The organism is Trichococcus sp. TS_SC_9 (assembly GCF_056156325.1).
On record NZ_CM149591.1, the window covers coordinates 57,672 to 115,342 of the forward strand.

The following is a 57,671-nucleotide window of genomic DNA, read 5'->3' on the forward strand; positions in this document are numbered from 1 at the left end:
AATTTTTCCATTGCTGCAATCAGCAAATCTTGATGTTTTCTATCGCTCAGTTCGGCTGCGTATACTAGGATGAACATTTCTGGATCGAATCCATATTGCCGGCGCACCCTGTTTTTTTCTATTTCTGTCTGAACGGTAAATTTATTCAGATTAACCCCTACCCCGTTCACTAACCATATCTTTCTGGACTTGAATTTTTTTTGAGCGCGTTCATAATCTTCCTCATTCATGGTGATCAACACATCCGTATACCCAGCTAACCATTTTTCTACCGGGTAGTAAGTCAGCCAATTTTTTAATGGTGCCCCCTCAAAAAAATGGAATCCATGGGCTGTATAAATTACCTTGACACCCTTGCTCCCCCTATTGCAGGCAAGTCTTGCTAATGTGGATGCGATTGGCGTGTGCGTATGCACCCAGTCATATCCCCCGTCCTCAATTAGTTTTTTTAGATTTCGATATGCCAAGAAATTACTTTTCTTTAGAGGCGAACGTCTAAAGTCCATGGGGAATACCCTGCACCCGCGTTCCAATAAAGTCGGATTGATCGGCTTACTTATATTACAAGCCATGTCTACTTGATGTCCCGAATCCAACAGCATTTCTATGTGCGGCACTAAAAATGAATTGATTGTTGCTGATGTAGTTGAAACATACAGAATTTTCATTTATTTGTCCTCCTTGTGTCACGTTTTTTGGAAATAATCCGTCGGACTGATTGCCGTATTCGTCAACTCCTCACTCGATAATGCTTCATTATCAGCCATTTTTTTATTAGCGAGAATATTCAGAATGACAAATATCATCCAAAAAAGCGGTTGCCTTTGGTTCAACAAGGTAAGACTTTCGATGAATAGCGCCAGTATCACCGCGACATTGCTTGCTGATAAGATGCGGATATTTTTGTAACACCATATCAAAAACAACATTGTCGGCACAATACCGTAATAAAAGAAAATACTTAATGCCGTCGAATGTACTTCGAGATCCGTATATGCTTTATCAAATCTGGCATAATACCCTTCCCCAGCTCCAAAAATGGTTTTCTCTGGATAAAGTATCAGCTTGTCTATTCCCCTTTCCTGGATATTAGTTGAACCCCCATTGTTATCGCTTGATTTATCAAGCTTTTGTTCCACTCGTGCGATGATAGATGATTGCGAAAAGGTTGTGATGTAATCATCTATCTTTGCGCTGAGTAGCAAGCCCATGATCAATGAAGCAATGATAAACAAAAGAACTTTGACGTTGTATGCATGATTAATGACTTTTACGACCTTCGTTAAGGCCTGAACGGTATAGAACACCGCAATACCCAAAAACATCCCAGTGGAAGAGGTTAAGAAAATCAAAACGATCGCCATGATATGATAAGATATATGGAGTCGGGCATTTCTTATTTCGCTAATTGTAACAGCGGTGATCAAAGACATGAATATGAAGAATGCCATCTGGTTCGGATCATTGAAAGTCCCCATGTATCGGTTTTCTGAATAAAATCTGCCAAATCCCGATACATATATGAGCACTTGGATCATAATGTTAATTTTGCAGACCCTTTCTAAAATCATTAAAAATCCTTCATCGTCTGCATAGATTCTAAAAAACACTACAATCAGAAAATTGTACATATAGTAAATGGATGAAATCATAAATCCAAACTTTCCATACATCAGAAAATAAATCAGATTTATTCCGAAAATCAAAGTGACAAAATACAGCAACCATTTATCCGCCTTGTCGATCGTTATTTTATCCCCTTTCTTCGCGAGAAGCAGGTACAGGAGGAAGGAAGCAATAAAAAATAGATCCGATATTTGAATTCCTCCTGAAGGGAAAAAATAAAATGGTTTCAACAACAGAAATGCAAGAAAGAAATAATGATGTATATACAAAAGAAACACCTCACTTAACTGAGCGTTATAATCCGCTAGTTTTTCCCTTTGATTCCCCGATATACCTGTCTGACTGCGCTGTACAGCCCCAATTGCTTCAATGCCTTGAACGCAGCTACCCTTATGCGATAATTTATAAGCCTGTACTCCCGGTTGAGTGCCACCCGGGATTTTGACCATCCCGTATAACTGTTCGTCTCCTCGTTGTTGGTCAGGCCAGCGATCAATTTTAGGTCAATAAGGTCCTTGCCACGGTTTCTCACCGCCTTGTATTTTTGCAGAACATCCAGCGTAATGAATTTGATATCGTTATAGACCAAATAATTGTCAGGGTTGTAGATCAGATCATCCAGCTGTTTATCGTAGTACCCAGCATAAGCTTGGTTGTTTTCGCAGCCGTCATTTTCCAGAACTTCGTAATCAGGTTTTAGTGTGAAAAAATCGATGTCGCCGATATCCCGTAATCCATAGACACCCAATACGCCGCTGGAGGCAACAATAAAGTCATCCGGTTCATAATGATGTTCGATCAAGGCTGCCTTGAATTCGGACACTTTCTTGTTGAAATCCGTATAAATCAACGGTTTCCCGCGGAACAGATAATCCAATGAATTCCGATTCAAAGTCAGATTGGCCAATCTGATCGTTTCGGATTGATTGTCCGTGATATGGATTGAGTGAGTACCGATTTTGAAGATTTCCCTTATATTCTGCTTCATATTGAAGATAGCCTCAAAAGTAGCCGATTCGAGAATATAGATGGTCGTTTCATTTCCCCACAAGAAACAATTTTTGGTCTTGCCTTTTGATCCTTCATATTGGCTTTCCGAGGTTCCGGTCCAATCCTCCTTCATGTAGACTTGTGCTATGAAATTATTCAAGGACTCAAAGTCCATATTTATTTTCTTTGAATAAATGATTTTGCAGCTGCTCTCCATCAAAGCCAGCATCTGATCTATTTGCTGTTTTTTGTCGCCGGCAGCAGGCCAGACGCTTGCGAAATAGGTGTTTGGGTTCATTTTGCAGTATTCCAAGACAAGATAATCGATGTATTTTTGTTCCATGAGACGATTACGGAAATATTCGGCATCGAACCGGAGATACAGTTCGGGAAAACGAATGATCGGGAGCTTCAATCCAAAGTAGATAGCAATTGCTGTCCTATGGGCGCCATCCATGATGACGTTGTCCATTCCTACTGGAACAACCGATTTCGCTGCATCAAATCCGTTATGTTTGATCGTGTCGATCAAATGATCGAAGGTTTCAAAGTACTTATCAATCGAATTTTTTGCCTGATTGCCGCTTTCAGCATTGATTCCGAATGTGAATGCTTCGATGTGGTTTCTGTAGAGTGCCTTTATAAAATCAGTGTTTTGGCCCTTTTCTCTGCACTCGATGTATTTGATTTTGGCAACTAAATCCAACCGTTCGCCAGTAAGGAGCGTCTTGGCATCGACCTCTTCGACGGTGTAATCCTGCGTCATATCTATTTTGTACGTATCACAAAAATACTCCGTTAATTCATTTTGAATTTTCATAAAAGTCCACCTCCTGAAATACTTTTTCTCAGTGCCAATTCATTTTAAAATTGCTTCCTATCTGCTTTTTCGGTCCCCTCAAATGCTTCCATCGTTACGGAGTTTTCAGAACTGATGCCTTCCTTCGCTACAACCTTCTTTATGGTCCTCAGAATGATTTCCATATCCCCCATCAAACTGAGGCTCTCAATATAAGCTACATCCAGATTAAACTTGTCTTCCCAGCTGATTGCGTTCCTGCCGCTGACTTGTGCCAACCCTGTCAACCCTGGTCTTACTTCGTGGCGTCTTCTCTGCTGGCTGTTATAGAGTGGCAGGTATTTGACCAACAAAGGTCTTGGACCTACGATCGCCATGTCCCCTTTCAGAATATTGAACAATTCCGGCAACTCGTCCAGACTTGTCGCTCTCAGAAGCCTGCCGAACATTGTCAGCCTCTCCCGATCCGGCAATAATTTTCCGTTTTCGTCTTTTTCATCTGTCATCGTTTTGAACTTATATAATGTAAAGATTCTCTCATTCAACCCGGGGCGTTGTTGCCGATAAATGATTGGACTTCCGAGCTCCGCTCTCACCAGCACAGCCAAGGTAAGTAAAATTGGACTTAAGAGAACAAGTGCATTAAGTGTCACTGCAAAATCCAACAGTCGCTTCCCATAATGCCGATAGAAATTCATCATCCACACCCCTTTTTCAATCTGCTTCATTTCAAACGTAGTATTCCATTTTGACGGACACACAATCAGCATATATACAGTTATATGCAATGGTCTATCAGGCAAAACGGATGCGGATCTGCGTTGGACAATAAACAAAGACTCATCTGACACGGAAAAAGACAAGTATGACCTTGACTTTCTCCGCAATCATTTTCCCTTGCACACCATTAAATGTTGGATCCGGCCACGCCATATTTACCAAATCCTGGTTCCAGATTGAGCCTTTGCCGCAGTTCCTTTGATGTCATAACTTCTTTTTCATTTGCAGAAATGATTTTGTGGATTCTCTCCAGAAGTTCCATGTTCGTCGCTAATTTCGTCCGATTTTCATCATACCAGAAGTTGTCCTCCAGGCCGACGCGTACGCCCCAACCCATGGTGATACCCAGAGAATTCATTTTCAACTGGTCGGTGCCTACTGCACCTAACGAAAAAATGCTGTCTTCGGGAATATCTTTCAGCATGCACCCGATATGGAGCAAGTCCCCTTGAGCACAAGCGATGTTGCCCAAAATCAGGTTGACGTAATAAGGCGCAACCACTGCCCCTTTTTTGATCAAATAGTTGCAATAATTGACCATTCCCAAGTCGAAGGCCTCCAACTCGGGCCGAATGCCGTTTTCTTTCATCACTTCAGCCAAGGAAACGATCATGGAAGGCTCATTTACGCTGGTGGTCCTGTTGAAGTTCAGCGAGCTAAGTGTCAGGCTTCCCATATCGGGCTTCAAACCCCCTTGAAGCGACAAAACGTCTGATCTGGCTTCCAAAGTATTGAAGTTCCTTCCGGATGTCGAAGCACAGATGACTAGTTCCGGAGCGAATTGCCGTATGCCCGCAATGATTTCCGCATAGACTTCCTTTCGATAAGTCGGTTTTTCATCATCGCTGTTTCTGGCATGCACATGCACCATGGAAATCCCCAATTCCCAAGCTTGCCTGACCTCACGGATGATTTCTTCAGGTGAAACGGGTACAAAAGGGGTATCTTTTTTGGTTGGAATCATGCCAGTCGGGGTGAAATTCACAATTATTTTGTCCATGTTATAGGTTCACCTTTAGCCCTTCCTTGTGGTAACTCAAAACTCTGCTTGGATTTCCCACATTCCTTGAAAAGGGTTCCGTATTTCTTATCACAACACTTCCCGCGCCGACGAGACTCTCTTCCGAAATAGTGATTTTGTTCAGGATTGTGGCATTCAGACCGATATAGCAATTGTTCTCGATGCGGCACTCTCCGCCGATCGTGCAACCTGACGTGATAACATTGTTGTTTCCAACCTTAAATTCATGGCCTACGTACACTTGTTGCCGAATGATATTGCAAGATCCCATCCGACCTCTATGACCCAGGAATGCTTGTTCAAAAATGATATTGTTATCCCCCATTTCTACACCTGGCGAAACGATGCTGGAGGGACTGATATAATTCCGCAGCGTATACCCTAAGTCTTTAACTTTTGTGTACATGCCTTCCCGATTGCGCATATCATGAAAAGATGTCGTAAGCACAATCATATCGTATGCAGAAGGCGGATACCGTTCTGTTAAAGTATCCATCACAACCATCGGCAAGCCCAAGTAATATCCTGTCTTATCCACATACGCTTCATCGGCAGCAAAAGCCACAATGTTAAAATCTGGGTGTTTCAAGGAATCATAATACAGCATTTCTGCTAAAAATTTGCTTCCATAGGCGATTACCGGATTACTCATTCTTTGATTCGCCTCCTCTTGTCACGAATTTACTTTTGACGATTTGGTTAATTTTGCCCTACCTTTTAGCTCCAATCGAGCAGGCATTCAACAGTCGATACATCAAATGTCGGCATTTCCAACTGTTCTTTCACACTTTTCCGTTCTGCCTGGTCATGGTCAATAAAAATACTCGGCTTGCTGTTATCCATGTATACATATTTTTCGGAAGTTTCGGGTACTTGAATGATGCCAGCAAACAAATCCTCGTTCAGGTGATGTTTCTTCATGGTCTCCCGTATATCGGAAACATGCTTCGTAATCAGAACGATTTCTTTGTCCTCGTTCAGGCATTGATACAAAAACTGCATCATTTGCGTGTTGTATTTTTCCTGGTTAAAAACAATGGTATCATCAAAACCTACATAAACACGCTCATACTGAAGATTCAGTTTGTAGCGATCGATATAATTTTTATCCGCTGTGATTTCATATTTGTTGGGCATTATGTCCACATCTATGCCCTCAAAGTCACATAATGCCAGCAATGGCAAATTGACATCCAAGTTTTTGCTGACCCCATATGTACCTGCAAAACGTGTTGAAATTTCCAATAATTTGTACTGGCCGTCTTTATCCTTTTTACATTGGAAAAACCAATAACCCCTAAACTCAATTTCGGATGAAAGGCCCTCGGCTATCCGTTTTATTTCTTCCGTCATCGTGATTGTTGTCGATCGTGCGCTAATTCCGTTAAAAATGCGGCTTCTCGTACGCGGTTGCGCGAACAATAATTCCCGCTTGCTGTTGGTAAAACAATCCACCGTGATTTCCTCGCCCGGTAAGTATTCGCACAAAACATAGCTTATTTTGGGATCCAATAACTTCTCCAGTTGCTCGGCCGAAGAAATCACAAAAGCGTCTCTCGATCCTGATCCGACATCATTCTTGGCGAACAAAGGGAATTCCGCATCCCCCCTCGCTATATCATAGGTTTTGGGAACAAAGGGGAAGCTTTTTAATTGCTCGTAAGTCTTGCTTTTGTAGCGGCACAGTTCGGCTGTTTTGAAAGGGGAGCACACAACGGTCGCCATAATTTCATCTTGTTTTTCCATCAAGCTGAACGCAGCGGTATCATGGGCAGGTATGATGAAATCAATGCTTTCCCTTTGAATTACCCGGTTCAATACTTCAATAAAATGTCCCTCGTATATGAACGGCAAATCAGTGATGGCATCTTTGCTGATGAATTCGCTGTGATCGCTTCTGCTCGACCCCAAAATGGGCCGATATTGCAAGCTGTTATGCAGTGAAAAATATATCTGCGAAGCAGAATATTCTCCTCCAGGAAAGATTAAAACATTTTTTCTCATCATTCTTTTCACTTCCCTATTCTCATTCGCTGACTCCATCCCCTTTCAGGGAGCGGAAATTATTTTCGCCGGATTGCCGAAAACCGTTGTATTCGCTTTTACATTTTTGAGGACGATGCTTCCCGCGCCGACTTTGGCGTTCGCAGCTACCCGCACACTCGGCAGCAGTCGAGCCCCGCTCCCCAAAAATACGCCCTCTTCCAAAGCAGAAAATCCCATCAGATCGCTGAAACCGCTGATGACGCAGCCCTTCCCCACGGAAACATCGTGGCCGACGCTGACGTAGGAATTCACAACCGAAAAATCCGAAATTTTTGCATCCGTTGAAATGATCGCATACGGCCCTACGATGACGCCCTTGCCAATTTCGCAAGTGTCCGCCAACAAGGCAGTCGGATGGATGACCGTCGCAAATACCGCCCCCTTATCCACAAGGACAGGGCAGATATCAGCGATAACCTCCGCATCGCCGATGGCACAGATGACTTCTTCACCAGCTCTGGGTTCATAAGCTTTTACGGTTCCGACGATTTTAGCGGAAAGTCTGTAGTTATCCAACGCATGAGGGTTATCATCCAAAAAGCCGATGTCATACCATCGCTTATCTGCCTTCTGCTGATCCAAAACCCACTGGTACGTTTCGCGGCCAAGACCGCCTGCTCCGACTATCAACAATGTTTTCAATTGGTCGTCCTCCCTTATTCGGCTTTTCTTCTTGATTGGATCAAATCTGCGATATCCCCGACAGTCGTCAGGCCTTTCAGGTCATCGTTACCGATCTTCACGCCGTAGCTTTCCTCTGCCATGATTTGGGTGGACAACAGCCCGAGGGAATCCCAGCCTTCGTAATCATCCAACGGATCTTCCCGGTTCACTTCAGCCACTTCCAAAATTTCCGCAAACTCCTCATAGAAATTTTCCATGATGCCTCTCCTCCTAGTCCCTAATATTCGATCATCCGGCAAAAATCCAAATTCCCGATTTCCATCAACATTGAACTACAGGAAAGGCCGACCCCGAAACCGGACAGGCATACTTTATAGGAATCGGTCAGAAGGTTTTCCCCAAGATTGAAGGTCATATTTATAGGAATGGTCACACTGCTGGAGTTTCCGAAGTTTTCGACCACATTATTCGGAAGCTTTTCGCGTGCCACGCCCATCTTATCGGCTAATTTTTCAAGCATAAATCGGTTCGGTTGGTGGAACATGAAATAGTCAACGTCCTCTTTCGACGTTTCTGCGACCGCAAGCAAGTCCTCAACCAATGGCGGGATTTCTGTCTGCACGAAGTTGAATACCGCTTCGCCGTTCATTTTGAGATGATCAAGGCTTCGGAAATTTCCGGCCTCATCCACTTCCATCACACCGGTGTCGGCTGTTGCAGGCAGGCGCATGCCGCCTGCAGGGATAATCAGTTCCTTGTAGCCGGATCCGTCCATCTTAAGGTTCGCATGGATCCGGCTATTGTCGTTGCTTCTCTCCACGATCGTCACGGAGGCTGCATCACCGATCAGCGGATAGCTGCCCCGGTCACGCTTGGATGTCCTGCGGCTGAGTACATCCGCATTCAAAAGGGCCACTTTTTTTATCGAGTCCTGTTCCAGCAGGTTGAAAGCCTGGATCAGCCCCACCAAATAACCGGCGCAGCCTTGGTTAATGTCCAAGCAGAGCATATCCTGTTTCAGTCCCAATTCCCCTTGGATGACATTGCTCGTCGGAGGCATATAATAATCCGGCGTCTGGGTGACAAGTATGAGAGCATCGATGTCATCGCCGCTTATCAAGCCTTCTTCCAGCAGCTGCCTCATCCCGAAAATGCAGAGGTCCGACACGCTCGTATCTCCTTCGACAATCCGGTGTTTGTCATAGCCCATTATTTTTTTCAGTCTCATGGACTGTTTGACGGAGAAATTATAATTTTCCGCTTCATCCTCGAATGCCACTTCGTTTTGCGGCAATACAGTCAGAATGCCGCTGATTCGTTTGTTCTGATAGTTGAAGTTCATACAATCCCACCACTCTTTCTTACCAGATCAGCAATCGATTCCAGACTGCTGAAGTTCTCCGCCAGGATATCGCTGCCATCCACAGAAACCGGGTAGGCGCTCTCAAGCTCCGACACCAACACGATGATGTCGAAGGAATCGAGCATCCCGTTCGCAATGAAATTAGCTGCATGTTCCCAATCGAATTCCGGCCGTATATCCTTCAGTATCTCCACAATTGTTTCCATGTGACATTCCTCCTTCCTGTGCCGTTGACTGTCACTAACTGTGCAACCACTCCGCAGCCAATATCTTTCTGTCGATTTTCCCGTTCTTGTTCAAAGGCAACTGCTCCAGCATGATGATTTTGGTTGGAATCATGTATTTCGGCAGTAGCGGGGTCAGTTCTTTTCTGATCGTGGCTTTGCTTAGATCGTTCGGCCCTTCATAAAACATTGTGATTTCCTTTCGGTCCGAGTTGTAAATGACACAGGAATTATGGATGCCGCTCAAACTCAGCAAAGCCGTTTCGATCTCACCCAGTTCAATCCGGTACCCCATATACTTGATCTGGGTGTCCTTCCTGCCGACATAGATGATTTCGTTGTACTCGTTGCTGTAGACAAGATCGCCGGTGTGATAGATGCGGTCAAAATAATGGTTGTTGAGCGGGTTTTGGGTAAAGACCTGATCGCTCTTGGCCGCGTCATTCCAATAGCCCAAAGCGATGGAGCTGCCCCGCACACACAGTTCGCCCATTTCGCTTCCGGTCACCGCTTGGTTCTCTTCATTCAGGATGATGACATCTGCATTCCGGCACGGAAAACCGATCGGCAACCGTTCACTGTCCTCGAAAGCCCGCTCAACCTTGTAATAGGTACAGTCTACGGTGATTTCGGTAGGCCCGTATAGGTTGGCGAACAGGGACTCCGGAAGCTTGCTGCGCCAATAGTTGAGGTGTTTGTTCGGCATCGCTTCTCCGGCGAACAGAACCTTTTCCAGGCCGCTGCTTTCGGTATGATCCAATGCCTTAGTATTGGCCACGTTGATCAGCACCGACGGCACCCAGAAGACAAAGTTGATGTTCTTTGAGGCGACATATTCCATCAGCTTGACCGGGAAGGCGAAGTCGTGTTCCGGAATGATGACAAGTGTTGCTGCGGTGGCTAAACAGAGATAGATGTCCAGGGTTGAATTATCGAAGTAAAAGGGGGATTGGCTGCCGATGATTTCCTTCGAGCTGATGTCGAAGCATGCCACGGCCCAATCGATGTAGTTGATGACGCCTTTGTGGGAGATGACGACGCCCTTTGGGGTGCCTGTCGAGCCCGAGGTATGGATGATGTAGATGGGATCAGTATCAATGAGTTCGTCGATTCGCCCGAGCACTTCCTCATTGTCAAAGAATACGGATGCGTCATACGCTTTCTCTATGCTGATCAAGTTTTCGGCGGCTACGCCCATCGCAAGCAGGGATTCCGTATACGCTTGCGAAGTTACAACCAGCGGATCTTCCAAGTGGTCCAGGATATTGGTGATCCTTGCAGCAGGCGAATGGACATCAAGTGGCGCGTAGATGTTGCCGCTATAGAGGATACCCATAAAAGCGACGAGACTGTCGGCGCTTTTCGGCAAAAATACAGCGATAGGCTTTTTCATGTCCTCCGATCTGCGGCGGATGGAAAGGCTCAGCCTTTTGGCGCATTGCTCCCAGTCTCCGAAAGTCAGTTCTCGGTCCTCATCCCGGATGGCCGTTTTGTACCTGTACTGCAAAAGTGTGTGTTCAAAGTACTCCAATACATTTTTTTTCATTCAAATCAGCCTCCATTTTGAAGTGTGGCGATAGACTCAAACAAACGAAACGCACTATCAAATAATTTTCTATTATGACTGCCTCAATATTTCCGGAAACGCTCTTGCCTTTGCGCAACAATTTCGGCGGGACTCAATCGTCTCCATTTCCTCAACGAGCGAATCAGCTCCGTTTTCAGATCAGGCAACAACTCTTCCGGCCTTCTTTCCGGTATGATTCTGTCGATTATCTCCAATTTAAGCAAATCACTCGGAGTCAGCTTCATGACGAGGGCGGCTTCCTCCGAACGGGAGCTTTCCTTCCATAGGATCGAAGCGAAACCTTCCGGTGAAAGGACCGAGTACATGCTGTTCTCCAGCATCCACACCTCATTGCCCATCGCCAAAGCCAAGGCGCCGCCGCTTCCACCTTCACCGAGGAAGATGGCGATCAAGGGCACTTTCACTCGGCTCATGACCAGCAACGATTCGGAGATGGCATCACCGATTCCCCGTTCTTCCGACTCCACATCGCAGAAGGCGCCTGCCGTGTTGATGAAAGTGACAATCGGGCGGTTAAACTTATCTGCTTGCCGCATCAACCGGATCGCTTTGCGATACCCTTCCGGATGCGGCGAGCCGAAGTTCCGATAGACATTCTCCTGCACATCATGCCCCTTCTGCGTCCCGATTACAGTCACCGGCATGCCCTCCAGGCTGGCGATGCCGCCCACAATCGCAGGATCATCCCCATAACGTCGGTCCCCATGGAATTCGATGAAACCGTCAAAAATGCCGTCAATCACCTCCATTGCCGTCACACGTGAAATGCTCCTTGCCGCCTGAATGATTTTCTGCACATCATTCATCTTCATCACCCACTTCTTCCGGATCATGTAACGCCAAAATATGCTGCAATGTCTTTCTTAGGTCTTTTCTCATGATAATTTTATCAATGAAGCCATTCCCCAGTGCTTTTTCTGCTGTTTGAAAACCTTCGGGTAAATTTGCTCTGATGGTCTGTTCGATGACCCTTTTGCCGGCAAAGCCCACTGTCGATCTTGCTTCAGCCAAAATGATATCCCCTTGCGTAGCAAAGCTCGCAGTCACCCCGCCCGTCGTCGGGTCAGTAAGTACGGCGATATAGAGGAGCCCCGCATCGCTATGGTTGGATACCGCTATGCTCACTTTAGCCATCTGCATCAGCGACATAATGCCTTCCTGCATTCTGGCTCCACCGGAAGCTGTGAAGACGATGATCGGCAATCGTTCTTCAGTCGCGCGTTCGAATACCTGTGTAATCTTCTCGCCGACGACTTTTCCAACGCTCGCCATAATGAAATTGGAATCCATCACGCACAAAGCGACCCTCTTCTTATCGATGGCAGCCGTTCCGGTAACGACAGCCTCATCCAATCCTGTTCGCCATTTGGCATCCTGCAATTTCTTATCATAATCTGGGAAATCTAACGGATTTTGAACAGGCATAACCGTATTCCATTCATAAAAGGTACCTTCATCAATGACCAGGCTCAGACGCTCGCCCGCCGTAATCCGGTAATGATAGTTGCAGTGCGGACAGACTTTTGCTGCACCCAAGGACTTGCTGTAAATGATCGTTTGGCACTGGGGACATTTTTCCCATAAGCCGACTGGAACGATAGGATTCCGCGCATCATTTTCATCGAAAGTGCGCTTTATGGGAAAGAGATGGCGGTTACGAAATGATTCCATGTTATCACCTCTTTTTTGACAAGCTGAATTACCTGATGTAACAGTGAGGATATTGGCACTGAAGTGCGTGAAAGGAAACAAATAAGAGTTGAAGTTGGAGGATGCTGCTTTTATGGAGCTTTTGATGGATTTTTGCTGGAGTCGTTGCGCAGTGTACCGCGACGTTTAAAGTGGTGTATTCTGACGTAAATTTGAAGACAAGTTGTTGGTGACTGTTTCGAGGTAAGGATCAGGTGAGGATTCCACTTTCTGAGTTCGTTGCGGTTGCAAACAATCTATTAAGTGGAAATGATGAAGATGGTTAGGATACTGAATCTATTATTGGAGCGGCTGGAAAAGAGGGGATTTATACCGCTATATGTCTACTTGAATTCTACCATATTTCCCTTCATTCTTAAACTCCTATTGCCTCACAACATCAAAAAGATTTATTCTGTGCGAATGCCTCTGATCCAATTCAACACAAAAAAACATGCCACCGCATTCTAGTGACTTGATCCTGAATGCAGTGGCACTCCCTCTAGAACCTTAATAAAGGTCCCTTTGCTCCCAAGTGATATTATTCTGACTATCAATGGTAATCTTGGTATAGCTTCCAACTGTGTAGACATTCGGCTTCAGGATCAACCCCGGGAATTCAGTCCCGAAAAACAAATCCATGTAAGTATTTGATGGATGCTCATGTCCAAAAATACCCTGTACTTTCTCAAGGTTGGGGTTTGATCCCAACGCATTTAGCACGATTTGGCTGAACGCGTATGCGGTAGGCCCATCGTAATTATTTCTGAGATAGTTGTGGGGAGCCGTGTGCGCCACAACGAGTGCCAATGGGCTGGTGGTGCTGTTCAGTTGCCCCGCAGCCCAATCCAATTTCGTCTGGAAGCCGACGACGTTATCTACACGGTTCGTATCCACATCCAGGAGCAGGAAGCTGATGTCCCCAAGTGAAATCTCCTGGGCATAACTGAATTTGTTGTTGCCGATAGTTGTCCTCGTGTTATACCCGAACATGGTAGCCACTGATGCGTATGTCGTATTGTCAAAATCATGGTTTCCCGGCACAAATAGCTTCGGCAGGGAGATGTTATTCCACGCGGCCAAAAACGAATTCCAATCTGAAGGCCCGGCAGTCCCATCGCCCAAATGCAAAACAAAATCTGGCTGATCCGCATTTGCAATTGCCGCAAAAGATTGCATTCTTTGCGTGCGTTCCGAGACCGTCGCCGCCGTCACAAAGGTGCCTTCCGCTGTCATCCATACACCTTGTTCCTCCGCAGCGACGATGCTGCTTCTGGCGAGGGTAGCTTCTTCGAGGGAAGCTATGCCTGTATCCAAAGAAAGATGCGTATCGGCGATGGCATAAATCACGTAGGTATCGTCTGAATAAGTCCCCACCAGAACGATTTCTTCAATCGGTGCCGTGGTTACCCGTGCTACTTCCACTCTGCCCGTTTCCTCGCCGTTCGTGTAGGTCACGTCGTATGTCACCGTGTCGTAGCCATCCACGCCGTACTGCTGGATCACCCTTTCGCCCATCGGCAAGGTGGTGTCTTCCTGCTCCGCCGTTTGGTAGGCCAATAGGTTCTCCACTACGGTTGTCTGTTCTGTCACGACCACATCAGGACCTACCCGGACGATTTCTTCGACTGGTGAGGTGGTTACCCGTGACACCTCTACCCTGCCCGTTTCCTCGCCGTTCGTGTAGGTCACGTCATACTTCACCGTATCGTAGCCATCAATTCCTGCCTGTTGGATCACCCTTTCCCCCGCTAGCAAGCTGGCATCTTCCTGCTCCACCGTTTGGTAGGCCACCGTATTCTCTGTAAGGGTTATCCGCTCCGTCACGATTTGTTGGGTCCCCACCCGCACGATTTCATCGATCGGCGCCGTCGTCACCCGCGACACCTCCACTCGGCCCATCTCTACGCCGTCCGTATAGGTCACCTCGTACGTCACCGTATCATAACCGCCAACGCCAGCTTGGATTATTTGTGTTTCCCCAGCCGGGAATGTATTGTCCAACTGCTCGACTCGTGTGTAACTCACTTTGTTTGTGGTCAAAGTTTCTGTTCTGACTTCCGTTACCGATAGCTCATGGCCATATATCTCGATTTCGACATAATGGTTCCACCCAGTCACACTGCTGCCATTAGAGTAAAACCTTGCATAACGGGCGTTCACGGCATTGAAGGAAATCATTTTTCCAGAGCTCGATTCTTTGTATTCACTGTCCGTCCCAACACCCAAGCCTGCGCTGCCGTCCTTGTCGTTATTAAAGACGGTCACCACACCGGTGGAAAATGTCGGATCATTTGAAAGCCCTACGATCACATCCCTGTAGATTCTGCCATCACTAAAATAATGCCATAATTTGATGGCGTAGAGATCATGGGCTTCACCCAGATCCAGCTGTACCCAATGCAGGCCTGGCCCAGCCTTCGCAGCTTTGCTGGAATTAGTCGTCAGACTGTCGGTTATGTACGGGATGCCCGAAAAGGTGGTAGAGCTGCTGATTGTACTTCCCGGCGCCAGATTTACCGTTGGCACCACCTGAATTCCAACACCGTATACTTCGATTTCGACATAGTGATTCCACCCGGTCACATTGCTCCCGTTGGTGTAAAATCTTGCATAACGGGCGTTCACGGGATTAAATGAGAGCACCTTCCCGAAGCTCGATTCTTTATATTCACTGTTCGTGCCCACACCCAAGCCTGCGCTGCCATCCGTGTCGTTATTAAAAACGGTCACCACACCGCTGGAAAATGTTGGATCATTTGAGAGCTGTACGACCACATCCCGGTAGCTTCTGCCATCACCAAAATAATGCCATAATTTGATGGAGCTGATCTCATGGACTGCGCCCAGATCCATCTGTACCCAATGCAGGCCCGGACCCGCTTTCGCAGCTCTGGCCGTACTGCTCGTCTGACCATCATTTATGTACGAGATGCCCGAAAAGGTGACAGAGCTGCTGATTACGCTTGTCGGTGCCAGGTTTACCGTTGGCGCCGCCAGCAAAGAGACTTCGCCGATTCCATCGAGCGGATTCGTTATAGCGGAATTGTTTGCACGACCAGACGTAGCCGCATGCACTTGAACTGTTCCTAAACCAATTGCAAATACTGAAAATAATAGAAATAATATTAGCCAGTTTATCCTCTTGAGAGCATTCATTTTTAAACATCCCCTTCAAGTGTCCAGTGCAAAAGAAATCGCTTTCTAGATTTAAAGTTCGTTGCCAATTGAATAGAGTGATACTTGCAGGAAAACAGTCCATCCAAATCAGGTTGCGTGCAGCATTGATTCTGCAAAGTTATGGATATTTTGGCTCTTATACTAACTTGTCGAGATGATGTCAGGACGAAACTAGGTGGGCTCTAACGCAATTTGGTGGGTGGCTTATTCTGCTTGGATATGCCAGCGAAAGTATGATGTGGTGGGTTTGTATTTCTTTTTTCGGATGAGGGATGAAAGATGACGGATGTTAAGGTGTCGTGGATGATGGAGCGAACTTTATTCTTGCTGATTTTGCACCATTTTGACAGTTTGACGAAAAAGCAGCATGGCATGGAGTAGGCCCTTATATTTGCATTGTACTACAGACATTCTCTGCAATCCAATTCTATGCCGCGGCCGGGTACAAAATTATTGCCTCCGGCCAGTTCACTCTTCAGAGGAAATCACTCTCTCCTCCGGTGAACGGTTCTTTCGCCGGAGGAGGACAAACCACAAACCGTTTACCTCCGGTCAGCTATGCTCCGCCGAACTTGCGCTACCCGAAAATTAGTCAGCTTCGGCTAAGCATTTCCTCATCGGAGTTCCCAAAATGTAAAAATAGCGTGGAAATACTGATTTTATAGTATTTCCACGCTATTTGTTTTTCCAGCGCGTCCATGCTTCTCTGGCACCAACGTAAAGCATGATACCGAGGGCTGCGCCCGAACCGTCGATGAGGACATCCTTCAGTAGCGGGCCGCGGCCCGGCACAAATATTTGATGGAACTCATCACTGATGGCGTACGCCACACAAAGTAGCAAACTGATGCCTCTCCGTTTCCAGGCGGTGGCGGCGGATGCTTCGTTCTTCATCGCATGCGAAATCAGAAAACCGAGAATCAGATACGCGATGAAGTGGGCTGATTTCCGCATCAATCTGCCCGCATAGGCAAAACTGGTATCCTGAACGAAATCGACGAAGAGGAACAAACCGATCGCCAGCATCAAAAAAATGGCGGTACCGCCGATAATCCAGCTTTTTTTTATTCCAAAAAGTCTTGGCTCATCCGCTTGCGTTTCCAACAGATGGATCAGCAATAGGATGCCTCCCATAAACACGATCGTCCCCTGCGCACGTGTAAAATACTCGATGAACGCAGAAAGCTTATTGAGCGCGTCCGCGAAAAAACGCGTCACGCTTCCGCTTAGGACGATGGACTGGTCCCCCGGTTGGGCCGACAGGATGAAGATTACGATCATCCAGGCAATTATCGGCAGCCAATCGTAATAGCGTCGCTTCCTTTTCACCGGTAGCTCCTCCTTTCATTTCCTACTAAATGTTCCTTCCAGTATATCAGAAAGCTGGCTGGCGGTGTAGTGCGTCTGCCAAACATTTTACGCTCACTCCTCCAGGGACGCACGGCTTCGCCGGAGGGCGGCTGCATGATATCTCACACAAAAACAATCTGCACCATCACAAGCCTAAGTGATGGTACAGATTGTTTGTTATTACTGCGACTCTTCGGATGCAGCCACATAATAAAATAATTCAAAAGTGAAGGTACCGCTGAAAGACTCCTCGCCAAGCTTTTCGAACCCAAAAGAATGAATATTCCAGATGCGTTCCAATCCTTCGAGTCTCTCGACCAGCCTCTGCATGTTACCCGCATTATTACTTGTCATTTCAACTTCGTAAGTGCTCTTGCGGTAACTTTCATCAAGCCCTTCGATCGGTTGCGGTTCATCTACACGTGCTATCTGTTGCACAATGACATTCTCTTCAGTAGCGAGCCTATCCAGAACGACCAGCTCTTGATTGACCTTTTCGTCTTCAGGTAAAAATCTCCAGGTTTCTTCATACTTTTGTCTATAGTCAACCAGTAACGTTTCCTCTGGTGGATATTCGGCCTTCAAACTCGTTTGTTCCTTCACCTGTTTCGCTACTAGATCAGCTCGTTCCTTAATTGGATTGAGAAAATATACCTGACCAAAAATAAAAGCCCCAAGAATCACCAATCCCATCACAATGGCAAGAAGGAGTGACATACGGTTCCATTTCAGTTTCATGACAGAACCTCCTCTCGCAATGCCACTTCATCAAGTTCCAACCAGACTTCAACCGTTGAAACAGCTCCATCTGGTAGGTTCTCCATGCGTATAAACTGAACATTCGAGACGTACACTAATGCCTTAAAATTTTCGATAGCGTCGGAAATTTCCGTAATCGTCAACCCTTCTAACACTAATGTAATTTGATTCGTTTCATTTTTGTTAAAAATGGTCACATGCTGTTCCCCGTTCGGAACTTGTGCCATGATCTCCTTTGTTACGTAAGCCATGGGATATTGCATTTCTTCAAAAGTAGCTTTGTTGTCTGCCACTTGCTCCGTCAATTGCGCATATTCCTGCATTTGCCGTGAAACCATTAACTGCTCTTCTTCTACTTGAAGCCATTCTTGATCGCGTACTTCAGCGTTCGCATAATACGCTTGCATCAAGAAAAAGTAGACGCCAACCAAAGCAAGCAGAAAAAGGAAAGCGCCGCTAATCACATAAGGAAGAAAGTTTCTCTGTTTTTTTTCAAAAAAATTGACTTCAAACATTTTAGTTTTCCTCCTGCACTGTTTTTCTCGTGCGCTTCACTTTTTTCTTAGCTATCTTCTGCGAAACGGCTGCATGTTTCTCTTTTGATGCAAGCCCATATAACGGTAAAAATTTGGAGCTTATTTCTTCAGAGACTTGCAGCATATGAATCGGTAGGAAGAAGCGTTGGGATAATTGTTCCTTTACCTTTTCTAGATCAGGAAAATCGCCCGTTAAAAATATATCCGTCACACCGCCTTGACCGTTCATCACAGAATAGCGATAAAACTCTAGTAATCTTTCCAAAACATCCAGCGTATCCGTGATTGCCTCTTCAAAGGATTCTTGGTCGTCCTTCCAGATCCATTCACCTTCTTTGGTCACATCCCATAAATCAATCAGACGGGCCAACCGCGAATGGCGGGAAAATTTGGGGAGATTTTGGTGAAAAACCATAATTGCATGATCTACAGGACTCCATTGCAGCACCATCACATGCTTATCGGGAATTTGATGCAAATCATTTTGTTGCCGGATGATCCGGTACAAGCATAGCGAAGAAATATCCGCTAGGACTGGATTCAAGGATACCTTTTGCAGTAAAGACTCATATTGGAAAATGACTTCCTGAGGATAGAGCATCAGAAGAATGCTCTGTTCCGTGTCGCCAACTTCCAGCAACTCAAAATGAAAACGCGTCTCCTTGAACGGGGAACGGATCAGCTGACCTAAATGCAGCGCAATATAAGCCTTCATTTCTGATGGCGCCAGCTGTGCAGGTATTTTTTCTTCCCGCACAATAACAAAATCGTCCTGTAAGAGGATGGATGCTTGCGCATTTTTCCATTTTTTTTCTGAAACCAGTGCGTTCAGACGATTTTCAAGCAACGAAGGATTGATGATTCTCCCTTCATGAAGGATCTCGGTATCAAACAGAATCTCACTTTTTTCCAGCACCGTGCGGGATTGCGCATCCATGACCAGATAGCGGATCCGTCTTTCCAAAAATTCAAAAAAAATCAATGGCTTTTTCTGAAATAACATAATGTCCCTCCCTACGTATCCGAAACGCAAAAAGTGGTACAACTCAGCTATAAAGTGCTAGGTACCACTGAATCATCGTTTCTCCAAAATAAAAAACAGTTATTGCGGCCAGACTGATGTATGGTCCAAACGGAATGGTCATTTTTCGATCGCCAGCTTTCAGCTTCATGATGATCATTCCCGTGATTGCTCCGTAAAGCGTGGACAAAAAGAAAAGCAACAAAAAAAGATAAGGTCCGAAAATAAAGCCCAATAAAGTGAAGTATTTCAGATCACCTGCGCCCATACCCCCATTAGATACGAGGATGATCACGAACACTAAACCAAAGGCCAAGCCAGCTCCTATGAAGGACTCCCATATAGAAGGCTGCGGATACAGGATGCGCAAACCCAAAAACAATGGCGTGAAAAACAAAAGTAACTTATTTGGGATTTTCCTGTAGGCCAAATCGGATACTGTGATCGGAATGATGAGCGCAAGCAGCAGCAAGCCCAGAAACGTTTGTTCACTCCAACCGTACCGGTAGAAAGTAAAGGCCGCCAGGAGCCCGGTCGCCAACTCCATGATTGGGTATAGAAGCGAAATTTTCTCCCTGCATTGACTGCATCGGCCTCTTTGGTGAAAAAAAGACCAGACCGGAATCAATTCTTTCCAAGTCAACGTCCGCTGACACGTATCGCAATAGGAACGCGCTTGAGCCAACAAAGTCCCGTTCGGCACCCGCAACCCCACCACATTAAAGAAAGACCCAAATACCAAGCCGTAGATAAAAAAAATAATAGTTACGATCGTATGCATGAAAAAACTCCTAGTAAGCAAGAAAGACTCCACGAAGGAGTCTTTCTATGTATTTGAATGGGTGTTACTATTCCGCTACTTCGTACGTTGTCTTTCCATCAGCAGTTGTTTTCGTTACTGTTAAATCACCATCAAAATCAGACTCAAGGAAACCTGCAGCTATTAACTCATCAGTAGTTACTCCATCAGCATCTATATCCGCTGTTTGTAACTCGTACATTTTCGCAGCATCGATAACTAATTCTTGTTGGGCAGCATCAGTATCACCTTCAGCTTTTGTAATTACATTTCCGATCAATGGAATCGAAATCGCCACGATTAGCCCCAAAATTACGATAACTCCTAGTAATTCAACTAATGTGAACCCGCCTTCTTTTTTCAACAACTGTATAATTTTATTTCTCATATTCTTTTCCTCCATCTTTTTGCCTTATTTTTTGAAAGTTTGTTTAGTAAAAAAACTCACTTCTTATATCAACAGAAGTTTATTTCTACTCAAAATCATACAACAATTATTTGGCAATTGCAATATGTTTGGCTTGTTATCATCCGAAAGTTTCGAACATACTGAACATCGGCACAACAATCGAAAGAACAATTAGGCCTACGATAGCAGAAAGGAAAATAATCATAACCGGTTCAATCAAAGCTTGCAGTCTGTCAGATGATTCCTGTACTTCCTGATCGTAAATTTCCGAAACTTTTTTCAGCATCTCATCCAATTCTCCGCTCGATTCCCCAACTTGAATCATCTGAATGATCAGCGGCGGGAAGAACCAATGATCGACCATCGGCTTAGCCAGTGATTCACCTTGTTCCACATCTTTTTGCGCTTGTAACAGTACATTTGCAACCATACGATTGCCCACTACTTTACTGGTCACTTCGATGGCCTGCAGAATCGGTACGGAACTGTTGATCAACGAACTTAATGTTTGCGTCATCCGCGCCAGCAACGTTTTCTGTAAGAAGGTTCCCAGAATAGGAATCTTCAGTTGCACCACATCGAACACGTACGCGACCTTATCTTTTTTCCCAAGCTGAATGATCACCGCAATGAGGCCTCCGACCACTAAGATCATAAGCCACCAATAATGCTGAAACAAACCGCTCAGTGTCAGGACAAACTGCGTAATCGTAGGCAGTTCGCTTCCCATGGAGGCAAACATATCCCCAAAAATAGGCACGATGAATACCAATAGGAAGGCTGTGATGAAGAACGCTAACACACCTACAATCAGTGGATAGGTCATGGCTGTGGTGATTTTCTGCTTGATGCGGTGTTGCTTTTCATAATAGTCCGCCATTTGTTGGAGGGCTTCCTCCAAACGCCCACTGACTTCCGCCGAATGAATCATGTGTACCAATAAATCAGGGAATAATTTCGGTTTTTTAGCCATTGCTTCAGATAAAGCAACACCTTCTCTTACTTCGTCGGACAATTCTTCCAACGCTTCTTTCAAAACCAAGCTCGTGGATTGGACAGCTAGCAAGTCCAAAGCGTCCACAAGCAAGATCCCCGCATTCGTCAAAGAGGAAAACTGTCTCAGAAACACGATGAAATCCTTTGATTTCAAAGAGGTGCGGAAGGTGAGATCCTTGTTCAGAACGGCATTCAGCACATCCACTTCAAAGACAACAAGATCCATGTGCCTGAGTTCGTTCAAGGCTTCTTTTTTATTGGTGCTCTCAATTTTCCCCTTCATCAGTTTTCCATCTTGTGTTTTGGCTTTATAGGCAAAAACAGCCATCATTCCCCCCCCTTCCTTTTTACCGATTTTTCATCTACGGCAATAAATGCGATCGACTAATTTTTTCTTCTTCCACGAGCCGCTTAATGCTCATTTCCATGGTATGCATTCCTTGATCAAGGGATGTCTGCAGTACGTTGGGAATTTGATGCATTTTTTCAGCTCGAATTAAATTCTTGATTGCGGCATTATTGACCAACATTTCAGTCGCTGCTACACGACCATCAGCCTTCTTATTCGGCAACAGTCGCTGCGATAAGATCCCCAAGAGCACATTCGCCAGCATCAAACGGATCTGATCTCTTTGCCCTCCTGGGAAGACATCAATCATCCGTTCAATACTGCCGGCCGCATCCGATGTATGCAACGTCCCTAAAACCAAATGGCCCGTTTCAGATGCCGTGATGGCCGTAGAGATGGTATCCATATCGCGCAACTCCCCTACCAGAATGACATCGGGATCTTGACGCAAACTCGCACGCAGACCATCTTTAAATGATAAGGTATCGAAGCCTACTTCTCTTTGTTCAATGATGGATTGTTTATGCACATGCAAGTATTCGATGGGATCTTCCAAAGTAATGATGTGTCGGTTCATTGTTTGGTTCACGTAATCAATCAGTGCCGCAAGAGAGGTGCTTTTCCCGCTGCCGGTCGGACCAGTAACCAAAAAAAGTCCGTGTGGTTGTTGAACCAATTTTTTAGCAATGCCGGGGAGACCTAAACTATCCACACTGGGAATTTCTTTTGAAATGATTCGAAAAGCAAGTGACAGCGCGCTGCGTTGATAGAAAGCATTCACACGGAATCGGGCGATGTCAGTGATGCCATAAGAAAAATCAATTTCCCGTTTCTGTTCCAACACCTCCCACATGTCCTGGCTCAGGATAGTTTTCGCAAACTGTTCCGTATCTTGAGGCGAGAGGGGAGCTTGTTTTTGGGGAATCAGCTTTCCATCTACCCGAAAGACCGGTGCAGAGCCTACCACAAGGTGGACATCGGAGGCATTTTTTTCATAGGCGGCTCTTAATATTGTATCGACTTGTTCCATTATTTCCGCCTTCTTATTCATTGATTGAAGCGACCCGTAAAACCTCTTCCAGCGTGGTCTTGCCCGCCTTCACTTTTATCAGGCCATCGTCAACCAGCAAGCGGACACCTTGTTGTTTGATATGGCGTTTGATTTCTTGGATGGACGCCTGATTCATCATCAGCTGTTTCATTTCGTCTGTGATCACAATCAATTCATGAATAGCCATCCGTCCACGATATCCCGTATGATGGCAAACGTCACAACCCCTGCCGTACATGATCGTGTCGATTGTTTGATTGCGTCGTTCAAATATTTCCCTCTCAACCGGCGTTGCCTCTCGCGTTTCCGCACAATCTTTACATATGGTTTTGACAAGCCGCTGCGCTACGACACCACTTAAGGCGGATACAATCAAGTAAGGTTCGACCCCCATATCAAGCAAGCGGGGAATGGCCTCAATGGCGCTGTTCGTGTGTAGTGTGCTGAAAACCAAGTGGCCAGTCAGGGCTGCACGCACGCTGTTTTCAGCCGTTTCCGTATCCCGGATTTCCCCCACCATGATGACATTAGGATCCTGACGCAAGACGGAACGCAAGCCCGTCGCAAAGGTCAGCCCAATCTGCGTATTGACCTGGACTTGGTTGATGCCCTCGAGTTGATATTCAACCGGATCTTCGATGGTGATGATATTACTTTCTGGATGGTTCAGTTCATTGATAGAGCCATAAAGCGTGGATGTTTTCCCAGAACCTGTCGGACCTGTCAATAAGATCAGTCCCGAAGGCAGGGCAATTAATTTCCGATAATCAACTAAAATGTCCTTCTCTAAGCCTATATCCTCTACTGTCCTGAACATATTGGAGATATCCAGTATCCGTAGAACAATTTTTTCACCAAAAACCGTCGGCAAAGTAGACACACGCAAATTCACTCTTTTCCCCAAAACCGTTGTGCTGATACGTCCGTCCTGCGGCAAGCGCGTTTCCGTAACGTTCAATCCGGCTATGATTTTGATCCGCGCAACCAAAGCGTTCATCAGGGTTTTCGGCAAAGGGCGTTCATTCCGGAGCAGGCCATCTACGCGGTACCGAACAGATACTTGACGTTCGGTTTGATCCAAATGAATATCGGATGCCCGAAGCGATACACCTGTTTCCAACAATTGATTGAAAATCCTGACTGCGGGAGCATCTTCACCCTCTATGTGCTCAATATTCACTTCTTTTGAGTCGTATAAGCGGTTGATTGTCTGCAGTAAATCATCTCGTGTCGCTATCACCGGACGAACGACATAACCCGAAGAAAATTCCAGCTCCTCTATGGCATAAAAATCTAAAGGGTCATTCATCGCTACAATCAAGCGCGTATTCTCTTTTTTGATTGGAAGCAATAATTTTGATCGTGCAAAATCTTTTGATATCAGCTCCACTACAGACATATCGATGGGGTATTGATACAAGGACACGCTTTCTAATTTCAGTTGGATTTCTAATGCATCCAGTAATTGTTTCTCGGTGATATAACCTTGATCCACCAACAGGTCCCCTAATTTTTGATCTTGCTTTTTCATGCTGATCGCTTCCACAATCTGAAGTTCCGTTATGAGACCCGCTTCTTTTAATAAATCGCCTAGTTTTTTCTTCCTAAAATCCGCCACGCTATCCCACCTTTCTGCTAGTTTTCTATGATTGCTCCTGCGCTGATGATGTCTTCCGGGTCTGGATCAGGAGTCGCCCCCGAAGAACCAAAAGGAAGGCCAGTCGTGTTGACGGCCGCATATTTGAGGCTTGCACCACCGTCCATTTTGAATGTTTTTGCGATGACCGTGCCGTTTATTGAGTAAGAACCAGATAACGAGACAGCCGCATTGGGGGCGATGAGCATCATGTTGGAAGGTCCGACTGAGTTATTACTTGTATTGTTGACATTATTGTTATCTGTCAGGAATACGCCATTTATAGTCGAGTCAGATATATTAACAGGTCCCTTATTTCCTAAGACTATCACATGGGCATTCATCTTTGTGATGTAATTGAAATTAGGTGTAGGCCCTATGTATATCAGCACGAGCTGATTACTCGATCCAGGATTATTGATATATGTTGTATGATTAAATGCCATTTTACCCGTTACAACCATTGTGACTGTGCCTTCTCCAACAATATTGAGAGTCCCTGACATGATAGATAAATCATCTACTAAAATGGTGTGATTCCCGCCCATCGGATCAATAGTCAGCGTTTTTCCAGACCCAACTACTATTTTATTGAAAAAAATATTGTCTTGAATTTCAAGATTATAGGTATCGAGCATCCAACTATTCAGGAAAAGATTTCCATTATCTTGAATTTTGTACTGATTCCACTGATCTTTTTGTATGGTCTTATCCGGCAATTCTTTAAAATCTGTATTGGTTCTGGAAGGTACCTGCACTTGATCCAATAAGCTTTGGTAAGCTTTAAAATTCGTAAGATAGCTTGTGCTATCCCATACGTTATTTTTAGCTTCCAATCTGGGAAAATTAGTATAATTTTTTGGATACTTAAGTAACTCCTCAGCCGAAATTTGATTCGAGTGAAATAACGTAGATGATCTTAAATTGATCCAGCCGCTGATGGTGAATGCGTTCTTTTTTTTAGAATTAGTATATATATCACCATTTAGCGCACCATCTGTGATAGTAACGCCCCCATTAGTGTAGATGTTACCGCTAATCTTGCCATTAGGTATATTGACATTCCCGTCAGTGTATATATTACCATCTATCGTAACACCATCCGAAATTTTAATATCCTCTTTCGTCAAAAGAGCCCCACTAGCAGATAGTGTCGGCAATCCACTGCCACCAGTATTTTTTTCGACCCAAGTCACCGTGAGTTGTTTGGTGACGGTTCTTTCTTTCCCATCCACTTCTCCGGTGGAATTAATCTCGTAGGTTTTCGAGTCTTTTTTTGCTGTTGTGATCGTTGCAGAAGGTTTGCTGCCGAACTGTGTCCCAAAATCAACAGAGGATTTACCATTTTGAGCATTCACAATAGTCGAGACCTGATTATAAAAGGCGCCTTCTGTTGCATTATTTTCATAAGCATCCAATACCTGACTCTGAATCTTTTCATAAGCTGCAACAGCTCCTGCTTCTGCCACATAATAAGCTGAAGTGCCATCGCGATTAGCATCACTCAAGCGGTTGCTGCCGATCGTGAGTGTTCCGATTGAGATACCTAGTACCGATAGCACAAGCAGCACCATTAATGTCAATACGAGGCCGCTGCCATTTTCTTCTCGGAGATGCTTGATTCCCATTTTCCCACTCACCTCCTTAAATAAATCTTCGTTTGGTATTCCTTTGATTGACTATTATTTTTGGCTATACTTTTCAATACAATCGTCACACTGTTTGTTTCAGATTCGGAAGTAACCATAAAATCCGCCACCCCTTCTGCCAAAACTTGAGTGTTATTCTTCAAAATTTCTCCGTTCTTAAAACTATACTTAACACCGTCAAGATCGAGTTCCTTTCCATCTTCTGATAAATCCATCGAAGATGCCTTACGAACCTCTTTGGAGATGACGGAAAGCGTGTAAGCGAAATCATTTGACTGACTAGCGGAATAAGATTGCGTCAGATATTGCTTTTGACCAAACATGTGTACAGCTCCCACCAAGGAGAGCACCACCGAAAGCAGCGCGATGCTCGCCAACAATTCTATGAGCGTCATTCCTGATTCGTTCCGTAGATTAATCTTCGAGCTCTTCTGCTGTACGAAACGACAGCCGCGTTTCCATTTGTGCATAAGCTTTCCCTTCTTTGGAAACTTTCACAGTTCCCGTGTAGAGTGTATCCCCAGACTTTTTGAACAATTCCGATTGAATCTGAAATCCGGAATTGGTGTCAGAGCTTTCCGTTTCCATTAGACTCTCTGTTTCTTCCGCACTTTCAGTCTTTGAGTAGTAGGTAAGTAATTCGATCTGCTCTTGAGCAATAAAGGTTGCTTCATTTACAAGGTCTGTCTGGTTATTTGTTTTAGCTGCTTGGATAAAGAAAGACATAAACGTGGTGATGATAAGTGACAGGAGCAGAATAGATGCTAGCACCTCTACGAGAGTCATTCCCTCTTCTTTTGATAACATACCTTTCATGTGTGTTCTATACCAATATTCCATTTTTTTATTCCTTTTTTTAATATAGTTATAAAAATAAACTGTTTTTTTCATTTTAAAATGTAATATTTCTGTAAAAAGATGCTATTAATTAGTATATTATCTTAACGATTGGCTGTCAATGGTTTTAAATCCATGAGAAATACTCGTTTTCGTTCATTAGAATATGGCAGCGGAATCGGTAGGTGTCATAGCAGATTTCATTATTCTTGATTAGCCATTTGATGGCCTTGCTATTCAGGAATGTGATAATAAATTAGTTGTTAAAGAGCATAGCTCGCAACATCGTCGTTGCTTAATCATTTTTTTGAAACGCATGACCCAAAAACCCCTACTGCACAATTTTATGCAGTAGAGGTTTTTAAGTGCGATTATTTGAAATCCATCATCGTTGTCTTCAGATTCAGTATTTTCCATAAGGAAGTACTTTTTCGATAAATACGGCAACAACTTCCGGATCGAATTGGGAACCTGCGCATGCTTTTAATTCCTGAATAGCTTCTTCTGCAGTTTTGCAATCAGTGTATGTGCGCCCACAGGTCATTGCATCATATGAATCCGCAACTGAGATAATACGGGAAGCTAATGGAATGTCCTCTTTTTTCAATTTTTCTGGATACCCTGTTCCATCTACCCACTCATGATGGGACAAGACAATCATCGCAACGGAAGCGTATTCATCAACGGACCGAAGAATTTGATACCCCGATTCAGGATGGCGTCTGATTAGCTCCAATTCTTTTTGAGTTAATGAAGAGTCCTTGTTGAGAATTTTTGAAGGTATTGTGATTTTCCCGATATCATGAACTAAAGCAGCTTTCTTCACTAATTCTTGTAAGGATAAGTCAAGGCCCATTTCTTCTGCAATTTTCCCAGCATGATCGGCAACATTTTCTGCGTGTACCTGATCCCATTTCCTTAATAACCTTGGATTCGATTGGATACCTTCAATAATCGAATTCTTATGCTTTCGACTTTTGCGCAATTTATCTTCATACATCAATCTGTCCGCTTCCTGAATGATGTCTTCAACAGATTCTTCTATCTCTGTCTTCGTCGCGATACCCAATGAAAGAGAGATCCATTCTAATGGGAATCTCCCAGAAATCTTTAAAGTGTCGCTATTTTGTATTTTGCCAGCAAGTTTACAGGCTTCGTCATAAGGGGTGAACGGGAGCAACAACACAAACTCATCTCCGCCATAACGGACAAAAAGATCTCCTTCACGTTGAAAACTTACTATTTTTTGTGAAATCGTACGCAGCAATTCATCTCCTTGATCGTGTCCATAGGAATCGTTGATCAATTTCAATCCATTCAGATCGATAAAAATGACACTCAAAGGCAGTTGATAGGGCAGAACCAACGCCTCTGAAGATTGTATATAACTGCGCTGGTACATTCCCGTTAACGCGTCTCTATTATGATAGTACTCAAGTTTTTCCCGTGTCGTAATCAGATCTGAAATATCACGACCTGATGCATAAATTCTATTATCAAAAACTTTCAAGCGCCATTCATAGTAACGGATTATTCCTTTATGACTTTGGATCCGGTTGACAAATTTATCCAGCGCTCCAGATTTCACTGACTCGCTGATAGCAAATTTTGTAGCATACAGATCATCCTTTACGATGATTTCAAAAATACTCCTACCGATTAACTGCGCATCTTTGTAACCGAATGAATCATGCCGCGTCCGATTTATTTTAATGATGTTTCCATTGAATGAAAAAATGCAGAATATATCTTTTGTCACGGAAATATAACGCTGCAGCTCGACATTTTCTTTTTTCAGATCATTTTTTGTTTGCTTTTCCACTGTGATATCCTTTACTTTTCCGACTATTTCCATCGACTTTCCAGTCTCACTTTTTAAGCCGATCAGCGTTGCATTAAGCCAAATCCATTCCCCATTTTGCTTGCGGAGACGAAAATGGGGCACTTGAATTTCCTTATTTTCCTCAAAATTCATTTTTTGAAATAGCTGTTTGTCCTGCTCATGAATATAGTTATCCCAGAGGGTTCCGACAAACGATTCTGCCGTATATCCGAGATCTTTTTCCCAAGATTGAGATGCAAACAAAATCACTCTGTCCTCCGACAAACTGAACATCAGTTCCGGAGTTATCTGAATCATCATTTTGTATTTTTCAAATTCAGTTACTTCCTGTGCATGGGGATCACTCATAATTACCGAGGCAAGTCTATCCGAGTTATTTCCTTGCAATCTGTCTACCATTTTATCCTCCTTTAATCACTTTACCGGCCTACCAAAATAATGCACGAGTCAGCTTTACTGAGTAAATATTTTCCTGACCCTAAGACTTACTTATACGACTCCATATCGTATTGTCTTAAGAATGTGATGACGCTCTCTTCAGGCAGAGGTTTACTAAGAAGATAGCCTTGGATGATATCGCATCCATATTTTATTAAATATGCCTTTTGACGTTCGTCCTCAACACCCTCTGCTACAACTTTCAACCCAATTTTATGCGCCATAGAGATGATGTCTGAAGTGATCAGTTCCTTTTCAGGTGAATGACTTATCTTGCCAATAAAGAATCTATCTATCTTAATGACATCTAGGCTTAGTTCAGCAAGTCTGGAAAAAGATGAGAATCCGGTGCCAAAATCATCCAGTGAAATAGCTATACCCATTTTTTTTATTTCCACTAAAGTTTCGTTGATCTGGCTATAATGGTCAAGCAATACCGTCTCTGTAACTTCGAATTCCAACAATTTCCTGACCTTGTCTGGTAAAAAGAAATTTCGTTGCAAATTTTCCACAAAGTCTTCTCTAAGCAATTGAATGCCAGAAATATTGACTGCTATACTCGTTTCATGAAAACCAGCGGCCTGGAGTCGCTTCAAAAATTCGCTTGCGAGTAATAAAATATGATTCCCTAAATCATAAATCAACAATTTTTCCTCAGCTAAAGCAATAAATTCATCCGGGGCTACCTGACCGATACTTTCCACTCGAAGCCTAGCTAACGCTTCGAATCCAATGACTTTATTTTTCATCAAATCAAGCTTAGGTTGATATTCAAGATAAAAAGATTCGGTATCTTTGCCTTCAATGACTTCTCGCAACGCTTTTACAATTTTATCTTGCCGCAAGAGTCGTTTCGCCATATCTTCGTTAAAGAAAGCCACTGGATTCCCTGAACTTTCATTGACTTGAGAGAGTGTTAATATGGCATCCTGCAGAATTTTATCTGTTGAGGTATGTCTACTCTTGATCTCCACTATAGCAATTTGAGCATTCACATACTGAACTTCTGTACCTTCAATAATCGGTTTCTCAAAAATGCGCAAAAGTTTATTTGCGAATACTCTCAGCTCTTCCTGATCTTTGTAATCGTCAAGTACCACTATAAATCTGTCTCCCTCAAACCGGAAAAAATTTTCTTCCGAATCCAGTATTGCTTTGACTTTAAATGCAATCTGTTTGAGTATCTCATCTCCGTATAAAAAACCGTATGTTATGTTCAGGATTCTAAAATTAACGAAGTCCAGAAGCAACACCGCTTTATTTCTTCTGCGAGGATTTTTTTGCACTTGATTTAAATATTCCGTAAGGTACTTGCTGTTACGAAGACCCGTAAGCTCATCATAGTATGCAATTCTAATATTGGTTTTATTTTTCCGATAAGCATAATAGAGAATGCTCCCAGTTATACTAATAATAATTAGAGAGACTGTAATAGCGTAACGCAGCATTTGAGTAATTTTGGCATCCACTTTATCGGTAGGCCAATACATCAACAACGACCCTATTTTTTCATTTTGGACAAATATAGGTACAGAAATTCTAAAAAATGAGGATCCATTTATTTCATCTTTATGCACATCCGATTCATTGCCAGCCATTTCCTTACGAATATCTTTACCATCGATTGTACTGCCAATATAGTCAGGAAGGCTGCTCGCAATAATTTCGTATTTCATGTCGACGAAAAATACGTGCTTTACATCTCCCCTATTTGAAATATCACTTAATAATTTTGTGATTTCAAACGCCCCAATGAAATCCTGGATATTTTCTGCCAGAATCCCTAATTGAACAAATCCACCAGTCTCATCTTTAACATAGCCAAATTTATAGTAAACGCCAGTCTCGGTATTCGGACGAACGTCTTCCACCAACATAGACTGATCGCTCATCATGAAATCATGAACCGGATGTCCTTCAGGTGCCTGCCACCCGATAAATTCTTCGTAAGTGCTATTGGTAATGACTCCCTCATTGTTGTACAAATGTATTTCATCCACATTGAACGTTTGGGAAATACTATCCAATACCTCGTTATTATCCTTATTTTCAATAAGCATGATGGCGTGACTTATTATCATTATTTTTTCATCCAAAAGTTCCGTAATGATCTCATAGGCTTCGCTTGCGTGAGTCAAACTGTGGGAATAGCTGGTTGCAATTTCTAAAGTCGTCTCTTCAAGCTGATTATATTGTTCATCAATTCGATTTTTGACTGTTAAAGCTGTCAAAATCGAAAAACCTATTGCTATTATCAAAAAGGGTACCAAGAAATAGGTTATTTCTCCCATCTTTAATTTGTCTCTTCCCACCGCACAACCCCCCATAACAATTACTGCACTATTTTTTTCATAACGGCCAGTTGAATAGCAGAGATATCGCTCATTCTCCATACTGTCCTAAAATGATTATATCATCTTATATAAAAAACTATAGCAACAACGTTGATTATTTGCTGACTCAGGAGTTTGACTCTTGCACATTCAAAAACAGCCACAAAAGTTGTCTGATCAACAATTGCGGCTGCTTTTAATGGAAATACCTAGAGGTTGTATTGGAAAAGTTCGAGTATACGTTAGTTTAGAACCCTTACTTGTTGCATCTCAAACCAAGATTTCTGTTCATTTGAATGACCGAATTTTTTATTGCGGAAAAGAAACAATCACTTTGTTTCTGCCATCTTGTTTTGCTTTATATAGCGCTATATCAGCACGTTTGAGTGTTTGGCTCAGTATTTCGTCTATGCGATTATGCGCTACTCCTACAGATATTGTAACGTTTACTGGTTCACCTGAAGTTACATAGAAATTCTTATGAGCGATTATTTTTTGCAAATTATGCATAAAACTCTCAGCTTCACTAGAATTTGGGTTATTGATGATTACGGCGAACTCTTCACCACCGATCCTGTAGAAGGCTGTACTTGGAATCGCAAGATCATAGAACACCTGGGCCAGCTGTATTAAAAGTGCATCCCCACTTTCATGACCATAGTTATCGTTATAGTCCTTAAAGCGATCTATATCGATAACTGCCAACGTAACAAATTTATTTCCCCGTTCCATACTCACCAAATCGTTGTTGAAAGTACGTACATTCTTGAGCGTTGTTAGATGGTCGGTATCAGCAGATGTAATCAACCTATGCAGATCCGAAATAAATTGGTGCATGACAAAAGTTGCTGCATACCCCGAGGAAAATAGAATAAGACATATTGACAGCACAAGTGATTTATCAGCAATAATATGGTTGGTAAGTAGAACTGAAGGAATAAGACAATAGGTTACTAAGATCAACAATTGAGGCAAGTCATTCAACCTATTCTTGGTATAACGGACTATCAACGGTAATGTGATGGCCATCACAATACTGACTATCAAGTTGACTTGGGCAATGCTCGTACTGCCCCAGACAAATCTGATGAGCCCTAACAAAAGGATACTCGAACTGGTTATTTTCCAATCTAAATATCTAGCAGAAAAACAAAACATCAGAAACCTGAAGTCATATCTCATGCCCAGAATAACCGTGGAAAAGCTTAACAAAACGATTCCTACCAACACTTCCAATAAAATGCATTGAATGAAGTAGGACATCTTAACATTTTCTTGATTCGCCAATCCTAGGTTGCTCCTTAAATAGAAATAAACAGCCAAAAATAGGATTCCAATATTTGCCAGTAGACTAATCATTGTGCACTCCTTACATGCATACCTTAGTATAAACAAGTTACTATTTGTTAACATACATCGTAATATAAAATTTAAGTATCAATTTCTATCAGAACAAATGTTTGATTTCAAACAAATAGCTTAGTTAAAACAGTAATATTTTTGCCAATTATAACTTACTTATTTCATAATGTATAATGTTTATAAGCATTGAAAACTTTTACATAAAGAAAAAATACAATATTGTATTTTTTTTAGGATTAAATAATTTTTTTTTTGACCGATATGTTAACTTTAGTTGGCAATTTCAGGAAAACTAAGTTCTTCACAAGATTCAGCGCGTTTGAATAATTATCTAGTATACATTTATTTTAATCATTGTAATTATTTAACCATAGGATTCAATCCAACGTATTTTTACTAGTTAATTTACAATGATTGTAAAGGGGGAAAGTTAGTGGAAGATACGCAAGAGTTGTTAGATGATTTCTACATAGTGTGTCAGCCAATCATGCTATGTTCAAATACAAATGTTGTCGATGGGTATGAAATTTTACTACGATCAAAGAAGCATCGAATTTTTCCTGAAAAAACTTTCCTGTGGTTCATCGAAGAGGAGCACCGCAATTCCAAATTGATGGCTTATTATTCGAGGGAACTGGCTAAAATAATGGATTCCCATAGCAACACCAAACTATCTCTGAATCTGCATCCAAAACAGTTGCAGCATCCCTCAACTTGGGATTTTTTGGACAATATTTCATTTATGAAAAGGAACGTTTCAATCGAGTTAACTGAACACCACTGCGAGGTGGATTCGGTAGATAGAGATGAGCACCTCCAATTTTGTATTTTAAAACTTAAGAAAAAAGGATTTTCCATAGCGATTGATGATGTGGGGAGTGGTCAAAATAACTTTGAATTAGTAGCGAGGAATATCCCGCATATTAACACCATAAAGGTCTCACTGTTAAAATTTCGTAGTCTGAACGAGGATGTTTTGTTCAATTTTTTAAACAGCTGGCTCTGTTTGTCCGAACACTATCAGCTTAAAATGATTGTCGAAGGCGTTGAATCTGAAAGTCTCAGCAATGAGTTGAAAAACTTGGGTATGGTTTATCAGCAGGGCTATTTTCACGGGAAAGGCCAAGTATTGGTTTGACCATCCATCACTCAGCCCAGCACGGCTTCGTCGGGGGTAGGCTGCCCTCACTGACCGGTTCTTCCGACAAAACATACCTTTAACTAATCAAAACCACTAATCACAAAAGGCAAGAACTCTCACGAACATGAGCTTCGTCGGAGTTCTTGCCTTTAACTGTTTTTTGCTGTTCATATGTAATGTCGACCGTGTCCTTTTTCGGCAGATTGAAAACTGTTGCGTAACACCCGACGAGAAAACTCTTTGGGGATAAGATAATGTATTCATTTTTTTTAATTCGTTTTCTAGTGCGGTAGAGCTATTATTACTTTATTTCTGCCGTTTCTTTTAGCCTGATACAGGGCAGCATCTGCCCTCTTGAGGGTTTTTTTCAGTGATTCGTTTTTCCGGCGATGCGCTACACCTGATGATATAGTAAGGGCTATCGGGTCTCCTGATGTTGCAAAAAATACTTTTTCTTCAACGATTTGCTGAAGATGCCGCACAAAATTTTCTGCATCGGTTGGCTGAGTTTTTTCGAGGATGAGCGCAAATTCCTCTCCACCGATTCTATAAAAGGTTGCCTCCGCAATTGTTTGATCCTTGAACACCTCTGCCAACTGTCTCAATGTCGCATCCCCACTATCATGTCCGAAGCAATCATTGTAGTCCTTAAAATAATCGATATCGATGACAGCCAGTGTTACTGATCTATCCTTCTTCTGCTCTGCTGAAGTCATTTCTCGATGGAACGTACGCACATTTTTAAGCCCTGTCAGATGATCAGTGCTGGCGGAAATAATCAGATAATAGAGATCAAAAACAAAATGATGCATGATATAGACGCTTCCATAACCGACCACAACCATCACCAGACTAATATAGATAGCCTGTAATCTATCAGCTATCAAATAATTGGACAATAAAATGATTGGCCAGATGCAGCAGCTGACCAAAATGTGCAACTGCATCAGGTTATTCCACTTGTTCTTGATAAAAGCCACAATGAGTGGCAACGAGGCTGCCAGAACAATACTTGCAAGCAAATTCAATTGCGCGACCTGGTCATTTTCCCACCCAAATCTTAAGATAGCCAATAAAATAATACTCGAACTAGTCACTTTCCAATCCAAATATTTCGCAGAAAGACAGAACAAAAGAAATCTTAAGTCATATCTTACGCCATCTACAACGGTGGAAAAGCTCATCAAAATGATGCCCACCAACACTTCCAACAAAATGCTAGTGATAATATCGGCTTTATTTCCTCCATCCTGATTATGCCAACCAGAGCTGGTCCTCATATAAAAATATACACCCATTGACATGATGCCTACGTTTGCCAGTATATTAACCATTGTGCACTCCTTATTTATATGCCTAATAGAAACCATCCATTTGCCAACTTGCCCGATTGGTAATACAATCCATAGGAACAAATGTTTCCAAATCTGAATGTATCATTAAATTATATAACGTTGCCCCATTATACATCACATACTTTGTTTTATAACACTATAATTTAAAAAATAATTACATAAAACGAACAATAGACATGATAATAACTATATTTATAATTTTAAGAAACTCAATATAGATATACAATTTTATAATACTACTTTTATAAACTTTTGCTTAATAAATTTCTGTATTGCTTCAACATAAATGCAACACCGGTCAGCGGCTTTCCCGCCGGAGGAGAAAATCAAAAGAGATCATTACCTCCGACCACCGCGGCTTCGCCGTAGTACAGACACACGCAATGCGTCCTCCTCCGGCCAACATTTGCTCACCGGAGCTGGGAAGCGACCCTTATCCATGTTCATGTCGTAACAGATCAATCAACCGGATGGATACACCGTGTCGCCAGTCCCAGCATAGGTCGAAATATAGCAATTAATGGCCTTCACCTCAGGGGTCAGGTCCCTGTCTTTCATAACCAGCTTACCAACAGTGCCGTAGCCATCAATAATACAACCACTTCGTTCGTCGTGTTATCCATCATTCATTCTGTTTCCCTTTTATGATTTGACCAAATCGACGCGGCCGAAGCGAATCATTTTGGTCTCTCCACTTTTAAAGACGGTGAGCAAGTTGGATGTGCTATCTTAAATTTTTTATATTGCAGGCAAAAAGTGCACAGTGTTGCAACATTAGCATGTTGAACAAAAGAAAAGAGCGCAATCTTCCTTATCGGATGATTGCGCGCGCCTGTTCGGCTTTTAATAGCATCTTATTCCTTCCGGTACTTATCTTCGATGATAGAGTATTTATGAAATTTACAAAAAGAAAATTTGTCAGTCCATCATACTGCACTTCAGCAAACCATGTAGCCATAAGTTCTAAATATTCATGTATTTGCTTCATTCCTAGATCAAAACGTTTTAATTCAATAAAATTATGGGTGTATTGATGAGAAAAATAGCCGCTAATATCATGGGTATATCGAAATCTATCATTTTTTTATCGATCTTGCTTATTTCCATTATTGCTAACCTAACTTATTGAGGGAGCAAATGATCTATTTGGTATTTATCTAAAAAGACCGTTAATTCATTTAGTAGCCCTTCAATATTATGGTTCATCATAAAGTGAATTTCCTAGAAAAAAATGAAGACGAAAAAGAATATTTAAATTTTTCAAAGCCAACTCTACATAATGTCTATAATTAAATATGATAGAGTAAACCAGATAGTCATAAAAATGCATTCCTTCTCTTACGAGGATTCCAGCAGCTTGATTAAAACTTTTATATAGCAACGAGAGAAATCTTGATCACTCCATCCTAGAATTGCTGAGTACTCCCACTCACTTCCTCTTATAGAAAAATCAAACATTTGAGAAGTTTCTCCTACTGAAACATATCTCTTTATACTTGAATTAATTGTGCTTTGACGAATCTGCCTAATATCATCCTCATATTTTTATATAATACACTACAATCGTAAACCTAAATTTAAGATTATAAGTATAATCGTTTAAATAGCATATCTATATTTTACAATAAATACATCAACACAAATGCAATGAGGCAAAATATATTGCATAGATTGACCCTCCACCCTATCTTGTATACCTCCTCAATATCCCCAATATAGCTTCCCCATACTTCTCACACTTAATCTCACCAAACCCAGAAATCTTCCTGAGCTCATCCAAACTCCGTGGCCTAATTGCAATCAACGCCTCAAGCTGCGCATTACTGAAAATATAAAAAGCTTTGATACCTTCCCCTTTGCTGGTCTTATACCGGTACTGTTTCAACGCCTCATAAAGCGGCGTCTCCTCAATTCTAACTTCCGCTCTGCCGTTCTCTTCTCTATCTACAATTGCCTCACTATTCTCAACTACGCCATGAACAAAATACTTCTCCGTATAATCAACAGGATTCTCCTTGTGTATACCCACGAAAAACTCCGCCATCTCATACATCTCTTTTTCCGCCCATGCCAAATCCTTACTTTCGCGAACCAATTTCTTGATGTATTCAATCAACTGGTCGCTGCGAATAATCTGATCTTTCACTATTTTCGGAGCACGCTTCAGGTTGATGACGGTTTTGGGATTGGCAAGGACAATCACGGATCGATAAGTGTCCTTGAAGAATTTCTCAAACGCAACCCGGTTCAACAAATTCTTTTTATTTGCTGAACCAATCCCTTTAATCATTTCCATATGCCGCGTATTTTGCGTAACCGGACTATAGATGCCTTCCTTTTTGCGTTTTCCATTGAAGTCCAGCTCGCGGATGAACTCGCCCCGGCTGTTCACTTCAAGGTTGCCGAAGAGGTTTTTGCACTCGACGATCAGACAAAACTTCGTGGTGATGATGAGGTAGTCGATCTGCGCCGACAGGTCCTCGTGCTCGAGGCGCAGATCGTGCAGGACGATAATCGGCAGGTAGCTATTGTTCAGCTCAAACGCGACGTTCTCCTCCCCGGCAATGCCGTACGCGAGCAGCTTCATGTCACGCTCTATCTGCGGTTTCATCCTGTCCGGTGCGGTGGCGTAAAGCTGCTGCAATCGCTCCAGCTGCTTCTTTGAATCGCTGTCGGCTTTATAAAAATCAGGTTTCTTCAATCCTACCGGCTTTTGCGTTACCAATTCTTTGAATGAATCAAAAACTCCCATTGTAATCCTCCAATCTCGTTTGCATTATTTAGTAATAATAGTGTCTTGTAAATCACTCGCTCATGACTGAGCGAAATAGTCGAACTGCCCGCCTAGGATAGCCGACTTCCCCATACAAATGCCCCTATCTTGAAATAAGAATTCAGTCTGAATGAAACGAAATACGTTGCGGAACAGAGGGCTATCATACCGTTTTTTTTCAATTTTATTTTAGCAATTAATACGATATCAATTTTACTATATCTAATAAAATTAAACTATGATTAAAAATGATTATTTCACATTTCTATCTCGAGATTGTCTGTGAACGACGGCTTCGCCGAAGTTCGGACTTTCCAAAAAGTATCTGATTCTATGGGAACCCGCTCTTCGGAAATGAATGACTTCAGAATACGCGCTCCTCCATTCACCATCATGGCAACCCACAGCGAAAAGATGATAATGCTAGATGCATAGGGGTTTTGTTATTCTTTTAAGACTGTTTTTCTCAAAAAAAGGATCATAGCTGTAAAATTAGATGTAAGCTCACTAATCCATAGTAAAATCCCTATGACGATTGCAAATACAGATTCGTCCTATGGGCGTGTAGAGCCCTCTCCAAACAAGGTAAATCACAGTCAGGATAAATACTGTTACAAATAAGATTTTCTTTTTTTCGCTGCATGTAGGTCACCTCTTTAAAGATGTAGTTCTTATGAAATAGCAATTATAATCGGCTATGATCCAGAAGTGCGAAGAGGATTCGTATTCAAAAGTTTGTGATTTTAGGCTAACTTGATTTTTATACACAAATGTATTCGAATAATCATCTGGTATCATTTATTTTAATCGCTGCAATTATTTAACCATAGGATTCGGCCCAACATATTTTTACTGGTTACTTTGCAGTGATCGTAAAGGAGAAAAGTGAATGGATAAGACGCAAGAGTTGTTAGATGATTTTTACCTGGTATTTCAGCCAATCGTGTTGTGTTCACATACAAATATTATCGATGGATACGAAATTTTATTAAGATCAAAAAAGCTGCGTGCTTTCCCGGAAAAAATGTTCCTGTGGTTCATTGAGAAAGAAGAACGCAATTCCCAGTTGATGGCTTATTATTTTAGGGAACTGAAAAAATTAAGGGACAGCCACTGTAACACCAAATTATCGTTGAATTTGCATCCAAAACAGTTGCAGCATCCCTCAACATGGGATTTTTTGGACACTATTTCATTTATGAAAAGGACCGTTTCAATCGAATTAACTGAGCACCACTGCGAGTTTGCTCCTGCAGATAGAGAAGAGCACCTCCAAATTTGTATCCTAAAACTTAAGAATAAAGGTTTTTCATTAGCGATTGATGATATTGGGAGTGGCCAAAACAACTTTGAATTAATAGCAAAAAATATTCAAAATATTCATACGATCAAAATCTCGTTGTTAAAATTCAGAAACATCAATGAAGACATCATGTTCTATTTCTTGATCAGCTGGCTTAATTTGTCGAACCACTACCATCTTAAAATGATTGTTGAAGGCGTTGAGTCAGAAGGCGTCAGCAACAAGCTTAAAAACTTAGGTATGGTTTATCAACAAGGCTATTACCACGGGAAAGGCCAAGTATTGAATTGACCTTTTGCGGCCGGAGCACTCGGCCAAGCATACATCCAGCTAATCAAAGTCACTGATCACAAAAAGGCAAGAACACCGACGAAGCTAAGCTTCGTCGGTGTTCTTGCCTTTAACTATTTTTAGCCATTCAAACGTTATAACGCCCGTGTCCTTTTCCGACAGCTCGATAGCTGTTGCAGAGCACCCGCTAGACGCAATCTGTATTTCCATGCCGTACCACTCAGAAATCCATGGTGTTGCCACTTTTTCATCCGGAAATTGTCTTACTTAATCTCGCAAAAAATATCACCACTGAACCTCTAAGCTTCGCTGAAGTTCACCTCCATTAAAAGAAGACAGGAAACCTCCCCGGCTCTTCGCGATGCGACGAGCCGGGGAGGTTTCAAAAATTTCCTATCGTTTAAAAATTAGACTTACCATTCAGCTATCGTACCATCGTAGTTTTTCCACATTGGGTTGGTCCAGATCAGACCTTTTTGCGCGATTTCCTCTACGAATTCTTCGTTCATTTCGATACCCAAACCTGGTTTGGTTGGGAGGTCGACGAAGCCGTCCTTGTATTGGAACATTTCTTTGTTCTTCACAAAATCTAATAAGTCGAAGCCTTTGTTGTAATGGATGCCCAGACTTTGTTCCTGAATGAAGACATTCGGCGTGCAAGCATCGACTTGTAATGTCGCAGCCAATGCAATCGGACCGTAAGGAGCATGTGGTGCAACCGCCATGTCATAGGCTTCAGCCATCGCCGCGATTTTCCTCGTTTCCAAGATTCCACCGACAAGAGCGACATCTGGCTGGATGATATCGATGGCGCCTTGTTTGAAGATATTCTTGAATTGCCATCTTGTGTACAATCTTTCCCCAGTCGCCAAGGGAGTCGAAACGTGCTGTGCGATTTCGGCGAAGTGTTCTTCATTTTCGGGAAGAACGACTTCTTCCAAAAACATAGGCTTGTACGGTTCCAATTCCTTTGCCAAGACTTTTGCCATTGGTTTATGGACGCGTCCGTGGAAATCGACTCCGATTTCCAGATCATAACCAACTTTGTTCCGGATCGATGCGACTCTGTCCACGACTTCTTGAACTTTTTTGAAGGAGTCGATATAATGCAGCTCCTCAGTGGCATTCATCTTGATAGCTTTGAATCCTCGGTCCAGTCTATCCAAGGCACTTTCCACTACTTCATCCGGCCGATCTCCGCCGATCCAAGAGTACACCATGATGTTGTCTCGGACAGCACCGCCCAGCAATTCATAAACCGGTGCGTTGTAGTACTTGCCTTTGATGTCCCAAAGCGCCATCTCGATACCGGATATGATCGTTCCGTTGATTGGACCACCTCTAAAGAATGAACGGTGCAATTCTTGCCAAATTCTTTCGATTTCCATCGGATTCCGTCCGACGATTCGTTTACCCATTTCATAAGCACCCGCAACGACTGTTTCGGTTTTGGTACCTGAAATCATTTCACCCCAGCCATCAATTCCTTCATCGGTGCTTATTTTGATAAAAATCCATCTTGGCTTGACTTTGTATACTTTTATTTCGGTAATTTTCATTTTCCATCCTCCATTTTACAATTAGTTAGTAAGACTGTTCTTCACTTACTAGTTCCATTTCTTCTTTAGCTATTTTAGATTTAGGCTTGATAACTTCAAAGTAAAACCAGAACAGTGCAATAACAACAATCATAATAGGCATCGTTATGAGTAATGGACCAATAAAGGCAAAGAATATTAAGAAACTATGCGATAAGCTAGTTGCTGAAAATGATGAGATGAATAGAGCTCCACCTGCAACTGCTACTTCAATACCTATCGAAGATGCAAGCTCAGTTAGAATAGGTGCAGTAATTGAACCTGCATATAAAATAGCTGTAGTAGTTGCTAGTCCAATAATAATGTTTTTGAAGAAGTTCCCACGTGTGAGTGCAACAACAAAGGCAATTCTAAATGGGATGATTGCTAGATCAGCAAAAGGCAGCATTCTATTCCCGGGTAATATAAAGGCAAGTCCAATAGTTAAAGGAATCAAAATCAAGGCAGTAGTGATTACATCTTGGTTTCCTACTACAATCGCTGCATCTAAACCGATAAATAGTTTTCTGTTTTTGAATTTCCTTTGAGACCAGCTTTGTGCTGCTTCTGAAATAGGCATTAATCCTTCAACAAACAAAGAAGTCATTTTAGGAATAATAACCAATACAGCAGACATACTTACCCCTAATTGCAAAGAAGCCGTAATAGTGTATCCACCTAACAAGCCAATAGCTGAACCTAATATCAAACCTAATATCATTTGATCTCCAAAAAAGCCAAGGTATTTCTGAACATCTTTAAGCGTCAGATTAATTTTGTTAATGCCAGGAATTCTATCCAGCAACCAATTTAAAGGCCAAGCAAGCAGTAATGTAGAGGTTGCCGATACCGTTGGCAGGGAAACTCCAGGAATACCAAAGAATTTTTCAATTAATGGTTGAGACCAATCGGCTATCTTAAAGGTTGTAATGGCCATGACAACTGAAGCTCCGATACCAAGCCAAATATTTTTTGTGACATAGTGCACCATAATACCCACAATGGCCATATGGTGATAATTCCAAATATCAACATCTAAAGTGTTAGTCGTTTTGGTTAATAACATGATAATATTTACTGCAAATATTGCGAAAACAATAAATACAATAATTGGAGAAGACCAAGTTATCGCTGCAATTGATCCCCAGCCAACATCAAGAACATCTAAATTAATCCCGATGTTTTCAACCATCGCTCGAGCTGCAGGTCCTAAGTTTGAGGACATGTAATCCAGCAATAACCTGATTCCAGCAAAACCAATACCTAAGGTTAAACCAGATTTAAATGCTTTTCCTAATTTCAAGCCAAATACTAAACCAATAACGGTTATGATAATGGGCAACATCACTGTTGGCCCAGCTCCAATAAGCCATTCGAATCCTGTCATAATTGCATCCCACATAATTTCTCCTCCTAAATCTGTTTTTTATTTTAGGTAGCTCAAAATCTCTTTAAGAGTGTCTTCTTTACCAATGCCAGTTAACAAAGATAAAGCACCCACGACAGGAGCATTAACTTGTCCGCCAAATTGGCCTGTTGTAACAACTAAATCATAATCGTCCCCTTTTCCAGGAACCTCCATTAATTTACATTGTTCCGTTTTGATGATTACTCCTGCATTTTCGGCATATTCTCTGATTTTTGAAGCAACCACCGTCGATGTCGCAATTCCGTTTCCACAAGCAACTAATACTCTTTTCATATCTGATCTCCTACTTTCTTATAATATATATTCCAGTACATTCATGATTTCATCTTTAGACTTCGAATTAGCGATTCTTTCTGTTAAACTCTCATCCTGGATAATCGAGACAATCTTTTGCAACATTTCAATTTGTCCATGTGGCTCACTGATGGCCAACATAATGACTATTTTAATGTCTAGTGGCTGTTCCACGTTTTCCATTGATTGGAACGTGACCGTTTCATCCAAAACGCCAATCGCGATGGTCGTTTTGTTTACCAAATCAAAGTCAGCATGCGGAATCGCAATCTTATGGCCCAAGGATGGTAAGCCGGTCGGATAAATTTTTTCCCTTTCCAGCACTGCTTCACGATAACCTTCTTTGACGTACCCCAACTTATATAGTTGATCTGACAACAATCCCAGCACTTCTTCATTCTTGTCGCATTTCAAATCCAAAAATACTAGTTCATCATTGATTTTCAAGTCCAGACTCATATGCTCCCCACCTTAACTACTCAGCTTTTCATGAAAAGCTGCTAATGATTTTTTTAAATTATTTACATTACACGCTTGAATATCTTCTTTTTCGAAGATACCCGAACCAATACCCACAAACTGGGCACCATTCTCCAGAAATGTATTAGCGTTATCTTGATTAACGCCACCAACAGCCATGAACGGTGTGACTCCTAAAGGGCCCATCAGCGCGTTGAAATGGCTGATATCCACGGATGTGGCCGGAAATATTTTGATTATATCCGCCCCGGCTTCCTTCAACGAATGCACTTCTGAAGGCGTCATCGCTGCAGGCACTGTCAACACCCCTTTGTTCTTACAGAATGAAATAACTTCTTCGCTCAATACAACTGGTGACAGGATGAAGGCAGCACCTGCATCGACTGCTTTTCGGGCATCCTCCAGATTCAACACTGTCCCTGCTCCAATCAGAAAGCGGTCGCCGTATTCCTCTGCTGTTTTTCGGATTGTTTCAAAAACATCAGGAGAATTTAATGTGATTTCCAACGCATATTGTTCTTCCTGTCCTTCAAGAGCTTCCATCACCGTTCTCACTTGGTTATAGTCATAGCCGCGCAAAATGATGGTTACTTTCGGAAATTTAGTCAATTCCATTCTTTCTGCCTCCCTTGTTTTTTTACATCATACCTTTTTTTTAGATGCCTCTTTGATGATTTCCCTTATAACAGTAGTCTCTTCTGCAGCCAACATACTACTGATTGCGACCTCATCTTCTGCCAACTTGTTTAATTGTATGATTGCTTTCAGATGAACGGATTGATTCAGGATTGCCAACGGCGCAATGATTCGGATCTGCTTCTGATTGCGAAATTGTACCGGCTTTTTCAAGATTAACAATGCAAACCCATCGGAGAGAACACCCTTCTCGACCGAGGAATGCGGAATAGCCATGCAGTCCCCCAAAAAGCTGTAGGATTCTTCCGTATCATTTTCTGCAATCAAAGTATCTATATATTTTTCGGTGATGATACCCCTTTTCAGCAATGGCGAACAAGCCAATGCTAACGCTTCTTTCCAATCTTCAGCACCATCAATTATTTGGATTGCGTCTTGCGGAAAATAGCTATTTAGATCAGGCAAAGCATTTTGGTCAGGTACGGCTTTGGTTTCCGATTTGTTCGACAAGACCACTTGATGCAAGGCCTGTTCTAGACTTTCCTCATCCGTCACCTCGGTATACCGCTTGACGACCTCCATGATGCGCTGCACAGCTTCCTCATCGTACAATCCGATTTTCTGATAGACTTGCCTCTTCAATCCGTTTTTTTCGTTGTCCGACATCAACGGATCAACCAAAAAGGATAGTTTTTCTGTCGCAAGCGGAACGGATGTGAAAGCAATATCGTATCTGCTGCTATAGTTGCTGAATTCCCTCGAGGACAATGTCTCCGTGAATACGAAGTCCGGAAAAAGATCCTTCAACGTATGCTTCAGCAATCGCGAGATGGTCAACCCGTTCGCGCAGACGACAACAGCAATAGTCTTATTCTTCAAGGAAATCCCCTGGTTTACTAGTTCTGTGCCGAACAAGAAAGTCAGCAAGGCTAGTTCGTTCTGCGGAAATCTCACTTGCAGTGATTCTTCAATCGGATAGATGATTTCCTGAATGATATTGAACAAGATCAGCAAATTATCGTCCCCACGTATGAACGCCGCGTAAGAGTCGACTTCCAAGTTCAAATGGTGTCTACTGCGGTAATACGCTGGACGGAGATGCATAAACAGCCTTTCCGTCAAGATTCTCTGATCGCTAACTTTGATGAACACTTTATCTTCGAAAAGGGAAATGACTTGCTCGACGGCTTCCTTCAGTTGTGTTTCTTCAAATCCGTGTATCTCGGATTGTTGGATATTCGCCATCAAAAACTGCAAGATGATCCAGTTCCGTTCCAGATCAGGTAGACTCAGATGCTCCTCCAGAATCTGCTGTGCTGTCCTGTATTCCCGCGTAGCCTGAATATCCGTATGGCGTGCAATTGATTTCTTTGACAGATGATGATTATTTTGTGCACGCGAGAGATTGAACGCGATTACATAAGATAGCACGTCCAGACTCTGATCGGTGTACTTGATGTGGAGTAACTGCTCCATTTCCCGAACAAGCCCAAATGTTTCTTCCCGGCGCTCGCCAAGCAACTCATCCATAAAATCCGACCCGTGATACATTTCCAGAATGTCCATGACCAACTTTCGGATCAGTTTACGTGCCGCAATCTCCTCGCCTGAAATGCAGTAGCCCCTCATTCGTGAGTAAGTAATGGTAAGTTTGAAAGGTTCGATGTATTTCAACGCTAGCTTTACGTCGCTCAATGCCGTATTCTTGCTCACCTTCAACAAATCCATCAGATGCGCCAAGGAAACTTCTTCGCTCGTATCGATCATATACAAAACGATCATCAAACTGCGCTCCTGCTCAGTGGGAATATAATCAGTTTCGTTCTCCCAACAGGTCCCTTGCATTTGCTCCGCTAAATAATTCTGTACTTTCTGGTTCAAGAGAAACGTTCCTGCATTGTTCCGTTGAATAACCGGCAACCCGTTCGCTTCCAGCCAACCGTTTGCTTTTTCGATTGAATACGTTATCTGCCTCCTTGACAAACTCAATTTTTCTTCCAAATCTTTACTTTTCAAGTGAGGATATTTCAAAAGGATTTTGATGATTTCCAAACTGCGTTTATCCAAAAACATGTTGCCCCCTCCTGACATTTCTCATTATATGATTGAATCCGTTAAAATTGTACACGTTTTCATACCAACTTTTGTCCTGCTCGCTTGTAATTTTTGTTCAGCGGTGGTCTTGTTAGTGACTCATAGGCGGGTATGATGGTCTTTCCTGTCACCCTACTTTCATGCTGAAATGTTCCTAGTGTAGCTGTACAATCATTCATTATACAGGTCTTTTAGTTGTTGTGGATGAGTTGGTATGAAAAGCTGGATGATGGATTTAGCGTGAATTGTAGTATTATCCGATTCTCAGATTCCCGGGTACATGACTTCGTCGGTTATTCCTGTATCATTCGATTCCAGTTTTCCGGTGAACATTTACTCATCGGGAACTTTAGCCTCCTCGCAAGCCATCAATATACATAAAAAAGAAAAGCGCGCAGTCTTCCTCATCGGATGATTGCGCGCGTCTGTTCAGTTATTGAGAGCACCTTATTCCTTCCGGTACTTATCCTCGATGATCCGGTAATTGTCGTGATTGATTTTTCCCCATTCAGTCTTCTTGTAGTGGAGGGATTTCAAAATACTATTTGTCCTATCCGGATCATATTCCCTGAACCGCTGCGATTGAGCCCATTGCTTCATTTCTTCATGCTCGGGATGCGTTTCATCACGATAGATAGTTAAGAATTCATAGAACCCATTGATGCCGCCGGCATCTTCTGGCGGTGCTGCTTCGGCACCGTCCAGCAAGGTCGGGTAACCGAAATAATAATCGTTCACGATGTTTTCGAGTGTGATTGTGAATTGCCACTCACTCCCAAAGTCATAGAGGTAATGAATCTCCTTATGCGTCTCGAGATACTTGTCGATTTTCAATCCGGTCGGTTTGCGGATTTCGATCTTCAAGCGTTCTTGATGTAATTGTTCAAATTTAAGATGGGCTGGAGACGCTTTTTTCAGTCGCTTTGCATAAAGCCCTTTGTTTTTCTTGTAGTGCTGATGCTCCAGATACGCTTCCTCATCGTTCGTGACAGCCAAATTTTCTTCGGGAAAATCAAAACGGAACAGATGATAGGCGTCTGACGGATAGCCACTTTGGAAATTCGTCACTGCTTGGATCACGTCATGCAGACGGTTGAACGTCGCATCCGCGGGCATGATGATCCTCCGCCAAATCAAAGGTTCGGAATCCTGGAGTTCGATTTTTAGGATGTATGCCTTCATAGTATTATCCTTTCCGTTTCAAATCCACGCAGCGTCAATTCTTCCAGCTCATCGCATTGATATGTGCTTGTTTCGTCTGAGCGTCCGCCAGTGTGTATCTGCTGAGATCATTGTATATTTGGTTGATTTCCCAGATGCTGAGTACTTCCGGCAAGTATGTCATATCATCCTCGACCTCTCTAAAGAGCACGTTCCGATTCATGACCTTCACTTCCGGGGAATGGACAGACATTTTCTTCAATTCGCAGCGTTCGCTGAAGATGATGTAGGAGCGGAACATGTTGTTGCCCAGTCTCAGGTACTTCTGTAATACGCTGATATGCTTCTTGTTTTGCCAAATAGGGTTATAAAATCGATACTTTTTCCCACCTTTGAGTGATTGAGTCCAGAATTTACTGTTCTCGTCCCCAAAAATCCAACCGCTGTAATTCTTCGATTCGAACACATAGATGCCGGTTGCCGTGATCATGATCAGATCGATTTCGGTGGTGGTGCCGTCTTCCTTGGGTAGATAGACATTCGTCAATAATTTGTGTTCGTCGCCGAAACGTTCCAAATAGGAAAAGGTCAAATACTCGCCGTTGCGTCCGCGATCGGTCACCGTTTCAAAAAAACTGTGCCCGCTTGCATCTTTGTAGCCTGAGGATGTGAAACGTTTTTGTTGGGGTCGGAAAATGACTATTGCGGCCAGGAAAAAAAATAGTATTACGCCCATATTGATCAACTCCTTTATTGAGAAATGAACTACTTTTGAGTATAATACGCTTCCGTAGCCTATATCCACTCATAAGAATTGCAGTTACTCAAAAATAGTCATCGACATCATATATCCCTGGCTCAAAATGGGTGTGAATCAGTTTTTTTGTCATGGCGTTAAAGGTATAATGATCGTCGAGCACTACGATTTTATCGTATTTTTGCATCAGGTTCAGGAAAGATTCATCATCCATCATGACATTCTCCACTGCATCAACATTCGGAGAATACAAATAATATTTGCCGACATAGCTGATCAGGTAGTTTTTGACAGCTTCCTTGTCGGCACTGATCACCAAATAATGTTCTGAACTCAACGTCATCTGGTTCTCGGCGATTTCCGAAAATGTATAAGGCACTGAATTTTTGTACATAGTGTTATTGTACTTCATGCCGTTGTTTTCGGACAGAAGCATGATTACAGCGAAGAAAAACAGTCCCATGCTGCTGAGTTGATAGATTTTTTTGGTGGTCAAGTTTTTAAAGCTGCGATGGTTTCTGCTTTGGATGCCTTGTTCGAACAAAGAGTAATCAATTTCCCGGGAAAGCACCATCATGGCAATCCCAAGCGAAAAGATGATGATGCTGGAGGCATAGCGTTCAAACCCTGCCAGAACGAGTGCCTCCTCCGTGGGCATGGAAAAGAGGAACATGAAATAGATTCCGATATAGTAAGCCACGATGATCAGATCCACGAAAACGGTGCAGCGCAGGATGCTGTTGTTGCGCTTAACAAAATAGCGAATGACAATATAGGAACCGATCATCACAAAATTGAAAAGAAGAATTCCTTGAGACGGAATACTTGTTAGGTCCGTCAGTGCAACCATAAATTTTTCTGTTATTTCTGCAGTAATGGAAGAATCTTTTTCGAGATAAATCTGTTGGTAACCGCTCAGGCTCACCGCATGCTTGGAATTGGAAAACTGTTTCCCTACGTGAATGGTCCACATGATATAAGGACCCAGAGCAGCACCAAAAACTGCCAGTAAGTTAATCGGAAGATGCCAAACTCGTCCGAACCTTTGTCTAGCACCAACCACTGTGTAAAGATAGTAGATGAACAGGATCCCGACAAAGAAAATGGCACTGTTTTTTATCAGGCCCAAAACCGAAGCAATCAGAATAAAATAGACGGACAGCGCTTTGATATTTTTGCGCATGCTATAGATACCGGCAATCCCCGCCAAAGTCAGCATTGGGAGAAGAAAGTCCACCAACAGATTGTTCATTCTGATCGAAATGTTGAAGTAGTTAAATATAGCCAGCAGGCTGAAATTCATTGCCACGACCAAGCTACGGGATTCATCCCTTATAGGGGCAAATAAGGCAATAACACAACTGTATATCAACAAGAATTGCCCAATCAGCATAGTGCCGTCACTGAAACCGACCATTTTTGTCGCATAATACACAAAAAGAGAGCTGCCTAAAGGGTAAGAGCCAAAACTGATGATTGTGTCTGCTGAAGTAGGCAATCTGGATTCCGTATACAGAAATTTTACGATTGTCGCCCAGTGCGAGAAGTTGTCGTAATGCGCCAACTTCGTATTGAGAAGCGTGTATGCGAACAGCAGAAAATAAAACAAAAGACCGATAGTGATTAAGGTGATTCTAGGTCTGAAGGGCTGATTCTGTCTGAAATTCCGATACAACGCATAACCCGCAAGCAACCAGCCAATGATGGCTAGAGCGATGGCAGTCGCCTCAAGCACGCCTGCAAACGCGCCAAAATATAAAATAAGAATATTCAAACAGCAAGCAGCGACCCATCCAATCCTCGGATCGAATCCAAGAAATTGCTGAAGAACCCATTTGAATCCATAAATGGAGAAGATGAACAGAAACAGACGTGCAATAACCAGAATCATGAAATCCCCCCCACTCTATTACGCCATTTGTGCAGCAACGTTTCAAATGCAGAATCATTCATTAATGTTGCCAAGTTATCGACTTCAAATGTATACTCATCCTCATCATTTTGAGCGATATAGCTTAAGTCGAATGGAACGCCATCGATGCTCACATGAAGCTCTTTATTTTCGGATAGGTCCTGCTGGGAAGCGATGTAGAAATGATGATAATTGAATCTCTTGAGTAGCAATGTTACACCTGATACATCGACCTCTTCATTGATTCGAATAAGTGGAAATTTACTTGGCTCATCGCCTTTATCAGTTTGGTCGCCTTCCAACCTTCTGTTGAAGTTGTCAATGAAGCGATCGAATGAGTTTACCCAAGGATCACGGAATTGGGGCAGACTTTGATTAAAGCCATCATAGATGATCAATAAATATTGAAGAAATTCTTCATTAGGGATTTCCTCATGTTCCACACCATAAACCCAGCCGCTGCTTTCTTGGAAAATGCGGACTACTTTGCCAGAAAGGTGCGTCCTGTATTTATTTTTTTCAATCGTATAGTGCAGCACGGCATCCTCAGGAAAATAAAGCGGATCCTCAGAAAGGAAGGACAAGCCATTCTCTGAATGATTTTTTGTCACCAACTGATATTCCTTGCTGTTATACTTCACAAGAATAGGATTTTCTGCCAGAAAGCGTTCAGATTTTCTGTAAATGGGTCTCCCCAAAAAAAACAGCACCGAAAAAGTAAGATTAAACAAATGCGTTAACAACCAAAAAGTAATGACACTACCATAAAATATCTCTGATCCGTATTTACCGTAATTAAATGTAACAATCCCTATAATGGTCAATAGCAATAGGATAACGTGCGGGATAACATACAGAACATCTTTTTTTGATTGAACCGCTGCTTTATTTGTCACTTTGAATCGGCTCTCTTTTATTCCGATTGCCTGCAAAAAAACAGGCAGGACCATATAGGGGGCAAAAATTGTCTCCTGAACTTCCCCCCATCGCTGTGTTCGGATATCGCTGGATAGATCCTGCATCGAAAGATGGATTAAGTAGTAACTTGGCAACCAAAAAATCAATAATGTCCAGAAATTATTATCCACAACTTTGATGCCGAAAACCGTAAAAAGGATTGGCGCAATGATATAGAGAAGTCTCCGGATAAAAGACCACCAATATAAATAACTATTCAGAAAAATCATTTTCTGTCTGAAGGTTAAGTCCTTATTGGTCAAAATGTGCAGGTTATGCACACTTTGAACGACCCCCCTCCCCCATCGGATACGCTGTCTGATGGCACTGGGTATATCGTTCGGAGTCAACCCGCTTGCCAATGGTTCAGTCGTCGAAATGTTCCGGTACCCTTTTGTATTGATTCTTGCTCCCAGTTCAAAATCTTCCGTGATGGTATTTAAAGGAAAACCGCCGGCATCATCGATTGCTTTACGCAAAATCAAGGTATTGGATCCCGTGTATATCGCGGCGTCCTGAGCATTATTGAGCACATTGATTTCTCTTGAAAAAAAGTCCTGTTCATTTGGAAGGGATGTTTCAGAAAAGAGATTGAATTGAAACAGGTCCGCATTATAAAAGCTTTGCGGTGTCTGAATCAATCCCAAAGGCTTTTTCTTATCAGTATTGCCGATCCAATCATCCACAAAATAAGGAACTGTCTCCATCAAAAAATTGGAGTAAGGAATCATATCCGCATCAAATGTCGCAATTAGCGGGGAACTGGTTTGCTTTAAAGCATTATTTAAATTACCTGCCTTGGCATGTTTATTGTCCTGCAAACCAATGTAGCCAACTGAAAAACGGTTCGCTAAGTCCCTGACTTCTGTTCGGTTGGAATCGTCCGACAAATAAATATGCACTTTGGCTTTATCCGGATACTCTATATTCACAGCCGCGTTCACCGTTTTCAACAGCAGTGTCACCTCTTCATTGTGGGTAGCGATAAAGATATCCACATCCGGGAAAAGTTCAGGATCCGCGGCAGGTTTGGTTATTTCTTTCGAGCTATTTTTGCTCCAAATAAGGACCACTGCTGTAAAATTTGATATGATTTCACTGATCCATAATAAAATCCCAAAGACGAGTGCGAAAATAGATTCGTCCCAAGGGAGTGTATAGAGGCCTCTCCAAACAAGGTAAATCACAGTCAGGATCAATGCCGTTATATATAAGATTTTCTTTTTTCGCTGCATGTAAGTCACCTCCTAAAGACGTATTTCTTCTGGATATAATAACTGGAAAAAAATAATAAGCAATCAACCATTATTTTGACTGGGACCGTATCCACATCCGGGAAAAGTAAATGTCCGAAGTATACCAGATAAGCGGACAACATGATTTGAACGGATACCAGCCCAAAATATTTCAAGAAGCTACTACTGGAATCATTGGAGAAAACCACTTTTCTGTTCACAAAGTAGTTGAACACCGACGAAATGGCTCGTGCGCTGAATGAAGATAATGCGATGGTATGCAGACTTGCATCATCCAGCAAGCCCATCAAAATTGCATAGACGCATACATCCACAAGGAATGAGGCTGCAGATGACAAAAAATATTTGATGAAGACAGTATAAATGGCAATGGAATCAGCTATAACCCGAAAGTGTGATGATGCATTATCTTCAATGTAAATTGTGGAAATTGCTTGCGAATGGATTTCCCAATTACTTCGTTTCGTCTCAAGCAGCATATTGGTCTCATATTCAAATCCATCACCCGGAACTTCGAGCAGCTTGGACATGAAGTGCGTGGGAATTACCCGAAGGCCTGTTTGCGTATCCTTGATATCGATGCCAGTGGTCATCCGCAATATGTTTCGTGTCAGAACATTACCGAATTTGCTCCGCAGTGGCATCTTCTGTTCAAAGTCCCTGACGCCCAAAACCAATGCATTCCCATGCGTTTCAGCCGCTTGGACACATTTGATCATATCATCTAGCGTGTGTTGTCCATCCGAATCTATTGTCACCATATATTGTGCACTTTTCAGATTGGACAGTATATACCGGATTGCTGTTTTGATTGCAGCTCCTTTTCCTTTATTCTCCGCATGACGGATAACAATGCAGTCGTTCTTTTCGTGAGCCTCTTGAAATATAGCATCATATGCAGTACCACTTCCGTCATCAATGATCACTATCGGCCAAATTTGATTCTGTTGGCGGATAGAATCAACCAGATCCAACAGTTTGGCATCCGGTTCGAGTGAAGGTATAACAATCACAACATTTTCCATAGCAATTCCTTTCAATAATAGACTTGACCTTAATAGGTGTAGGAAACATTTACTTCATTTCTACCTTTTTTTCTTTATATAAAGCTAAATCGGCCCGATTCAGCGTTTTCTTCACTATTTTTATTTGCCCGATTGCGCGCTGCCAGCTGATCAGCGCTAGCAAGCATAATCATCCATTCGTAGACTGATCACTGTGTAGTCCGCTCATTTTTGGCCCAGTAGAAACCAGTTACTATGTATTTTTTAAAACCTAATATCCATTGTAAAACCAGCATTATCCGGTCTATTATAGCCTAGTTGCTTCGTTAGATATATCACTATAAACTGTTGAAAACTTTTACATTTCGAAAAATACAATATTGTATTTTGATCAAAGTTGAAAAAGCACTATCTTACATCAATATATTAACCCTATTTTTCGCCCTTCAGATATGCGAAACTTCGGTCTCAAGCTGTGTTCACATACACAGATTACCGTTAGGTACGAAATTTTACTTAGCAAAAAAAAAACAGTGTGGTTTCCCTAAGGAATTAATGGATAGCCTCTCCAACACCAAACTAGTCGAAGGAGCGGTGCCCTCCAGCAATAAGAATAAGCTCCCCGGCGAAATGCGCCGGGGAGCTCTTTCAATATTAAAACGCAACAGACTTATCGATAAACCGTCGGCTGATGAGTGTGGAAAGTACCAGCACCACGCTAGTCAGCGCGAGGACCCGGCCTGTTATTTGCAGTGAATTGAAGGACTCCACGCTAGCTATGAGGTTGGAATTCAATACCCCTTCCAGCACACCCGTCTTTTGGATCAGTATTCCAGCCAGCGCGAACACGCCCATGATTGCGAATAGCAACATGCGGGCTTTTTCGGTTCCATATCTCAGATATAATGGTGTGATGATGGCACCGTAGAGGCAGCCGAGAAAGAAACCGGTAAGTGCGGTATAAAACAACTCTTCTAAACTCGCCTGCAACTCAGGATCAAATTGCATCATCAGGAAAATCAAGACGATTGACAGCCCCACTGCAACCAGCGAAGATGCCAAAATCAGCAACTGCTTTTGAATGACGTAATCCTTTTTCCGCGTCGGTAAGGTGAATAAATACTGGAAACCGTGATTTTCCTGATCATAGAAGATTGTGGATGCCGCGGTGGTGACGAAAAAGAAAGTCATGAAGATGAAAATGACCGGAACAGATTTGATTGTGTAGGCGTTAAAAGCGGCAATTATCATAAATATAAGGAACGTTTTCAGCTGTTTCTGCAACAGCAGCAAGTCTTTTACCCAGAGGCCTCTCATAGTTTGTCACCATCCATTATCATCAGCATTATTTGGTCGATCGTCGGTTTTTCAACAATCACTTTGGGGTAGTTCTCCATGTAGAACAGGCGTTGATCAGTCAGCAAGTCGTAGCCGTAGTTGGTACGCTTCCGATACAGCAGGAAGTTGCGGTCGAGTTGCCCCATTGCTTCTTCATCAACCTTCAGGACACCGTAAGCATCGAGTAGGCGGTCGGTCTCCTCGTGCAGGAGGACTTTGCCGGCTTTCAGGTAGTAGATGTCGTCGCAGAGTTTTTCCAGATCGCTGGAAATGTGCGAGCTGATCAGGATGCTGCATTGTGGATGGTCGACGAGGTAGTCCTGCAGTATGTCCAAAATTTCATAGCGCGCGCTGACATCGAGTCCGCTGGTGGGTTCGTCCAGAATCAGCAGCTGCGCCTCATGGGACAGCGCGGTCAGCGTCTTCAGCTTTGCTTTCATGCCGGTCGAGAATTCCTTCAGCCTCTGATCTTGGGGCAGATGGAAATCAGCACATTTGCGCAGGAAATAGCTTTCGTCGAATTTTCGGTAAAAGTTTTTCAACAACCGGTTGAGGTCCTTAATGGTATAGATATCATTGAAAAAGGATTCCGCCAACACGGTGCCGATGCTTTCGCGGTCCGCCAGCGACAACTCGGCGATGTCCTGCCCGTTGATTTTGGCGCTGCCCGATGCGATCGGAACCAAGCCCAACAGCGCTTTGAAAAGGGTCGTTTTGCCCGCACCATTTTCCCCGACAATCCCGGTGATCGTGCCCTCGCTCACTTCCATCGAGCAATCCAGCTCGAAACTCGGATACCTCACGACGGCGTTTTCCATTTCAATCATGCTTATTCCTCCTCCAGAATCATCGCTACCAGTTCCGCCAACTCCGCTTTAGAGATGCCGGCCTGCCGCGCTTTTTTGATTACTTGCTCCAACTCTTCCTGCGTGCTGTACAGTATATTTTCCCGTTTCGCGTGCTTGTTCACCGACAGCACAAAGCTGCCTTTGCCGTGGATCGTCGTAATGAAACCCTCTTGCTCCAACAAGTCATAGGCCTTTTTGACGGTAAGCGCGCTGGCCTTGATCTCCTTCGCCAGCACCCGCACCGAAGGCAAAGGCTCGTTCTCCTTCAAACGCTCTTCCAAAATCAACGACTTGATCTGATTCACCAGTTGCTCGTAGATCGGTACCATCGAATTGTGTTGAATTATGATTTTCATCCCGAAACGACTCCCCCTCCCTTTCGATAAACAGTATATAACAGTAGTTAACAGATGTAAAGTAGGAAACGAAAAAAGCCCGCCTCGATTTGAGACGGACTTGCTATCTTGGATAGGGGATGTCGTAATGCCGTGCCAGCTCCGGTGAGGGGTCTTCCGTCGGAGGAGAACATCGCAAAAGATCATCACCTCCGACCACAAGGGGATTCGCCGGAATTCGGCTTCCCACAAATCATCCTCCTCCGGCCAGCATTCGCTCCCCGGAGTTGAGCTAGCCGGCGCAGCGCTGTCTTCCGACGAGCGTTAGCTCAGTCGGAGCAGGCACTAAAAAACCAAGCACACCTCCGACCAGCGAAACGTTGGTTGGGGATGTGCTTGGTTTTACAAATTATTGCTAGCCAGGTATTGAATCTAACGTTAGACATTTTCATTTGCGAAGGCAATCACTTCGTCCCGAAGCTCGTCATGGCTCAAACCTTTAAGCGAATCGACAAATTTCAAGACCTCTTGTCGGTCATACGTTGTGGCGTTCCCGACGAAGATTTTATCGAAGACTTGATTATCAGATAGCTGCCCATCGACCAGCAGTTCTTCGTAAAGCTTTTCACCAGGTCGGATACCGGATTCCACAATCGGGATTTCAGCTTCCGTATAACCCGACAACTTGATCATTTTACGTGCCAAGTCAGCGATTTTGACAGGTTCACCCATATCCAGGATGAAGATTTCTCCACCATTGGCCAGCACGCCGGCCTGCAGAACCAGTCGGCTTGCTTCCGGTATCGTCATGAAGTAGCGGATCATGCGCAAATCGGTGACAGTGACCGGTCCACCGTTTTCGATTTGTTCCTTAAAGACAGGGATTACGCTGCCGCGGCTACCCAATACATTCCCGAATCGCACAGCGGCGAATTTTGTTTTCCCCGGTTCGTTCAATGAAGTGACCAGTATCTCTGCAATACGCTTCGTCGAACCCATGACGTTTGTCGGACGGACCGCTTTATCGGTAGAGATCATTACGAAGCTCTTCACACTAGCCGCTTTGGCAGCTTCGGCCATGTTCTTTGAGCCGTGAACATTATTTTTGATTGCTTCATGCGGATTGTATTCCATCAGCGGAACATGTTTGTGCGCGGCCGCATGAAATACATGGTCGGGCTTGTATTTTTCCATCACTTGGAAAATACGATCGCGGTCTTGGATATCTGCGATGACAGGTATGATAGTAATTGTACGTCCATATAGGTTATTTAATTCTTTATCGATCAGATAGATTGAGTTTTCTCCATGACCCAATAAAATTAACGTTTGCGGACTGAATTTTGCGATTTGACGACAGATTTCGGATCCAATTGAACCACCAGCACCGCTCACCAAAACCACTTCATTTTCCAAGTGCTCGGCAATTTTC

Annotated in this window: 48 protein-coding genes (2 of these 48 cut by a window edge); 2 read left to right on the plus strand and 46 right to left on the minus strand. The window is 42.9% G+C overall.

The features are described from left to right. From AC0J5I_RS00235 to AC0J5I_RS00375, 29 genes are all read right to left on the minus strand, one after another. Positions 1-668, minus strand: partial view of a glycosyltransferase family 4 protein gene (locus tag AC0J5I_RS00235; protein ID WP_475301810.1) — the 5' portion only. The gene continues 457 nt to the left of window position 1, outside the view; the window shows 668 of its 1,125 coding nt (coding positions 1-668); its start codon is at positions 666-668; its stop codon lies beyond the left edge, outside the window. Positions 669-1,930: 1,262 nt separating this feature from the next. Next, the gene (locus AC0J5I_RS00240; RefSeq protein WP_475301815.1) at positions 1,931-3,436 is read right to left on the minus strand and encodes a hypothetical protein; all 1,506 of its coding nucleotides are present in this window, start codon (positions 3,434-3,436) and stop codon (positions 1,931-1,933) included. 44 nt (positions 3,437-3,480) lie between these two features. Then, entirely contained in the window at positions 3,481-4,116 is a 636-nt protein-coding gene (locus tag AC0J5I_RS00245) for a sugar transferase (RefSeq protein ID WP_475301819.1), read from the minus strand. A gap of 206 nt (positions 4,117-4,322) precedes the next feature. Beyond that, positions 4,323-5,195, minus strand: coding sequence for a beta-keto acid cleavage family enzyme (locus AC0J5I_RS00250; RefSeq protein WP_475301821.1), 873 nt, complete (start codon positions 5,193-5,195; stop codon positions 4,323-4,325). Between the two features lies 1 nt (position 5,196). Further along, the gene (locus AC0J5I_RS00255; protein WP_475301823.1) at positions 5,197-5,868 is read right to left on the minus strand and encodes an LbetaH domain-containing protein; all 672 of its coding nucleotides are present in this window, start codon (positions 5,866-5,868) and stop codon (positions 5,197-5,199) included. Between the two features lie 65 nt (positions 5,869-5,933). After that, the gene (locus AC0J5I_RS00260) at positions 5,934-7,223 is read right to left on the minus strand and encodes an ATP-grasp domain-containing protein (RefSeq protein ID WP_475301825.1); all 1,290 of its coding nucleotides are present in this window, start codon (positions 7,221-7,223) and stop codon (positions 5,934-5,936) included. A 42-nt stretch (positions 7,224-7,265) separates the two neighbouring features. Next, positions 7,266-7,904, minus strand: coding sequence for a NeuD/PglB/VioB family sugar acetyltransferase (locus tag AC0J5I_RS00265; RefSeq protein ID WP_475301827.1), 639 nt, complete (start codon positions 7,902-7,904; stop codon positions 7,266-7,268). Positions 7,905-7,918: 14 nt separating this feature from the next. Then, on the minus strand, positions 7,919-8,143 hold the full coding sequence (locus AC0J5I_RS00270; RefSeq protein ID WP_475301831.1) for an acyl carrier protein: 225 nt from the start codon (positions 8,141-8,143) through the stop codon (positions 7,919-7,921). Positions 8,144-8,163: 20 nt separating this feature from the next. Further along, entirely contained in the window at positions 8,164-9,228 is a 1,065-nt protein-coding gene (locus tag AC0J5I_RS00275; RefSeq protein WP_475301835.1) for a 3-oxoacyl-ACP synthase III family protein, read from the minus strand. After that, a complete protein-coding gene (locus AC0J5I_RS00280) occupies positions 9,225-9,455 on the minus strand; it encodes a phosphopantetheine-binding protein (protein ID WP_475301839.1) in 231 nt (76 codons plus the stop codon). Before AC0J5I_RS00280 ends, AC0J5I_RS00275 begins: the two co-directional genes overlap by 4 nt. Before the next feature lie 34 nt (positions 9,456-9,489). Next, positions 9,490-11,019 (minus strand): amino acid adenylation domain-containing protein, encoded by a 1,530-nt coding sequence (locus tag AC0J5I_RS00285; RefSeq protein ID WP_475301844.1) that lies wholly within the window; start codon positions 11,017-11,019, stop codon positions 9,490-9,492. A gap of 83 nt (positions 11,020-11,102) precedes the next feature. Beyond that, entirely contained in the window at positions 11,103-11,867 is a 765-nt protein-coding gene (gene accA, locus AC0J5I_RS00290; protein WP_475305763.1) for a carboxyltransferase subunit alpha, read from the minus strand. Next, positions 11,860-12,732 carry an acetyl-CoA carboxylase, carboxyltransferase subunit beta gene (gene accD, locus AC0J5I_RS00295; protein ID WP_475301846.1) on the minus strand — a complete coding sequence of 291 codons (873 nt, stop codon included), beginning with the start codon at positions 12,730-12,732 and terminating at the stop codon, positions 11,860-11,862. Before accD ends, accA begins: the two co-directional genes overlap by 8 nt. 528 nt (positions 12,733-13,260) lie before the next feature. Further along, positions 13,261-15,828, minus strand: coding sequence for a G5 domain-containing protein (locus tag AC0J5I_RS00300; RefSeq protein WP_475301849.1), 2,568 nt, complete (start codon positions 15,826-15,828; stop codon positions 13,261-13,263). Between the two features lie 777 nt (positions 15,829-16,605). After that, the gene (locus AC0J5I_RS00305) at positions 16,606-17,259 is read right to left on the minus strand and encodes a VanZ family protein (protein ID WP_475301851.1); all 654 of its coding nucleotides are present in this window, start codon (positions 17,257-17,259) and stop codon (positions 16,606-16,608) included. Between the two features lie 201 nt (positions 17,260-17,460). Continuing rightward, positions 17,461-18,018: a hypothetical protein gene (locus AC0J5I_RS00310; RefSeq protein ID WP_475301853.1), complete on the minus strand. Its 558-nt coding sequence runs from the start codon at positions 18,016-18,018 to the stop codon at positions 17,461-17,463. Then, positions 18,015-18,554 (minus strand): hypothetical protein, encoded by a 540-nt coding sequence (locus tag AC0J5I_RS00315; RefSeq protein WP_475301855.1) that lies wholly within the window; start codon positions 18,552-18,554, stop codon positions 18,015-18,017. The genes AC0J5I_RS00310 and AC0J5I_RS00315 overlap by 4 nt, the downstream gene beginning before the upstream one ends. A gap of 1 nt (position 18,555) precedes the next feature. Continuing rightward, positions 18,556-19,578, minus strand: coding sequence for a type IV pilus biogenesis protein PilM (pilM, locus tag AC0J5I_RS00320; protein ID WP_475301858.1), 1,023 nt, complete (start codon positions 19,576-19,578; stop codon positions 18,556-18,558). Between the two features lie 43 nt (positions 19,579-19,621). Further along, a complete protein-coding gene (locus AC0J5I_RS00325; protein ID WP_475301860.1) occupies positions 19,622-20,377 on the minus strand; it encodes a prepilin peptidase in 756 nt (251 codons plus the stop codon). 67 nt (positions 20,378-20,444) lie between these two features. Further along, a complete protein-coding gene (locus tag AC0J5I_RS00330) occupies positions 20,445-20,783 on the minus strand; it encodes a competence type IV pilus major pilin ComGC (protein ID WP_475301864.1) in 339 nt (112 codons plus the stop codon). Positions 20,784-20,922: 139 nt separating this feature from the next. Beyond that, a complete protein-coding gene (locus AC0J5I_RS00335) occupies positions 20,923-22,131 on the minus strand; it encodes a type II secretion system F family protein (protein WP_475301868.1) in 1,209 nt (402 codons plus the stop codon). Positions 22,132-22,162: 31 nt separating this feature from the next. Continuing rightward, the gene (locus tag AC0J5I_RS00340) at positions 22,163-23,200 is read right to left on the minus strand and encodes a type IV pilus twitching motility protein PilT (protein WP_475301872.1); all 1,038 of its coding nucleotides are present in this window, start codon (positions 23,198-23,200) and stop codon (positions 22,163-22,165) included. After that, complete coding sequence (locus tag AC0J5I_RS00345) at positions 23,193-24,818, minus strand: GspE/PulE family protein (RefSeq protein ID WP_475301874.1); 1,626 nt, start codon at positions 24,816-24,818, stop codon at positions 23,193-23,195. The genes AC0J5I_RS00340 and AC0J5I_RS00345 overlap by 8 nt, the downstream gene beginning before the upstream one ends. Before the next feature lie 17 nt (positions 24,819-24,835). Next, positions 24,836-26,464: a PilX N-terminal domain-containing pilus assembly protein gene (locus AC0J5I_RS00350; protein ID WP_475301876.1), complete on the minus strand. Its 1,629-nt coding sequence runs from the start codon at positions 26,462-26,464 to the stop codon at positions 24,836-24,838. An 8-nt stretch (positions 26,465-26,472) separates the two neighbouring features. Further along, positions 26,473-26,955, minus strand: coding sequence for a PilW family protein (locus AC0J5I_RS00355; RefSeq protein WP_475301878.1), 483 nt, complete (start codon positions 26,953-26,955; stop codon positions 26,473-26,475). Next, positions 26,900-27,325, minus strand: a complete 426-nt coding sequence (locus AC0J5I_RS00360; RefSeq protein WP_475301882.1) for a hypothetical protein — start codon at positions 27,323-27,325, stop codon at positions 26,900-26,902. The genes AC0J5I_RS00355 and AC0J5I_RS00360 overlap by 56 nt, the downstream gene beginning before the upstream one ends. 400 nt (positions 27,326-27,725) lie before the next feature. Next, the gene (locus AC0J5I_RS00365) at positions 27,726-29,564 is read right to left on the minus strand and encodes an HD domain-containing phosphohydrolase (protein WP_475301887.1); all 1,839 of its coding nucleotides are present in this window, start codon (positions 29,562-29,564) and stop codon (positions 27,726-27,728) included. 86 nt (positions 29,565-29,650) lie between these two features. Continuing rightward, positions 29,651-31,915: a putative bifunctional diguanylate cyclase/phosphodiesterase gene (locus AC0J5I_RS00370; protein WP_475301893.1), complete on the minus strand. Its 2,265-nt coding sequence runs from the start codon at positions 31,913-31,915 to the stop codon at positions 29,651-29,653. Between the two features lie 330 nt (positions 31,916-32,245). Beyond that, positions 32,246-33,223: a GGDEF domain-containing protein gene (locus tag AC0J5I_RS00375; protein WP_475301895.1), complete on the minus strand. Its 978-nt coding sequence runs from the start codon at positions 33,221-33,223 to the stop codon at positions 32,246-32,248. 508 nt (positions 33,224-33,731) lie between these two features. Between AC0J5I_RS00375 and AC0J5I_RS00380 the strand changes: the two genes are divergently transcribed. After that, the gene (locus AC0J5I_RS00380) at positions 33,732-34,436 is read left to right on the plus strand and encodes an EAL domain-containing protein (protein ID WP_475301899.1); all 705 of its coding nucleotides are present in this window, start codon (positions 33,732-33,734) and stop codon (positions 34,434-34,436) included. Between the two features lie 284 nt (positions 34,437-34,720). On the opposite strand, the gene AC0J5I_RS00385 is transcribed toward AC0J5I_RS00380, so the two are convergent. Together AC0J5I_RS00385 and AC0J5I_RS00390 are read right to left on the minus strand one after the other, a co-directional pair. Then, positions 34,721-35,773, minus strand: a complete 1,053-nt coding sequence (locus AC0J5I_RS00385) for a GGDEF domain-containing protein (RefSeq protein ID WP_475301903.1) — start codon at positions 35,771-35,773, stop codon at positions 34,721-34,723. Positions 35,774-37,478: 1,705 nt separating this feature from the next. After that, positions 37,479-38,546, minus strand: coding sequence for an HRDC domain-containing protein (locus AC0J5I_RS00390; protein WP_475301907.1), 1,068 nt, complete (start codon positions 38,544-38,546; stop codon positions 37,479-37,481). Between the two features lie 910 nt (positions 38,547-39,456). Between AC0J5I_RS00390 and AC0J5I_RS00395 the strand changes: the two genes are divergently transcribed. After that, the gene (locus AC0J5I_RS00395; RefSeq protein ID WP_475301910.1) at positions 39,457-40,161 is read left to right on the plus strand and encodes an EAL domain-containing protein; all 705 of its coding nucleotides are present in this window, start codon (positions 39,457-39,459) and stop codon (positions 40,159-40,161) included. 413 nt (positions 40,162-40,574) lie between these two features. Here AC0J5I_RS00395 and dgoD read toward each other — a convergent pair whose 3' ends face one another. The 15 genes from dgoD to AC0J5I_RS00470 form a co-directional block, all read right to left on the minus strand. Beyond that, positions 40,575-41,720: a galactonate dehydratase gene (gene dgoD / locus AC0J5I_RS00400; protein WP_119092895.1), complete on the minus strand. Its 1,146-nt coding sequence runs from the start codon at positions 41,718-41,720 to the stop codon at positions 40,575-40,577. 25 nt (positions 41,721-41,745) lie between these two features. Beyond that, on the minus strand, positions 41,746-43,140 hold the full coding sequence (locus tag AC0J5I_RS00405) for a PTS galactitol transporter subunit IIC (protein WP_475301915.1): 1,395 nt from the start codon (positions 43,138-43,140) through the stop codon (positions 41,746-41,748). 24 nt (positions 43,141-43,164) lie between these two features. Further along, positions 43,165-43,440: a PTS sugar transporter subunit IIB gene (locus AC0J5I_RS00410; RefSeq protein WP_119092896.1), complete on the minus strand. Its 276-nt coding sequence runs from the start codon at positions 43,438-43,440 to the stop codon at positions 43,165-43,167. 18 nt (positions 43,441-43,458) lie between these two features. Then, positions 43,459-43,914, minus strand: coding sequence for a PTS sugar transporter subunit IIA (locus AC0J5I_RS00415; protein WP_119092920.1), 456 nt, complete (start codon positions 43,912-43,914; stop codon positions 43,459-43,461). 18 nt (positions 43,915-43,932) lie between these two features. Next, a complete protein-coding gene (locus AC0J5I_RS00420) occupies positions 43,933-44,556 on the minus strand; it encodes a bifunctional 4-hydroxy-2-oxoglutarate aldolase/2-dehydro-3-deoxy-phosphogluconate aldolase (protein WP_475301922.1) in 624 nt (207 codons plus the stop codon). 27 nt (positions 44,557-44,583) lie between these two features. Then, on the minus strand, positions 44,584-46,650 hold the full coding sequence (locus AC0J5I_RS00425; RefSeq protein ID WP_475301926.1) for a BglG family transcription antiterminator: 2,067 nt from the start codon (positions 46,648-46,650) through the stop codon (positions 44,584-44,586). Positions 46,651-47,118: 468 nt separating this feature from the next. Continuing rightward, entirely contained in the window at positions 47,119-47,853 is a 735-nt protein-coding gene (locus tag AC0J5I_RS00430; protein WP_475301931.1) for a plasmid pRiA4b ORF-3 family protein, read from the minus strand. Positions 47,854-47,887: 34 nt separating this feature from the next. After that, entirely contained in the window at positions 47,888-48,568 is a 681-nt protein-coding gene (locus AC0J5I_RS00435; RefSeq protein ID WP_475301935.1) for a nuclease-related domain-containing protein, read from the minus strand. Positions 48,569-48,656: 88 nt separating this feature from the next. Then, a complete protein-coding gene (locus AC0J5I_RS00440; RefSeq protein ID WP_475301939.1) occupies positions 48,657-50,480 on the minus strand; it encodes a lantibiotic ABC transporter permease in 1,824 nt (607 codons plus the stop codon). Next, positions 50,477-52,693: a glycosyltransferase gene (locus AC0J5I_RS00445; protein ID WP_475301945.1), complete on the minus strand. Its 2,217-nt coding sequence runs from the start codon at positions 52,691-52,693 to the stop codon at positions 50,477-50,479. Before AC0J5I_RS00445 ends, AC0J5I_RS00440 begins: the two co-directional genes overlap by 4 nt. A gap of 5 nt (positions 52,694-52,698) precedes the next feature. Continuing rightward, positions 52,699-53,739 carry a glycosyltransferase gene (locus AC0J5I_RS00450; RefSeq protein WP_475301949.1) on the minus strand — a complete coding sequence of 347 codons (1,041 nt, stop codon included), beginning with the start codon at positions 53,737-53,739 and terminating at the stop codon, positions 52,699-52,701. 633 nt (positions 53,740-54,372) lie between these two features. Continuing rightward, positions 54,373-55,035: an ABC-2 transporter permease gene (locus AC0J5I_RS00455; RefSeq protein ID WP_475301953.1), complete on the minus strand. Its 663-nt coding sequence runs from the start codon at positions 55,033-55,035 to the stop codon at positions 54,373-54,375. Next, positions 55,032-55,883: an ATP-binding cassette domain-containing protein gene (locus AC0J5I_RS00460; protein ID WP_475301956.1), complete on the minus strand. Its 852-nt coding sequence runs from the start codon at positions 55,881-55,883 to the stop codon at positions 55,032-55,034. Before AC0J5I_RS00460 ends, AC0J5I_RS00455 begins: the two co-directional genes overlap by 4 nt. A gap of 2 nt (positions 55,884-55,885) precedes the next feature. Continuing rightward, positions 55,886-56,260 (minus strand): GntR family transcriptional regulator, encoded by a 375-nt coding sequence (locus AC0J5I_RS00465; protein WP_475301960.1) that lies wholly within the window; start codon positions 56,258-56,260, stop codon positions 55,886-55,888. Positions 56,261-56,677: 417 nt separating this feature from the next. Then, positions 56,678-57,671: the 3' portion of a polysaccharide biosynthesis protein gene (locus AC0J5I_RS00470; RefSeq protein ID WP_475301965.1), read on the minus strand. 830 nt of this gene lie beyond the right edge of the window; 994 of the gene's 1,824 nt are visible here — the last part of the coding sequence; its start codon lies beyond the right edge, outside the window; the stop codon is at positions 56,678-56,680.

Coding starts and splice junctions, on each gene's coding strand:
- AC0J5I_RS00240 (WP_475301815.1), bottom strand. CDS start 3,436: ATGAAAATTCAAAATGAATTAACGGAGTATTTTTGTGATACGTACAAA.
- AC0J5I_RS00245 (WP_475301819.1), bottom strand. CDS start 4,116: ATGATGAATTTCTATCGGCATTATGGGAAGCGACTGTTGGATTTTGCA.
- AC0J5I_RS00250 (WP_475301821.1), bottom strand. CDS start 5,195: ATGGACAAAATAATTGTGAATTTCACCCCGACTGGCATGATTCCAACC.
- AC0J5I_RS00255 (WP_475301823.1), bottom strand. CDS start 5,868: ATGAGTAATCCGGTAATCGCCTATGGAAGCAAATTTTTAGCAGAAATG.
- AC0J5I_RS00260 (WP_475301825.1), bottom strand. CDS start 7,223: ATGATGAGAAAAAATGTTTTAATCTTTCCTGGAGGAGAATATTCTGCT.
- AC0J5I_RS00270 (WP_475301831.1), bottom strand. CDS start 8,143: ATGGAAAATTTCTATGAGGAGTTTGCGGAAATTTTGGAAGTGGCTGAA.
- AC0J5I_RS00275 (WP_475301835.1), bottom strand. CDS start 9,228: ATGAACTTCAACTATCAGAACAAACGAATCAGCGGCATTCTGACTGTA.
- AC0J5I_RS00280 (WP_475301839.1), bottom strand. CDS start 9,455: ATGGAAACAATTGTGGAGATACTGAAGGATATACGGCCGGAATTCGAT.
- AC0J5I_RS00285 (WP_475301844.1), bottom strand. CDS start 11,019: ATGAAAAAAAATGTATTGGAGTACTTTGAACACACACTTTTGCAGTAC.
- accA (WP_475305763.1), bottom strand. CDS start 11,867: ATGAATGATGTGCAGAAAATCATTCAGGCGGCAAGGAGCATTTCACGT.
- accD (WP_475301846.1), bottom strand. CDS start 12,732: ATGGAATCATTTCGTAACCGCCATCTCTTTCCCATAAAGCGCACTTTC.
- AC0J5I_RS00310 (WP_475301853.1), bottom strand. CDS start 18,018: ATGAAACTGAAATGGAACCGTATGTCACTCCTTCTTGCCATTGTGATG.
- AC0J5I_RS00315 (WP_475301855.1), bottom strand. CDS start 18,554: ATGTTTGAAGTCAATTTTTTTGAAAAAAAACAGAGAAACTTTCTTCCT.
- pilM (WP_475301858.1), bottom strand. CDS start 19,578: ATGTTATTTCAGAAAAAGCCATTGATTTTTTTTGAATTTTTGGAAAGA.
- AC0J5I_RS00325 (WP_475301860.1), bottom strand. CDS start 20,377: ATGCATACGATCGTAACTATTATTTTTTTTATCTACGGCTTGGTATTT.
- AC0J5I_RS00330 (WP_475301864.1), bottom strand. CDS start 20,783: ATGAGAAATAAAATTATACAGTTGTTGAAAAAAGAAGGCGGGTTCACA.
- AC0J5I_RS00335 (WP_475301868.1), bottom strand. CDS start 22,131: ATGATGGCTGTTTTTGCCTATAAAGCCAAAACACAAGATGGAAAACTG.
- AC0J5I_RS00340 (WP_475301872.1), bottom strand. CDS start 23,200: ATGAATAAGAAGGCGGAAATAATGGAACAAGTCGATACAATATTAAGA.
- AC0J5I_RS00350 (WP_475301876.1), bottom strand. CDS start 26,464: ATGGGAATCAAGCATCTCCGAGAAGAAAATGGCAGCGGCCTCGTATTG.
- AC0J5I_RS00355 (WP_475301878.1), bottom strand. CDS start 26,955: ATGCACAAATGGAAACGCGGCTGTCGTTTCGTACAGCAGAAGAGCTCG.
- AC0J5I_RS00360 (WP_475301882.1), bottom strand. CDS start 27,325: ATGGAATATTGGTATAGAACACACATGAAAGGTATGTTATCAAAAGAA.
- AC0J5I_RS00365 (WP_475301887.1), bottom strand. CDS start 29,564: ATGGTAGACAGATTGCAAGGAAATAACTCGGATAGACTTGCCTCGGTA.
- AC0J5I_RS00385 (WP_475301903.1), bottom strand. CDS start 35,773: ATGGTTAATATACTGGCAAACGTAGGCATCATGTCAATGGGTGTATAT.
- AC0J5I_RS00390 (WP_475301907.1), bottom strand. CDS start 38,546: ATGGGAGTTTTTGATTCATTCAAAGAATTGGTAACGCAAAAGCCGGTA.
- AC0J5I_RS00395 (WP_475301910.1), top strand. CDS start 39,457: ATGGATAAGACGCAAGAGTTGTTAGATGATTTTTACCTGGTATTTCAG.
- dgoD (WP_119092895.1), bottom strand. CDS start 41,720: ATGAAAATTACCGAAATAAAAGTATACAAAGTCAAGCCAAGATGGATT.
- AC0J5I_RS00405 (WP_475301915.1), bottom strand. CDS start 43,140: ATGTGGGATGCAATTATGACAGGATTCGAATGGCTTATTGGAGCTGGG.
- AC0J5I_RS00410 (WP_119092896.1), bottom strand. CDS start 43,440: ATGAAAAGAGTATTAGTTGCTTGTGGAAACGGAATTGCGACATCGACG.
- AC0J5I_RS00420 (WP_475301922.1), bottom strand. CDS start 44,556: ATGGAATTGACTAAATTTCCGAAAGTAACCATCATTTTGCGCGGCTAT.
- AC0J5I_RS00425 (WP_475301926.1), bottom strand. CDS start 46,650: ATGTTTTTGGATAAACGCAGTTTGGAAATCATCAAAATCCTTTTGAAA.
- AC0J5I_RS00430 (WP_475301931.1), bottom strand. CDS start 47,853: ATGAAGGCATACATCCTAAAAATCGAACTCCAGGATTCCGAACCTTTG.
- AC0J5I_RS00435 (WP_475301935.1), bottom strand. CDS start 48,568: ATGGGCGTAATACTATTTTTTTTCCTGGCCGCAATAGTCATTTTCCGA.
- AC0J5I_RS00440 (WP_475301939.1), bottom strand. CDS start 50,480: ATGATTCTGGTTATTGCACGTCTGTTTCTGTTCATCTTCTCCATTTAT.
- AC0J5I_RS00445 (WP_475301945.1), bottom strand. CDS start 52,693: ATGCAGCGAAAAAAGAAAATCTTATATATAACGGCATTGATCCTGACT.
- AC0J5I_RS00450 (WP_475301949.1), bottom strand. CDS start 53,739: ATGGAAAATGTTGTGATTGTTATACCTTCACTCGAACCGGATGCCAAA.
- AC0J5I_RS00455 (WP_475301953.1), bottom strand. CDS start 55,035: ATGAGAGGCCTCTGGGTAAAAGACTTGCTGCTGTTGCAGAAACAGCTG.
- AC0J5I_RS00460 (WP_475301956.1), bottom strand. CDS start 55,883: ATGATTGAAATGGAAAACGCCGTCGTGAGGTATCCGAGTTTCGAGCTG.
- AC0J5I_RS00465 (WP_475301960.1), bottom strand. CDS start 56,260: ATGAAAATCATAATTCAACACAATTCGATGGTACCGATCTACGAGCAA.